Raw genomic sequence first — 57671 nt, forward strand, 5'->3', positions numbered from 1 at the left:
CCACCTTCGACGCGAACGTCGCCTGCGGCAGGCCCGCGAGCGCGGCGAGCATCTGGCCGGTCTGGTTGGAGTCGTCGTCGATCGCCTGCTTGCCGAGGATCACCAGTTGCGGCTGCTCCTTGTCGACCACCGCCTTCAGCAGCTTGGCCACCGCCAGCGGCTGCAAATCCTCGTTCGATTCGATCAGGATCGCGCGGTCCGCGCCGATCGCCAGCGCCGTGCGCAGCGTCTCCTGCGATTGCGCCACGCCCGCCGACACCGCGATCACTTCCGTGGCCACGCCCGCTTCCCTCAGGCGCACCGCCTCTTCCACCGCGATCTCGTCGAACGGGTTCATCGACATCTTCACGTTCGCGATGTCCACCCCCGTGTTGTCCGATTTCACGCGGACCTTCACGTTGTAGTCGACTACGCGCTTGACCGGCACCAAAACCTTCATCTCCTCAACCTCGCCTTTATCTTCACAAGAAACAGATGCTTATCCGTGCAACCGGAGGCAGCCGAGCCCCCATCCGGCAAAAAATAATTTGACTCAGTTGACACCACTGTAAGACGTCACTCATCATATGTCAACGAACTAAAAAAACATCGAACGAGCACGCTTTCAATGCTTTAAAGGAGAGTCATGGTGGCCAGCAGTCACGACAAGGCACGAGTCGGCGTCGATATCGGCGGAACGTTTACCGACGTCGCGCTGGAGCTCGGTGGAAAGCTTTTCTCCACCAAGGTCCTTACCGATTACACCGCGCCCGAGCGCGCGATCATCAAAGGCGTCGGCATCGTCGCCGAGAAGGCCGGCATCACGCTGAAGGACATCGGCGTCATCATCCACGGCACGACGCTCGCCACCAATGCCCTGATCGAGCGGCGCGGCGCGAAGACCGCCTTCATCACCACCGAGGGCTTTCGCGACACGATCGAGATGCGGACCGAAAACCGCTTCGAGCAATACGACCTCGACATCAAGCTGCCCCCTCCCCTCATCGAGCGCTGCGACCGCTTCACGCTCGCCGAACGCATCGACGCTCAGGGCGGGATTCTTCTGGCGCCCACCGAAGCGCAGATCGAGAGCGTGGTCGAGCGCATCGAGCAAGGCGGCTACGAGAGCGTCGCGATCGGCTTCATCCACGCCTATGTCAACGGCGAGCATGAGCGCAAGATGCGCGACGCCATCGAGAAGCGCCTGCCGCACGTCTCGGTGTCGATCTCGAGCGAGGTGTCGCCGCAGATTCGCGAGTTCGAGCGCTTCAACACGGTCTGCGCGAACGCCTACGTCCGCCCGATCATGAAGTCGTATCTCGACCGCCTGCTCGGCCAAGTGCGCGCGGCGGGCGCAGTCTGCCCCATCTTCATCATTCATTCGGGCGGCGGCATCGTCTCGATCGAGAGCGCGTCCGAATTTCCGGTTCGGCTCGTGGAATCCGGGCCGGCCGGAGGCGCGATCTTCGCAGCGCACATCGCCGCGCAGTACAACCTCGATACCGTCCTCTCGTTCGACATGGGCGGCACGACGGCCAAGATCTGTCTCATCGACGACTTCACGCCCAAGACCGCCAATACCTTCGAAGTCGCGCGCACCTACCGCTTCAAGAAAGGCAGCGGCATGCCGATCTCGATTCCCGTCGTCGAGATGGTCGAAATCGGCGCGGGCGGCGGCTCGATCGCCTCGCTCGACGTGATGCGGCAAATCCGCGTCGGCCCGCATAGCGCGGCGTCCGAGCCGGGCCCCGCCTGCTATCAGCGCGGCGGCACGCAGCCGACCGTCACCGACGCCGATCTCTTGCTGGGCCGCCTCGACCCCGACAACTTCGCGGGCGGCTCGATCCCGTTGTCGGCCGATAACGCGGCGCAGGCAATGTCGAGCGACGTCGGCGCCGCGCTCGGGCTCGGCGCGCAGGAGGCGGCTTACGGCGTGGCCGAGGTCGTCGACGAGAACATGAGCAACGCGGCCCGCGTCCATGCGGTGGAAAGCGGCAAGGACATCGGCGACTACACGATGATCACCTTCGGCGGCGCCGGCCCGCTGCACGCGGCGCGGCTCTGCGAGAAAAGCGGCATCAAGCGCTTCGTCGTGCCGCCCGGCGCCGGCGTGGGCTCGGCGATCGGCTTTTTGCGCGCGCCGTTCGGCTACGAGAGCGTGCGCAGCGCGAGCATGCGCTTGGCCCACTTCGACGCCGATGCGCTCAACGACATCGCCGGGCAGCTGAGCGCCGAGGCCATTCGCTTCGCGCGGCAGGGTTCGAGCGAAACGGAACCCGAGGTCGACGTGAAAGCGTTCATGCGCTACGTGGGCCAGGGCTGGGAAATCCCGATCGCGATTCCGTACCGGACCTTCAACGCCGAGGATCGCGAGACCTTTACTGCACTCTTCACCCAGGCCTACACGCAATTCTTCGGCCGCCCCATCGACGGCCTCGACATCGAGATCGTGAGCTGGGCCGTCAAGGCCGCGTCGCCGCTGCCGCCCGTCGAGCACATGCAGTGGGTCGAGGGGCGCGACGCCGCCAAGGTTCAGAAGACCCGCCGGATCTTCGACGCCGCGCTGCAGCGCCTGGTCGATGCCGCCATCGTCGAGCGCGGCGCGCTGCGCGTGGGCGAGCGCGTGAGCGGCCCGGCCATCATCGTCGAGCCCGAGACCTCGACGCTCATCACCTCCTCGTTCGATGCCACGGTGCAGCCCGACGGCTGCCTGCTCGCGACGTCCAAACTCTCGCCCGCCGCCGCGACTTAAGGAGTCACCATGTCAGTGAATCATCTCGACACCATCCACATGCAGGTCATGTGGAACCGCCTGATCTCCGTCGTCGAGGAGCAGGCCACCGCCTTGATCCGCACGGCGTTCAGCACCAGCGTGCGCGAAGCGGGCGACCTGTCCGCCGGCATCTTCGACCAGCGCGGCCGCATGCTCGCGCAGGCCGTCACGGGCACGCCGGGCCACGTAAACACGATGGCCGAAGCCGTCGAGCACTTCATGAACGCCATCGGCGTGGAGCGCATGTACGAAGGCGACGTCTACCTGACCAACGATCCGTGGAAAGGCACCGGCCACCTGCACGACTTCACGGTCGTGTCGCCGTCGTTTCTCGACGGCGAGCTGATCGGCTACTTCGCCAGCACCGCGCACGTGGTCGACATCGGCGGACGCGGCTTCGGCCCCGACTCGCGGGAGATCTACGAGGAGGGGCTGTTCGTGCCGATCATGAAGCTGATCGAGCGCGGCGAGGTCAATCGCGATCTCATCAACATCCTGCGCAACAACGTGCGTGAGGCGGACAAGGTGGTCGGCGATCTCTACGCCCTCGCCTCCTGCAACGAGACAGGACACAAGCGCCTGCTGGAGATGCTCAGGGAGTTCGATCTCAAGGACGTCGAGGGCATCGGCGAGTTCATCCTCGCGCGCAGCCGCGAAGCCACGCTCGAACGCATCGCCGCGTTGCCGAAGGGCACGCAGACCAACGCGATGACGCTCGACGGCTACGACACACCGGTCACGCTCAACGTCACGCTGACGGTCGGCGGCGACCACCTGCTCGCCGATTTCGCCGGCTCCTCCCCCGCCAGCCCGTTCGGCATCAACGTCCCTCTGCTGTATGCGAAGGCCTATGCGTGCTACGGCCTGAAATGCATCATCGCGCCGGAAGTGCCGAACAACGCGGCCTCGCTCGAGCCGTTCCGCGTCCAGGCGCCGGCGGGCTGCATCCTCAATGCGCAGCGGCCGAGCCCGGTCGCCGTGAGGCACGTGCTCGGACACTTCGTTCCGGACCTCGTGCTGGGCGCGCTGCACAAGATCCTGCCAGGCCGCGTGCCGGCCGAGGGCTCCGGCGCGCTCTGGAACCTGCACGTGAGCGCGCGGCCGGTGCGCGAGGATTCCGGCCTCGAAGGCAGCGAGATCCTGATGTTCAACAGCGGCGGCACGGGCGCGCGCGCCGGGCTCGACGGCCTCTCGGCCACGGCGTTTCCGAGCGGCGTTCACGCGATGTCGGTCGAAGCGACCGAGCAAGTCGGGCCGATCGTCGTGTGGCGCAAGGAGATGCGCTCCGGCTCCGGCGGTGCGGGCAAGCAGCGCGGCGGTCTTGGACAGGTCGTGGAAATCGGCCCGCGCGAGGGCTACCAGTTCCGCTTCAACGCGATGTTCGACCGCATCGACCATCCGGCGCGCGGGCAGTCGGGCGGCCAGCCGGGCGCGGCGGGACAAGTCACGCTCTCGGACGGCACGAAGATGCGCGGCAAAGGCACCCAGGCGGTCGGCGAGCATCAGCGCGTCGTGTTGTCCTTGCCCGGCGGAGGCGGCGTCGGCTCGCCGGAACAACGCGACAAGACAGCGCTCCTGCGCGACATCCGCAACGAGTACATCTCCGAAGCGCAATTGCGCGACGAGTACGGCATCACGCTCGATACGCTGAACGCAGCGGTCGGCCGATAAGGAGCAAACGCATGACCGATATCACCCAGCCCGCGTTCAAGAACATTCTGATCACCGGCGCGGCAGGCGCCCTAGGCAATGTATTGCGCGAGTCGCTGCGCCCCTATGCGGCGACGCTCACGTTGAACGACCGCGAGCCGCTCGGCGAAGTGCGCGAGAACGAGCGGCACTTCGTCTGCGATCTGGCGGATCGCGATGCGGTCTTCGAGATGATGCGAGGCATCGAGATGGTCATCCACCTCGGCGGCGCGCCGCGCGAAAACACGTTCCAGGTCATCCTCGACTCGAACATCGCCGGCGGCTATCACATCTACGAAGCGGCGCGCCAGGCGGGCGTGAAGCGCGTCATCTATGCAAGCTCCGTGCACGCGATCGGCTTCTACGAATGCACGCAGACCATCGACGCCGCCGCGCCGCAGCGCCCCGACAGCCTCTACGGCGTCAGCAAGACCTTCGTCGAGAACCTGTCGCGCTACTACTTCGACAAGTTCGGCATCGAGTCCGTCTGCATGCGGATCGGCTCGTGCTTTCCGAAGCCGGTCGACCGGCGCATGCTGGCCACGTGGCTCTCCTACGACGACTTCTCGCAGCTGTGCATTCGCGCGCTGATGACGCCGAGCGTCGGGCACATGATCGTCTACGGCAACTCGGACAACAGCGCGAGCTTCTGGGACAACACGCAGGCGGCCTACCTCGGCTACCGGCCCAAGGACTCCGCCGACGCCTACCGCGCCGAAGTCTATGCGAGCACGCCGGCGGGCGATCCCCGGCATCCGGCTGTCCGCTTCCAGGGCGGCCAGTTCGCCGCCGACGGCCACTACGAAGACCCGCAAACCGCGTAAGCGTCCGACCTTTTTTGGAACGATAGAGATGGCTCAGCTTGCATCGAAGTCCCACTACGATGTCGTCATCGTGGGCGGCGCGGTCGTCGGCAGCGCGACCGCGTATTTCCTCGCCACGAATCCGCACTTCAACGGCTCGGTCCTCGTCGTCGAGCGCGACTGGTCGTATGCGCGCTCGGCCACGGCGCTGTCGAGCGCGTCGATCCGGCATCAGTTTTCGAATCCGCTCAACATCAAGATCTCGCAGTTCGGCACCGAGTTCATCCGCCAATTCCACGATCGCGTCGCCGTCGACGGCGATGCGCCCGAGCTCGGTTTCAAGGAAAACGGCTACCTGTACCTCGGCGACGCGTCGGGCGCGCCGATGTTCGAGCGCAACTACAGGACCCAGCGCGAAAACGGCGCCGACGTCGCGCTGCTCGATCCGGAGCAACTGAAGCGGCGCTTTCCCTGGCTGAATACCGATACGCTCGTCAACGGCGTCCACGGCCAGAGCGGCGAAGGCTGGTTCGACAGCTACGGGCTGCTGCAGGGCATGCGGCGCAAAGCGCGCGCGCTCGGCATCGAGTACATCGAGAACGAGGCAGTCGACATCGTCCGCGACGGCGACCGGATCACGGGCATCGTGCTCAAGAGCGGCGAGACGATCGGCTGCGCTCTGATGGTGAACGCCGCGGGCACGCGCGGCCCGGCGATGGCGCGGCTCGCCGGCCTCTCCATCCCCGTCGAGCCGAGAAAGCGCTGCCTCTTCGTCTTCGACTGCCGCACGCCGCTCGAAGGCACGGTGCCGCTCACGATCGACACGACCGGGATCTTCTTCAGGCCCGAGGGCCGGTACTACCTGACCGGCTGCTACCCCGATCCCGATCCGCTCGCGGACGTCGACGACTTCGACGTGAACCATGCGGAGTTCGACGAGGTCATCTGGCCCGCGCTCGCCGAGCGCGTGCCGGCGTTCGAGGCGATCAAGGTCGTCAACTCGTGGGCGGGGCACTACGACTTTTGCACGCTCGATCACAACGCGATCGTCGGGCCGCATCCGGAAGTCACGAATTTCTTCTTCGCCAACGGCTTCAGCGGACATGGCCTGCAGCAATCTCCCGCGGTGGGACGCGGGCTCAGCGAGCTGATCGTTCATGGCGAGTACCGGTCGCTCGATCTCGGGCCGCTCGGGTATGAGCGCGTCGTCGAGAATCGGCCGTTTCTTGAAGAAGGAGTGATCTAGATGAACGCCACTTCGTACAAGACCGCGCTGGTCACGGGCGCATCGAGCGGGATCGGCCGCGCGATTGCGCGCCGCCTCGTCAAGGAAGGCTTGCAGGTCTATGCGCTGGGCCGCGATGCCGCCGCGCTCGATGCCTTGGCAAGCGAATGCGGCGCCACGCCGATCGCCGCCGACCTGAAAGACACGTCGCCGCTCGCCGACCTGTTCGGCCGCGTCGAAATCGACGTCGTGGTGAACAACGCAGGGCTGCTGCCTGTCATCGCGAAATTCGCCGACAGCTCGACAGCCGATATCGACAGCATGATCGACATCAATCTGCGCGCACCGCTGCGTCTCGCGCACATGGCGCTTGCAGGCATGCTGCAACGCCAGCGCGGACACCTGTTCTTCGTCGGATCGAGCGCGGGCCGCTTCCCGCACCCGAACACGGCCGTCTACGGCGCGACCAAGGCCGCCATCAGCCTGTTCTGCGATTCGCTGCGCTGCGACCTGCTCGGCAGCGGCGTTCGCGTGACGGAGATCGCGCCGGGCCGCGTGGAGACGAGCCTCTATCGCACCGCGCTCGGCGAGGAAGGCGCGAACCAGAAGCTGTACGCCGCCTACCGGTCGATCCAGCCCGGGCACATCGCCGAGCTGATCGCGACGGCGCTCTCGCTGCCCGACTACGTCGACGTCTCGCGCATGGAGGTGTTCCCGACCGACCAGGCGCCCGGTGGCTCGCAGATCGTCGCGGCCCGTTGATCCCCACCTCCTTCACGCTCACTGAATCCATCATGAAGAACCAACACGTCGTAATCGTCGGCGGCGCCTCGGGCCTCGGCCTCGCCGTCGCCAAGCTGATGCTCGCCGACGGCGCCAAACGCATCGCCCTCATCGACAAGAACGGACTGCTCCTCAAAGAGACCGTTCGCAATCTCGCCGAGCAAGGCCACGAAGTCGCGGGCGTGGAAGGCGACATCACGCACAAGGAATCCGCGCAGGCGGCCTTCGCGCAGGCGCTCGACGCCCTCGGCCGCGTCGACTGCCTGGTCAACAGCGCGGCCATCTATCCGCGCCGCCCGTTGCTCGAGATCTCCGACGCCGAGTGGGATCTCGAGAACGCCGTCAACATCAAGGGGACCTACCACATGATGGTCGCCGCGATCGAGCACATGCGCGCCCGGCCGAGGGTCGAGGCGAACATCGCCGGGCGCATCGTGAACATCACGTCGGTCGACGCGTTCAAGGCGCATCCGCAGAACGCGCATTACGCCGCGACCAAGGCGGCGGTCGTCAGCCTCACGAAGTCGTTTGCGCAAGAGGTCGCCAAGGACGGCATCCTCGTCAACTCCGTCGCACCGGCAGGCTTCGCCACGGAGCGCGCGAAGACGCTCGGCTTCCTCGGCGAGCTCGCCGCCGCCAATCCGCTCGGCCGCGCAGCCGAGCCCGAGGAAATCGCGCAGTGGGTGCTGATGATGGCGAGCCGCCGCAACACCTACGCCACGGGCGAAAACGTCATCGTCAGCGGCGGCTATATCTACGCATGAAGTAGATCAAACAGGAGGCAATTCGCCCTGCCCGCGCTGCAGGGCGAACCCTGGAGCGACCTATGGATGTGCTAGAGTCATAGCATGTCACACAGCGTAGGTCATATGGATGAGCGACCGCGCCGACGCGGAGTGTCTGCATCCGTCAATTGCAGAGTTTTCCCCATCCAGAGCGGAGTGCAAGGAATGACCCTGGACGCTGAAACTCTCCTCAAGAACGCCGCAAGTTCAGGGCGGCGGCGCAGCCTGACCGAGCTCGTGATCCAGGCGCTGACCGACAAGATCGAGCGCGGCGAATATGCCCCGGGCGCCAAGCTCCCCACCGAGCCTGAGCTGTGCGCCGAGTTCGGCGTGAGCCGCACCGTCGTCCGCGAAGCCGTGGCGTCGCTCAAGCTCGGGCGGCGCCTGATCGCGCGTCATGGGGTCGGCGTTTTCGTATCGGACGAGACGGCGCAATCGATCGAAACCGCCTTCATCGATCCCTCGACGTTCAAGAATTCGATGCACGTGCTCGAATTGCGCATCGGCATCGAGACCGAGTGCGCCGCGTATGCGGCGCTGCGCCGCTCCGAGCAGCACTTGAAAGCGCTCAAGCAGGTCTATGCCGGCATGGAGATCGTCTCGGCCGAGGACGACGCCGAGTGCGCGCGCGCCGACTTCGAGTTTCATCTCGCGGTGGCGACGTGCTCGGGCAATCCGCATTTTTCGTCGCTGCTCAAGTCGCTCGGGCAGGAAATCATCATCGACCTGCGCTTGAAGCACGCGAAGGCCGATGCAAAAGAACGCAAGACCTACATCAAGCGCATCCAGAGAGAACACGGCGACATCCTCGCCGCGATCGAAAAGCAGGACGAAGCCGCCGCGCGGCGCTCGATGCGCAAGCATCTGAACGAGAGCCTCGAGCGCTATCACAATCTGTCCAACGCCCGCGAGGAGTAACGGACGGCAGCGCCGTCAAGACGGCGAGACCGCCCCGCGGCTTCCGGCAGCAAAGCGCTGGAAGGTTGCCTGCCCATGCTTGATCTCGCCGACCAGCTCGTTTGCCGAGAAACCGTCGAAGCGATTCGGGTCGGCGAGCATCGCCGGAGGCATGCCGTTTTCGAGCAGCAGCTTGTTCAACACGAGAAACCCGACCGTGCGCGCGTTGCCGTCCGCAAAGAGATGGGTCCGCTCCAGTTCCTGGCAGCAGCGCGCGATCGCGCGCAGTTTGGCGTCGCCAGGCGCCGCGGCCTCGATATGGTCCGCGTGGCGCCGCAAGATATCGTCCGCCGCCGCCGAGACTTCGTAGTGCTCCTGGATCGGCGTGACAAGCTGAATGAGCTTTTGCTGCGAGAAATCGTCAGCCGCCTTCGCCGGCAAGGGCGCGCCTTCGTCGTCGGTCTCCGTGGCCGAAAACAACCGGAACGCCGCATCGTGCCGGTGTGGATTGTAGGTGGCGAGCATCTCCCGCAAGCCGTCTTCGCTCATGTTCTTGCCCGCTTCGAGCTTGAAGCCGACCGCCGCCAGATCGCGAAACCCTTGCCCCAGGACGTGGATGTGGCGCGGCAGTTCCAAATCGGGCTCCTGGGCCGCGGCGGGACGCGAGGTCAGGTCGCCAATGAGTTCCAGGCCGTCGTCGCTCAGGAGCCCGGCGGCGTTCGTCAGCGTCGATCTGGCGAAGACGCCGGCCGCGCCGTGGTCGTGCAGTTCGCGCAGCAATCCCGTATCCAGGCGGCGGCCGGCCAGGTCGGCCTGGATCATCGCCGTCAAGCCCCTGAACATGCCGCCCATGTAGCCGGGTTCGTTCTCGAAACGCAGCCCATGATGCTTGCCGTCGCCCCATGCCTGATGGTCCAGCGCGAGACGCCATGCCTCCCGCGCCGGCAGCGCGCGAAATGCGGGATGACGCGCCATGGCCTCGGAAAGCGAGGCCTGCGCCGCCGCTTTCTCGCGAATGCCGTAAAAGGCGAACATCATTCGTGCTTGTTCGCCCTGGGTCAATTTTTTGAAGACGTCGGATTGCGATACGCCGAGACGCACCAGTTCCGCGGCATCCGGAACCGATAGCCGCGCGCGCTTCGCGACGTGCTCCACATCCGACTGCGCCATCGCCATGAAAGCCGCGAAGCGTTCGCCCTCGAGCGGCTGGGGCGGGCCATACATCGAGCGAAGCAAACGATCCGCCCGGGACTTCGGCGCGCGCCGCGCCCGGCGCTGCAGGAGCTTGCCGGCGGCTTCGCCGCCATGCGGCAAGGCCGACTTCAACTTCCCCAAGGCCTCCGCGGTCAATGCTCCGCTCGGGGTCCTCATCTCCTCTATCGACCGTAACGAAGACCGTCGAGCACGCGGCGGCGTCGCTGCGTCTGCCCGCGCTGGGCTTTGCATCGGGGTGGCCGACCGGAAGTTGAGCATGTCGGCCAAGGCGCGGCGCGGCGGCGTCGCCGCCCCGCCGGGTGAAGAAGCGGACGCACGGCCGGCGCGCGGCGACAGGCTGGGGAACAGGCTGCGGCTCGGACTGGCCGGAACGGAAACGCGCGTTTCGGCGCGGGGCGTAGCCGGCCCGCTGCTTTCGACGTGAACCGGGGAGGTGCGGGAAACGGGCCTCATGATGACCTTGGCGACGGATGAAGACGAGAGGACGATGCATGCTGAGCCTCAGCTTGCGGCGCCCCATGTGGTCCGGCAGCGCTATACCGGCTTTCGCTCGAACAGGCTCGAATAGCGCGCGACGAACTCGGACTCGGAACACAGCATCGCCTCGATGTCGGGCACCACGCCTTTCTTGAACGGCGGCAGCTCGATGCCGTGCGCGCCGGCCAATGCGCGAGCGGCGAATTCCGCCTTTGCGGCGCTGCCGCGCATATCGGGAGCGGCGCTGGCCGCCCACCAATGAATGCGGGCGATGGTCCTCAGCGCATCCTTCGGCGCCAAGGTGCCGCGCGTCGCCTGCGCGAATAGCGACTCAAGATGCTGCTTGATGCGAGGCAAGTATTGGGCGTCGGTATGCACGATGTTGTTCGGGTGGCGCCGATTCAGCGAGTCTTCGATCTCCTCGAAATCATCGTGCTGCTCGTATACCTGGCCCATTTTCTGCGCAAGTTCGCGCTTGTCCGTTGCCGCCGATAGCGTGGTCAAAGGAATCGTTCGTCCATCCAGCTTTCCGGTTTGCTGATACACCTTGCAGCGCACGCCGGCAAGCAACGGGCCGTCGTACGTGCGCGCCGCCGCCCGCCTGTGATCGAGAATCTTCGGAATGATCGAGGCGTACTGCATGTCCAGCTTGGTGTTGAATACCGACCCCGCCGATCTTTCCGTAGCGAACGCCTCGCGTCCCGGCGTATCGGCGCCGACACGCTCGAGCCGCCAATCCGTCGCCGCATTCCAAAGCGCGTCGAATGATTTGATGCCGCCGCTCGCGACGCCCGACGCCGCGGCGGACGATGCCCGGTACATGCTCCGGCAGTACTCCTGGTTCTGCGGGGTGGCGGACTGGTCGTAGATGTCCGGCCAGCGCGCCGCGCCAACCAGCCCTTGCTCCTGCTCGGTCAACCGCGGCGACGGCGGAGGCCCAGGCAGGGTCGCCGCGCGCGCGGCAGCGCCGTTGCCGCTGTCGACGTGACGCTTCTGATGCTCGCGCAGCACGGCCCGCGTCGCGCGGCCGGTCAGCTTCGTGCTCGAGAGCGCCAGCTCCAGTTGCGCATCGGTGAGGCGCGATGCGGTCTTGCGCTGCTTTCCCGCCGTCATGCCATCGATGGCATGACGCAGCGGGGCAGGCAAACTGGACGTCTTCCTGGCCGGTCCGGCGGCGCCGGGAACGGCCGGCTGGCTGCTCTCGCCATGACGTTTGCCAAGCGAGCGCAGGCCGTGCAGCCAGCCTGAGCCGCCCGATCGAGGTGCCGGTCGCGTTGCCGGTTGCGGCGCCGCGCCGGTATTCGCGGAATTGCCGCTGGATCTGTCCAGGTCGACCGTATGGGCCCGGGGTGTAACGATGCGGTTGTCCATGCGATGGCTCGCTGATGTGCAACGGATTGGCAAGGTCAAACTTGGGTCCAATCGTGCGGCACAGCGGCCAATAGCGGAACGGCTTCAAGCGAAACTTCGGGTCAGCCGGCGAATCAGCCGTGCCGTTCACCGCCCTCCTTCAATCCAGCGGCCGTCCTCCGGTCTCGCGCAGCCAGGACACCGCCGCCAGCGACACGAGCACGGCGGCGATCATGTACCACGCCGGCGCCATCACATTCCCCGACACGCGGATCAGCCACGCCGCGACGAGCTGCGCGGTGCCGCCGAAGAGCGACACCGACACCGCATAGGCGCTCGACATGAACCCCGCGCGGATCGCCTTCGGAAAATTCTCGGGCATCAGCGCATAGGCCGGCCCCGAGCCCATCGTGTAGCAGAGCATCAGCGCGAGCATCATCGCCATCACGGCGGGCAGCGCCGGAAAGTGCGTCATCATCCAGAACGCCGGATAGATCAGCACGAGCAGCAGCACGCGCCCCGTCACGATCAGCGGCTTGCGGCGGCCCATGCGGTCCGACCACGCGCCATAGAGCGGGCACATCACGAGCGACACGAGCGCAGCGCCAACGCCCACCAGCATCGAGAGCCGCGCCGGCAGCTTCAGGTACTGGATGCAGTAGGTCGGCAGGTAGTACATCAGCAGATAGGTCGCGACCGTCATCCCCATGATCGCGAAGACGACGAGAAACCAGTTGCGGACGTCGAGCGCGCGCCAATTGCGCACGCCGCCGGCGTCGGCCTTCGGCGGCTCCTCGACGATGTGCCGCCGCAGGTAGATGCCGACCGGCGCGATCAGCATGCCCATCAGGAACGGCACGCGCCAGCCCCACGCATGCAGTTGCGGCTCGGTGAGCAGGTTCGTCAGCAGCGCCGCCATGCCCGAGCCGAGCAAGGCCGCCCCGCCCTGGCTCGCGAGCTGCCAGCTCGCGCGAAAACCGCGGCTGCGGTCGCTGCCGGTTTCGAGCAGCATCGCGGTGGCTGCGCCGAACTCGCCGCCTTGCGCGAAGCCCTGCACGAGCCGCGCGAACACGATCAGCGCGGGCGCGGCGAGGCCGATCTGCGCGTAGGTCGGCGCCGCGCCGATCATGCCCGCGCCGAGCGCCATCAGGCCGATCGTCAGCGTCAGCGCGGCGCGGCGGCCCTTGCGGTCCGCGTAGCGGCCGATCACGATCCCGCCGAGCGGCCGCATCACGAAGCCGACCGCGAACACCGCGAACGCGAGCAGCGACGAGGTGATGGGATCGCTCGACGGGAAGAACAGCTTGCCGATCGTCAGCGCGAAGAAGCTGTAGACGGTGAAATCGAAGAACTCGAGCAGGTTGCCGATCACCGCGGCGACGACGACCTTGCGCGAGGACACCGCCGATGGATCGGCCTCGCTCGCGTGAGTTGCCACGCTGCCCGCGCGCGGCTCGGACAACTGCTGTTCCTTGATGGATGGAGGTTGCATGCTCGCCTCGTTGGATGACGGGATGACGGCGCCGCTTACGCGCCAGCCCCGAGATAACGCTCGGCCAGACGCGCCCAGAACGCCGCGCCGACCGTCAGGTTGTCGTCGGCGAAGTCGTAGTGCGCGTTGTGGAGCATCGGCGCGCCGGCCCCGTTGCCGATCCGCAGGAAGCAGCCCGGCCGCTCCTGCAGGAAGTACGCAAAATCCTCGCTGCCCGCGATCGCCGGGAACGGTGCGATCACGTTCTCCTCACCGACGAGTTCGGCCGCGACCTGACGCGCGAACTCGGTCTCGCGCGCCGCGTTGACGAGCACCGGATAGCCGCGGATCACCTCGATCTCGACCCTTGCCCCATGCGCGGCGGCGTGGGCCTCGGTCAGCGTGCGGATGCGCGTTTCGAGCAGCGCGCGAACGTCGTCGCTGAACGAGCGCACGCTCAGTTCGAGCGTCGCGAGCTCGGGAATCACGTTGGCGACGTGCCCCGCATGCATCGAGCCGACCGTGACGACGGCCGTCTCGGTCGGGTCGACGTTGCGCGCGACGATCGTCTGCAGCTGCATCACGAGGCCGCTCGCGATCACGATCGGGTCGACGCTCAGATGCGGCCGCGCCGCATGCCCGCCCTTGCCGTGGATCGCGATCTTGACCGTGTCGCAGGCGGCCATGAACGGCCCCGGGCGGAACATGAAGGTGCCGGCCGCCACGCCCGGATGGTTGTGCAGGCCGTAGATCGCGTCGCACGGGAAGCGCTCGAAAAGGCCGTCGGCGATCATCTGCTGCGCGCCGCTGTTCGAGCCCGCCTCCTCGGCCGGCTGGAAGATCAGGTGGATCGTGCCGTCAAAGCGCCGCGTGCGCGCCAGATACTGGGCCGCGCCGAGCAGCACCGTGGTGTGCCCGTCGTGGCCGCACGCGTGCATCTTGCCGTCATGCCGGCTCGCGTATGGCAGGCCGGTTTGCTCGCGGATCGGCAGTGCGTCCATGTCGGCGCGAATGCCGATCGTGCGCGTGCCGCTGCCCGCCTTCAGCGTGCCCACCACGCCGTGGCCGCCGATGCCGCGCGTCACGTCATAGCCCCATGCTTCGAGCTTGCCCGCGACGAGCGCCGCCGTTTCGGCTTCCTCGTAGGAGAGTTCGGGATGCTGGTGGATCTGATGGCGGATCGTCTCGAGTTCTTCGCGCGAGGCGGCGAGATCGGAGAGGCGGCAGAGACCGGTATGGTCGGTCATGGCGGTGTTCCTTGTCGAATGCGCAAGCTCGGGAGTATCGCACCGTCCAAAATTCGTTGCGCCCATCGATTGAATTTCGTGCAGCGCGGGCGTCGCGAGGGATGAGCGTCGTTCGCATGGGTTTTCGCCATTGGCAACGCATTTTCGAGCTTGCGCACCCTGCCCTCGCCGACGCTTCCTTATAGTTGGCAAACGCACCACTTCGCCAAGGTCATTGCCAATGCGCCCCTCCCGGCTATCAGCCTCCAGCCCGGCGACGCCGGCAGAATCCACCGGCCTTGCGCGCGCCCCCACCCCTGGCTCAATTCAACCGCCGACGCAAAACGAAGGGCCGCTCGCGGCATTGCGTGGACGCAATCGGCCTGGGGCGCCTCGCGCTGCAAGCGCGCAGCCGCCCCGAACCGCGTCGCCAACGGCTGCGGCTTCGCCATCCCGATCCGCGAACGAGCCCTCGATGGGCCATGAGGGGCTGGCATTGGCTGCTTACCTTGCGGCGCGCATTCTCGACTGCCGCCCAATCGGGGCGGCCGACGTGGCTCGACTGAAGGCGGCAGACGCCAGCCTGAGCGAAGCGCGACGGCACCTTCCACACGGCCGGGGAAACGTCGGCGAAGACCTGGCCCGCACCGAAGGCGAGTCCCGCTGGCGCGCCGACGCGGCGCGAAGTTTCGTGCCGAAACTGGATCGCATGCGCGGTACGTCCGAGATCGACTATCGCGGCCGTGCCATCAACCAGGCCGCCTCCGCGCTCGCCTTCGGCGCCGGCCGCTGCGGCGAATTCAGCGCCGTATCGGGCGTCTTGCATACCGGGCGCCTCGGTCCGGGGGAAGAGCTGCACATCGTGGCCAATCGATCGCATCAGTGGGCAGAGGCTCGCATAGGCGCGACAGATCGTAAGCGGGCAGTCGTGCTCGATGCATGGGCCCAGGGAGCGCCGGTGTTCGCGGACGACAGCCGGTTTGCCAATCGCAATGCCGAGAGCTTGCGCAGCTATGTGCCGATAGCCGTGAACAATCCAGACGTCGAAGGCAGGCAGGCGCGCAAGGAAGCGGGTGAAGCGACGTCGCTGGTCAAGCAACAGCTGGGCGAAGCGGGATTGCGCCGGCAGGTCGCGGCAGCCGCGCGCATCACCGCGCGTGCGGTCGCGTGGTTCGACGACCTGGCAGGGCTGACGGAGCGAAGCGCGCCTCACGTTCTCAGCACGGAGTTCGTTCGCCGGGTGAAAGCGTCGATGTGCTCCGATCCGCTCAGCGCGGAAGTCGCTGCTGCCCGCGCGGCACAGCAACTCGGACGCCCGATCGAAGCGCAGCGGGCCGACGTGCAGGCGATCCTCGAGGTTCTGTCTTCACTCCCGGCCTGAGGTGCCCCGGGAGCGAACCGCGTCGAACGTCCCCGCGTTTTCCCCGATACCGCGGCTGGGTGCCCGTCATAGAATAGATATTAAATATAACAATTATTCGACACATCCATTCCCAACCACGGACCCGACTTCGCCCGCCATGCCACTCGACAAGACCCTCGACCTCATCCTCGCGCATGCGCGAGCCGCCGGCGCACCGGACCTCGCCGACCTGCCGCCGGAAGCCGCCCGCGGGCTCTACCGGCAGATCCTCGCGGCCGCCGACGTCCCCCCTGCCGACGTCGCCGTGACGGACCAGCAGATCGACGGCCCGGGCAGCACGCTGAAGCTGCGCGTCTATCGTCCGAAGCGCGAGGCGGCGCGCGGGATCGTCGTCTACTACCACGGCGGCGGCTTCGTGCTCGGCGACCTCGACGGCTACGACAACGTCTGCCGCCAGCTCTGCGAAGACAGCGGCGCGGCGATCGTGTCGGTCGATTACCGGCTCGCGCCCGAGCATCCGTTTCCTGCCGCCGTCGACGATTCCTGGGCGGCCCTGCAATGGGTCGCGCGCCATGCGGAGTCGATCGTGCCGGGCAATCCGGCGATCGCCGTGGCCGGCGACAGCGCCGGCGCGCTGCTCGCCGCCGTGATGTGCCTGCTCGCGCGCGATAACGACGGCCCGGCGCTCGCCCACCAGGCGCTCGTCTATCCGCCCGCGGCCGGCGGCGCGTACGGCGAGTTCGCGTCGCGCACGACGCATGCGGGCGGCCCCACGCTGACGGCGCGTGCGATGGATTACTTCGGCCATCACTACCTCGGCACGGACAAGCCGCAGAACGATTTCCGCGCCGCGCCCCTGTTCGCGGACGATTTGTCCAATCTGCCGCCCGCGCTCGTGCAGGTCGCCGCCTACGATCCGCTGCGCGACGAAGCGATGGCTTACGGTCAGCGCCTGCTCGAAGCCGGCAACGACGCGATCGTCGTCGAATATCACGGCCTTGCACACGGCTTCATCAGCATGGGCGGCGCGGTGCGTGCGGCGCGCCTCGCCCAGGAGCAGATGGCGCAGGCGCTGCGCGGCGCATTGCGAAAAGACGAGAAGAAAGTCTGAAGCAGCGCATCCGATTCGTCGGCGGACAGCGATATTCGTTTTGCCGCCCGCACGTGCAGCATCGTTCCGCTACTTTTCCGAATACGCGAGGACGCGAAGGCGCGATGCAAACGAATCGGGTTCATACACGTCATGAAGATCGGCGAAAGATGGAAGGCTTGCTTTGGCGGAGCGCGCTCCGCTGACGAACGGCACACGAGCACGGCAGCGGACACGCCCCGCGAGGACCACAGGCGCCGCCACGTCAGCCCCGTGCTGACGGCGTTTGCGCAATGGCACGGCCGCAAGGCGTACGACCATCTCCTCGCCCCGCCGCCGCGGTCCGCCGGCGTCTGGCCGAAGTCCGTCCCTCATCCCCGCACGCAAGAGGCCAGGCCGATTGCCGGGAAGCCGAGCTGGATGAAAAACGATCAACCGGGCATCGAACGGTTGCAGCATTTGTCCTCGGCCAACCTGATCGCGCTGATGCACAGACTTGGCCACACGTCGAGCGAGGAGCAGACGTTTCTCGACGCGTTCTATCGCATGCCGCTGATCGCCACGCACGCAACGAACGCGCGCATCGTCAAGGAAAACCATCCGCTCGCGGGAGCGCCGCACGATCATGAGCAGGACCGAAAGCACGCACCGGTCGTGCGGATCTATTCCCGCGAGAACCTGCTGAAACGCGGCATCCCTTTCGACGATACGCATTCGACCCGCGCCGACCTGACTAGCCTGCGCAACGACGGATTCGTGTTCTTCTCCATCGAGGTCGGCCGACGCCCCAAGAAGCAGCGCTCCCGCTTCGGCGAGCGGCTCTATCGTTTCGACATCGACGCTCACCCCGCGCTGGCCCGCGCCTCGTGGATGTCGCTGCAGGAAATGCTGAAGCCGGGCGCGCCCTATCCGGAGCTGCTCCAAGGCAAGCTGACTGCGCGTGAAATGGTGCTTTGGACCGGAACGCCCGTGGGCACCGCCGAGCATGTCTTCCATGGACGGCACATGCGGCAGGCCCTCGGGCTCTCGATCGTCGAGGCGGCTCGAACATTCAGCGCGGGCAGCCGCAAGAAGCTGCTGAGCTGCCGCAAGGAAGAAGACATGAACCAGATCGTCAACGGACTCTTCCGCCCGGAAATCAAGTGCCCGCATGAATTCGCGGGATGCCCGCTCGAAGCGGACAGGTGATTCCCCGATAAGCCCGCGTTGCCGGGCTCGGCTGCGGGCGCCGTCCCGGGTCATCGATGCGCCCGAGCCTCAGCCGCCGACGAGCTTCGTCAACACGTTCGCCTTGTGCTGCGACAGGCGCTGCATGAAGTCCGAGAGACGCTTGTGGGGATCGAGGTGTGCCTTCGCCGCCGCGATTTGCGCGTGGTGATGCGCCAAATGGGCTTCGTGGTCGAAAGCGGGTTCCTCGTGTTCGCCGGCGTGCGGATGCTCGGGTTCGTGCGGCTTGGCGTCGGCGGCGTGCGTGTGTTCCGGCGTGTGCGATTCGCCATCCGCGCCATGCGCATCCCCAGGCGTAAGCGACGGCTTGAAGGCGAGCGCAAGCTCATGTCCCTGCGGCTTCGCTTCATCTGCGTGCGTGTGCGCCTGCGCCCTGCCAGCATCATGCGCCCGGACAGCAAGCGTCATCGCGCCGGCGGACTCGCGCTTCAGGCCCGGCAAGGCCGCCCGCGGCGGTGCGGCGTTCGCACGAAGCTGGCCGCTTGCGGCGTCCGCACTCGATGCGCTGCGCTTGGCCAGCGCCTGCAAGGGCGCCCCGGGCGCCCCCTTGCGGTCCGCCTCGGGTTTGGACGGCTGCAGCGCCTTATCGGCCGCCGGTTCCCCGCCGGCAGGGGGTGTGGCGATCTGATTCGAGATCCTGATCATTTCACCCACCGCACCATGAGCGGAGCGCGCTCCGAACCGGCCAGGCGCAGCCACAGCGCATCGGCCGGCCGATAGCGGGCAGCCGACTCGAAGCGGACTCCGGAAACCGGCTGAGAACTGAACGTGCCGAGGCAGCAGGCGACCGCAAGCGGCAACAGCCGAGGCATGTGACGGCGGCGGACACGGTTGGCTTTCATCGTCTTCCCCTCATCGAGTCATGGCGGACAATGTGATGGGCCGATTCTCGCCGCCGCCGCAGCGCACGCCGTCCCGCGCGAGCGAATCCGCGGGGACAACAGCGAAACGGCGCACCCGGCAACGGCTCTGCTCGCCTTTCGCGCACCCGATTTCGCCGCCAACGCCAATCTTTCGCCGCCGCTTTCATCGGCCGCGTTTCCCCCTCGCTACCCTTCGCTCACATTGGCGCATCCGCTCACGTTTGCGGATTGCGTCTCCTGTGGCCGTCACGCTCACTTAACGGAGCCACCATGCTTCGCTCAACGACAAGCAGAACGCATCCCTCCCGCACGCCGGAGCACATCGCCGGGGCCGCGAGTTCTTCGTCCGCGCCGCCGCCGGGGACGCCAGGCAGCGAGCGCAAACGCTCGAAGAGCTTCTTTTCGATTTCGTTTGGCTCGCCGCTGAAGCATCTCGGCGGGAAGAAGAAGAGCGCGCGTTCCCAGGGTGCGGAATCGAGCGCGAGCGCTACCGAGACCGGGACAAGCGAGCACGGCCATGGCACGGAATCGCCGCCGCGGCGCGCGAACGTCCTCGACATGCAACGGACCACGGGCGGCAGCGCGCGGCTCGAATCGACCCCGGACGAGCCCGGCGACGGCCCGCAACTGTCGCGCACGAACGCCCGCGCGCGGGTGATCGGCAGGCAGCCCGCGCAGCCGCCGAGTACTCCCGTCCGCGAGCTCCGCGTGACGTTCAGCGATGACGTGGAGGTCCACCTCCGCACCCCTACGCCGACCGATAGCGACGAGTCCGGCAGCATTTCGCCGGGCTCGGAGGAGCACGATCCGCTGCCCGTTTCGACACCAGACGAAACCGCGCAAAACAACGCTGCGCAAGGCGCTACCGGCACCCAGGAAATCGAAACCGTCGAAGAAAACGAGACCGGGCGAAACGACGGCACGCACCGCGCCACCGGCAACCCGCAAACCGAGATCGTCGAAGAGAACGAGACTGCGCGAAACGACAACACGCAACACACCGCCGGCAACCCGCAAACCGAGATCGTCGAAGAGAACGAGACCGGCCGCAACACCAGCACGGCAAACACCAACAACGGCGAGACCGCTCCACAACCGGCCGGCCGCCCTGGCGCCGACTTGCCAAGCCGCGCGCACGAAGTCCGGCACGCGAATCCATATCACGTGAGCACGGACACGACGATCCTGGGCTTGAGCACGACGACGAAGCCCTCCCGGCCGATGAGCCTGCCGATCGGCGGCCCGAAGCTGAATCCGGCGCCGGCCGCGACCCCTGCCGAATCGCTGGATCCGCCTCCGCTGGCGCCGGCCGAAGCAGGCTTGCGCCAGAGCAAGAAGCTCAAGGCCGCCAAGGCGTTCGTGCGCCAGCTGTTCTCGCCGGATTCGCTGCGCGGCAAGCGCGACGCGGCGGCGCGCGGAAAGACCCAGGTCGAGGAGATCGCCCCGGCGTTCACGACGCGCGCCGCCCTGGACACGCACATGAAAACGTTGTTCCCGGAGCAAGCGGAAGCGCTCGACGCGCTGGCGGCCGAGCTCCACGATTCGCTCCCGGGCGCCGGGCAGACCGCCGAACAGGCAACCGAGCAAGCAGCCACAGCGCAAACAGTCGATCAGGCAGACAGGCAATCGTCCGGGCAACCGGCCAATCGGAACACGACACCGCCCCACACCGAGCTGCAATTCACGCATCACATGCTGATCTCGGAGCGCCTCGCGCAGGTGACGGAGGGTCAAGCGGAGCGCGCGAGCGCCGCGATCGATGCATTGAAGTCCGGCCTGTTCCTGCCGCTTCGCAGCATCCATTCCGACAGCGGCCCGCAACAGCGCGCGGAGCTGCGCGACCTGATGCGGCTGAACAGCAACCGCAGCACGTTCCAGCAGGCGCAAGTGGATGCGCTGAGCACCGCGGCGAGGCTTGCCGCATCGCCCGCCGGCTACGACGCGCTCATGCGCTTGATGGGCCCCCGCGTCCCCGAGCACCGCCGCGCCGACGTCAAGCGCCTGCTGGAAGCGGTCGCCAAGGTCGAGGCCGAGCGCGGCAAGCCGGCCGATCTCGCGGTGCATGCGAGCACCGCGCGGGGCGCCGTCCAGACCGGGCAGGCGACGCTCGCGCAACAGGTGCTAGATATCGAAGCCCGCGTGCTCGATGCGCCCGACGACGCTCCGCACACGCTCCGGCCCAGCGATAAAGCCGCGCTCTTTTCGTGGGACAACGGCTTTCACGAGAGCGGGCCCGGCACGGAGCTCGCCAAAGTCCAGGGGCGGCTCGCGAAGATGAGCAAGTACGTGCAGCGCGCGAACCATTTGCAGGACCTGCGCAACGTCAAGTTCGAACGCAACGACATGGTGCGCTCGACCGCCAAGGTCCTCGACGCGAAGGCGCGCATCCTGGCGACACGGGCCCAGCAGGTGATCGGCCGCAAGAAGTCGCCGCTGACCGGCCTGCGCAAATTCGGCGCGAACAACGACTGGCTCATGCACCCGGACGATGACGCGACGCGGCTCGACGAGAACGCGGCCAAGGCGGTCAAGATCCTGCGCGAGCACTACCAGCCCGATCCCGCAGTCTTCGCCCCCGACGTGCGCAACGAGCGCGCGCGGGCGCTGCCGGAAAAAGTGGTGGTGGCCGCGGTGCTCGAGCATTGGGAGTCGCTCGTCGCGCGCGAGGACAGCCCGATGCGCCCGCTGGGCAACAAGCTCGACCAAGCCGCGCTCGGCGAGATCGCGCAAAAGATCGCGACCCGCTACGGCGTCGACAACGAGGCGGCGCGCAGCCGCATCGAAGGCCATCTGCAACGCTGGGCCGGCAGCAAGACCAAGCTCAAGTTCAAAGGCGGCTTCAAGCTCGAGCGCGAGGTCAGCCGCGAGCTGACCGTCAAGGACTTGAAGAAATGGGCCGCCGACGCGAATGTGCAGACGGTGGCGCGCACGCTGCTCGGCGAGGAAATCGACGCCGGCAAGACGCCTCAGCAGGCGCGCACCGACGCTCAGGCACGCGCCGACGCCGTGGCCGCTGCCGACGCCGCTCGAGCCGAAGCCGGCGTCGAGAGCAGCGAGAGCGCCGCGCCGTCCTCCGCGCCCCATGCGCCGACCCGCCTCGTGGAAACCGAATTCGGCGAGGCGCTGCGCCGCTCGCTCGCGATCGTCGATCAGTCGGCCGTGCGTCCCGACGATCTCACCCCGGACGGCCTGCACCGCTTTACCCGCGCGTACCTGCAGGAGCACAACTGGGGCAACCCGCTCACCGCTTCCAACGGCGGCACGGCCGGGATCAACACCGCCTCCATTTCGGAGACGGTTCATCGCCTCGCGAAGAAAGTCTTGCCGTTCACCGCGACACCCGTGCTCGACTTGCGGCTCGGGCGCACGAGCAACGCCGTGATGGCCATCGGCTCGACCACGCACGGCGGCGAGATCTTCATCGGCTCGCAGCGGCAAGTGGGCGGCTCGCTGGGTGCGGGCATGAACTTCGCCGTCGGGCCGGGCAAGCTCAAGAAGATCCTCGGGCAGCTCAACTTCGGCGCCGAAGTCACGCCGCTCCTCGGGGAAGCGGTGAAGACGCGCGGCGTCATGGTGCGCGTGCTGCGTCCGCCGAAGAGCGACCGCTCGGGCTTCGATACGGCCGCCGCGCGCGACGAGCTCGTCCGCTTCAACGATCTCGTCTGGGGGATCGCCAAGGGCGAGCACGGCGATCTCAACCCCGAAAAAATGTGGGAGCACATCGCCGGGGAGTTCTTCGAGAGCAAGACGATCTCGATCGGCTGGCAGGATCAGGAGGCGCTCAACATCCACCACTCGGTCAACGCGTCGGTCGGCCTGCGGGGCGGACACGCGCTCGGCAAGACGATCGCCGGCGCATTCGGCAGCTCGGAGGTGGTGCGCGCCGGCGTATCCGCGGGCTATTCCGCCGACCTGACGACGTTCGGATCCAACCAGCGCAAAGAGGAGACGGGCCGCAACCGGCTCGCGCGCGCCAACTTCCTGTGGCGCTTCCAGCAGAACGGCACGGCCGGGGTCTCGCTTTCCACCCCCGCGGTCCCGCTGAGCCATGCCCAGGGCGCCGTGACTTCATCGCTGGCGAGCGGCGCGACGTCGGTCACGAGAAACTACCAGCTGAGCGACATGGGGTTCAACGCGACGTTCCGCGCCATCGTGAAAGAAGGCAAGCTCTCGGAGCACTACACGCTGCGCGAGTTCGAGGAGCGCCAGGCCAAGGCGTTCGTCGCGTTCCTGACGGACAAGAACCGCCATGCCCAGTTCACCGAGGTCTTCAAGGCAACCTACGGCGCGGAGAAAGGACCCCAGGAATTCAAGAACTTCCTGGAGAAAGCGAAGAACTGGGCCGGACCGGGGCAGCACTTCGTCACGCGCTACCGCCTCAGCGAGGTAGACCGCAAGAAGATCGACGAACTGGCCGCGGTCGCCCATGGCCTTCACGAAAGCAACCCGGAACATCCGATGCTCGCGTCGATCGCGCAGGCCATCGAGGCGCGGCTCGCAGACGAGAGCGCGTGGCGGCCGATGCAGACCTTCGCGCTCGAGGCGCAGACCGCGCGCGCCACCAAGGGCATCAACCTCGGCCTCCAGCTGAGCGCGGCGGACACGGTCGCGAGCGACCGGGAGCTGAGCGCGGTGGTCGTGCCGCTGCCGATCGCGAACGCCTGGGTGAAGGCGCGGATGCGCGAGCCGATGCCCGAGGTCAGCACGCACCACCCCAGGACAGAGACTACGGCGGGGGCATGACGATGTCCTTGGCGCGCTGCGCGCGCCTCGCGCTCGCCTTTTACCGCGCGGCTCTCGCCGGCGGGCAGGCATTGGGGGAGACGGCGGCGAGCGCGCCGATGTCGCGCAGTCCGTACTGCAGGCCGACATAGTTGCCGTCGTAGCCGGGCGCCGCGAGCGAGCCGGCCGGCGGCCCAGAGCGCGAGCTCAGCGTGCAAAAGGACTGCAGCGGCTGCGCGATCTGCACGCGGCTGTCGTGCGCGAGCTTCTCGAGCACGGCGTCGCGGGTCTCCAGGCCCGTCACCTCGAACACGGCGCAGTGCACCTTCAATTCGACGATCGGCCAAGCCGTCACCTCGCGCAGCCGGTAGTCGTTCGCGAGCGCGGCCACGGTCGTGCGCGCGCTGCCGTAGGCCGCATAGCCGGGCGCGCCGCCGTAGCCGCCGGCCGTCGTGCCGGCGATCAGCGGCACCGATTCGCTCGGGTTGGCCACGGTCACGACGATCATGCGGTCGCCGTGGTCCTTCATCTGCTCGAGGGCGGCGGGATCGATCTCGACGTTGGACGGCGGAATCAAGCCGCTACACGCGCAGGCCGCCACGAGCGGCAGCAGGAGGCACGCGAGCCGCTTGCCAGGTTTCGTCCCGAGCGCCCTGCCCAGCCGTTTCAGCGCCGCCTCGAGGCGCGTTTCATCTGAGGTATTCAATAGGGTCTTCTCTCAAGGGGTTATGGCGGGATGCTGACCGTGAGTGTCGATTCCGGCGCAAAACGTTGCGGCGCGCCACACGAAATTCCGGGTATCCGTATTCCGCGCTGGATTTGTCATTGTGCGGCGCAGTGAGAGCGGCGGGTGCAAGCGGCTGCCGAGGTGCCGCAGAGCAGCCAGTTGCGGCCGTTGGCGGAGTGCGCCAGGATATTGCACCGCTTCGCCGGTTGGACGATCGTAAGCGCCTGATCAAGGCTGCCTTTTGTGCGTGAGTACGTGACGTTGTAAGGCGGCGATGGTGCCCGCGAAATATCCACACGCATCGGATACCTGAGTACACATTGTCATGGCCGCTTCATCCACGGCCATTAGTCTACCGATCATTACGAACTGTAATCATGACGTTGCCGCCATCGTGCGGAAACGCCTTCATCCGGGGTGCTCATGTACAAGACTCTCCTTCTTGCCGGTGCGGTTGCAGCGACGTTCATCGCGTGCAGCAACGGTCCCGTGGACACCACCGCGAAACTGGGCGATACAACGTCGACGCTGTTGTCGACCGGACAGCGAATCACGCCGGGGGCGGCGCCCGGCGCGACGCTCGTAGCGCTGAATCCGGGGCTGAAGGACTTGCCCGATTTCGTCGCCGGTCAGCCGGTGTCGGAAGCGCTCAGTCCCGATCGCAAGACCCTGCTCGTGCTGACGAGCGGCTACAACAACGTGTTGGACGCGCAAGGCAAGCTGATCAAGGCCGATTCGGGTGAATACGTGTTCGTGTTCGACGTGTCTGGCGGCGCGCCGGTGAAGAAGCAGGTGCTGCAGGTGCCCGATACCTACGTCGGCATCGTGTTCGCGCCGGACGGCCAGCATTTCTACGTGACGGGCGGAGGCGACGACGACCTGCACGTGTTCGCGCTCACGCAGGGTGCGTGGGGCGAGGTTGGCGCGCCGATCGCGCTGCATCACAAGGGCGGCAACGGCATCGGCAGCTCGCCGCTCGCGACCGGCGTCGACGTGACGGCGGACGGCCAGCGCGCGGTGGTCGCGAACCGCTATCACGACTCCGTCACGCTCGTCGATCTCGCGGGAGGCGCGGTCATCGCCGAGCGCGACCTGCGGCCGGGCAAGAGCGATGGCGCGTCCGGTGCGCCGGGCGGCGAATACCCGAACGCGGTGCGCATCGTCGGCAACCATACCGCCTACGTGTCGAGCGAACGCGACCGCGAGATCGTCGCCGTCGACATCTCGACGAATGCGCCGCGCGTGGCCGCGCGCATTCCGGTCAAGGGCAATCCGAACAAGATGGTGCTGAACCGCGCTCAGACGCGCCTCTTTGTCGCGTCCGACAACGCCGACATCGTGTCGGTGATCGACACGGCGGCGAACCGGGTCGTGTCGAGCGTATCGACGGTGGCGCCGGCGGGGCTCATCACCGAGATGCAGTATCGCGGCGCGTCGCCGAACGGGCTTGCATTGTCGGCGGACGAGCAGACGCTGTACGTGACCAACCGCGGCACCAACGACGTCGCGGTCGTATCGCTGGCGGGTGATACGCCGACAGTGACCGGATTGATCCCGACCGGCTGGTATCCGTCGGACGTCGCTGCGGGGCCGGGCAACGCGCTCTACGTTGTCTATACGAAGAACATGCCGGGCCCGAACGGCGGCAACTGCCTCGGCTACGGCGCGACGCCGTGCCCGGTGAAGCACACGCCCGTCGCGCAGGTGCAAAACCAGTACATCGCCCAGCTCAGCAAGGGCGGCTTCATGTGGATGCCGGCGCTGGATCGCGCGGCGCTCGACCGGCTGACGAAACAGGTTGCGGACAACAACAGCTTCAACGCGGCGCTCACGGCAGCCGACATCGCGACGATGTCGGCGCTGCGCCAGAAGATCCGGCATGTGATCTACATCGTCAAGGAGAACCGCACGTACGACCAGATCCTCGGCGATCTGGGCCGCGGCAACGGCGATCCGTCGCTCGCGGAATTTCCGGATGCGACGACGCCCAACATGCACGCGCTCGCGAAGACATTCGTGACGCTCGACAACTTCCACGATTCCGGCGACGTGAGCGGCAACGGCTGGCCGTGGACCACCGGTGCGCGCGAATCCGACGCCGGCGCGAAGATGCTGCCCGTCAACTACGCGAACAGCCCGGTCCGGTCCACATCGCCCACATCGCGCGGCGGCTCGTACGACTGGGAAGGCGCCAACCGCAACGTCAACGTCGGCCTGTCGGGTGCGCGGCGCCAAGCCGCGAATCCCGCGCTGCCGGCCGACCCCGACCTGTTGCCGGGCAACGCGGACGTGTCCGCGCCGGACGGGCCGTCCGACGCTGTTCAGCAGGGCTACATCTGGAACGCCGCGCTGCGTGCGGGGCTGACGGTGCGCAACTACGGTTTCTTCATTGACCTGACGCGCTATATCGGCAGCAATGCGATTCCGCGCGACCGCACGCCGTTCGTCGACCACGTGCTGCAAGCGTATGCAACGAGCCCCGCGCTGATCGATCGCACCGATCCGTTCTTCCGAGGCTACGACAACGGTTACCCCGACCTGTATCGCGAACTGGAATGGGAGCGCGAATTCAAGGGTTTCGTCGGCAATGGCCAGATGCCGGCGCTGACGCTGCTGCGCTTGCCGCACGACCACACGGGCGCGTACGCGGCGGCAATCGACGGCGTGAACACGCCGGAGCTGCAGCTGGCCGACAACGACTACGCGGTGGGCCGCGTCGCGCAGGCGGTCGCGAACAGTCCATACGCGGCGAACACGCTGATCTTCGTTGTCGAGGACGACGCGCAGGACGGACCGGATCATGTCGACGCGCACCGCAGCACCGCGTTCGTGATCGGGCCGTATGTGAAGCAGGGTTCGGTGGTGAGCACGCACTACACGACTGTCAACATGATCCGTACGATCACCGAGGTGCTCGGTCTCGATCACCTCGGCCTGTTTGACGCGACGCAAGGGCCGATGACCGATGCGTTCGACCTGAACAAGTCGACGTGGACTTACAAGGCGGTCGCGTCGGGGCTGCTCGCGAACACGCAGTTACCGATCCCGGCGGGTGACATCAAGACCGCCGCGCTGAGGCCAACGCACGGGATGCGTTACTGGGCGTCGGTGACGCGCGGGATGGATTTTTCGGTCGAGGACCGGGTCGACGCGGTCGCATACAACAAGGTGCTGTGGAAGGGGCTGATGGGTGCGAAGGCGTATCCCGTGCGGCCGGGAGAGGCGCAGACGGAGAGGAAGCGTGACGACGACGACGACGATGCGCCGGTGGCCGCGAAGCGTGGAATGAAGGGCTGACGACCGCACCTCGAGTGGTCCTCCAATTTTTATCTTGTGTAGTCGATTCGGTGCCGAATGCAATCGGAAGAGAAGCCGGTTTGGCCGGGTGTATCCGTGCTCGTTTGGCGTGATTCAAAGCGCGGTTTTTTGCATCGCAAGTCGCAATTGTTCACCTTTGCTCATGCGAGGCAGAGGTGTATTGCGCATAGTGCGCTCTTCTCTGGCGTGCTGACATGCATGCCTCGGCTTGAATCCCACCTCGGGGCGTGATCTTTTTTGTGGCTGGCCGAGTGCGGCCAAAAGGAGCCATTCAGGTCCCGGCAGAAAGCAGCCATTACTAGCGCCAAGTCGAAATGGTGTCCCCCAGAGATTTTCGCAAATTCATTAATAGCCTTTCGGATAAATCGAAGTTCAACTTGAATATATTCCAGTTGGTTAAGTCGCGTGGCGCAAGCCTAGAAAATTAATGAAACTCAGCAAATCAGTTACCATGTCGTCTTTTAAATCCGGAGAAATTTATGGCGATCCCACTTTATTTCGAAGCCAAATGCCCAAGATGTGAGAGATATGGGAAATTTCAGATTTCAGAAAACAGCACAGATAACGGCTCCGTGGTTGCAGAAATGTATCATCATGATGAGTGGCGGACCTATGACTTTGGACTTTTTTCGGTCGTTTCCTTTTGCGGAAGTTGCAATAATTTTGTCTGCGCCTGCGTTTCTGTCATTCATGATGAAGTTAAAAATTCGACCGCATCTCTAGAAAATTTCTCTGACGAGCATAGGCAGCTCAAGCAAAGCAAGGACCTGATAATAAATTTTGACGTACCAGCTCTATTTCCACCAAAGTACTTTCCCCCCCTCACTGTGGATATTTTCGACTTGTATAATCAGGCAGAAAAATGCTACCGCCTGCAAGCATGGGATGCTGTAGGAATTTTGTGCAGAAAAATTATTGACATTAAATCAATTCACATGTGGAATGCGCGCTTTCCAGATAAAAAACCAGCACAACCGCTGTTCGCGAGAATGAAACAACTCCTCGTCGGCGATATCAGTGGAACGAGCGATGATAAAAACGCCGAGATAAGAAACCTTCTTGATTTTGATAATATCGATCATCGGCTATTCTACGACATGGATAACATTAGAGCTAACGGAAACGATGCAACGCATGGTCTAGTAGCTTACCTTGCTGACGACGCTGAGTCCGCTCTTATATATACGAAAAATTTTATGGAATTATCGGGCAAGTGGACTTCTTCACATAGAAAGAAATAAAAATACGGCCCCTAGGTCTAGCGGTAAAAATAATGGAGAAGGAATTGGCGTCCCAATCTTCGAGGCGACGTGAGTGACGACTTTGTGTCGGAAGCGGCTGATGATGAATGGCCGCCTCAGGCCATAATTCGAACATTTTCACTAACTTCCGTAATGCAGACATTTACCTCCCACTGTATATTGACACCCGGGGTCACGCTGGGGTAGAGTCCCGTGGTATCGGTTGACTCTGCATTATCGCTTTTGCGACAGTGAACACATGGAAAAAGTAAAAATTAAACTCGTTACTGTTGGTCATTTGCCGCTGCACCTCAACCTCAACACGGTTTCGGCATGGAAATCTGAGGTTTTTGAGTTGATCGGCGACGTGGAAAACTACGAATTACGCTGTGACTCGGATATAGGTAATTGGACGTTCTCCGATAAATTACTTAAAGAACAACTTCCCCCCAAAGCAAATTACAACGCCGACTTTCTAATTTCGATTGTCAATGTTCCGCTCGAAGATAACTGGTTTGCTAGACCGCTTGGCGACAAGCAGATCATCTTCACATTTTTCGAAATTAAAGATATTTTAAATGCGGAGAACATTCCGCTTGCAAATGCAATTCTGCGTGTTCTGTACGCATACTCGCTTCGCTACCGGCGATCAGGAAACAAGATTCCGGAAATTGATGCAGCGCCAAATTTTACTCACGATGAAACACGAGGATGCCTTTTCGATATGAACGGCATAAAGACCGATCTCGTTGAATCATGCAACAAGCCTATAATTTGCGAAGAATGCGAGACGCGAAGCAAGAGTGAGCGCATTCCAAATCAAACTATCAAGATTATACAAAAAGAAATAAGGAAAATCCGGAAGCCCATTTACTATAGAGCCCTCGATTTTGTAAAGTCAAAACCCGTTATTGCGCTAGTGATTTCAAGTGTGTTTGCGATATCACTCGGAGTAATGGGATCATTAATTGCCTCGTACATCTACGACATCATTAAACCGCATCCTAATACTGGCGAAACACGTCAATCCACCGGTCCCGACAAGGTTGCCCAGTGATTTTCGATATTCAAATGTCCGCTTTTCCATCGCCTGATTGACCGCTTCGGGGCGAACTCCGACCTTGCTCGTCACGCAGCGATGTGTAGAATCATTCGTCCGACCAATCGCACGACGTGCAAAAAATGATAATCAAATCCGCGGACGATAAAGAGACGTCCATCAAAACGCTCCAAGCAATTCTGAAAATTCCCGAGCTACCAGCGAGCAAACGTGCGATGGTCGACCAGGAGATCCGCACCACAAGATCGGGCATCAACGGCGAGGAAATGACCGCCTACCTCATCGACTTCGGACTGAAGGCCAGCAATAGCACAATGATTCTCCACGATTTGCGGCTCGAGACCGGCGATGGCCGTGTCGCGCAGATCGACCACCTTCTGATTCACCGCACCAACCGCATCTGGGTACTGGAAACCAAGAAGTTTGCCCGCGGCGTGAAAATCACGGAGGACGGCGAATTTTTGCGCTGGAATGGGAAGTTTTACGAAGGTATGCCGTCGCCGCTGGAACAGAACAAGCGTCATATTCAGGTTTTGCGAGAGGTCATACGAGGCCTTGGCAACTCGGCACCAACGATCCGCGACTACCTCGGGTACGTCATTGTTTCACCTAACGCGCGCATCGACCGGCCGAAGAAGTTCAATACGTCGCTCGTCGTCAAGGCAGACAGCTTCCTGACATCCTTCGACAAGGATCTGGACAAAGCCGGTTTTTTCACGGTGCTGGGAGGACTCTTCAATGAAGAGCACGTCAGCCTAGCTAAAAAGCTACTGGCGATGCACAAGCCCATCGACTTTGACTACGCGGCGCGCTTCGGCGTATCGAGAGAAGCGATCCAGAGAGTGCTGAATCCTGCCTCGCCGCAAGTCATCCAGCGCGTGCCGACCGACACACCCGCCGCACCCATCCCGGCGCCGATGGCGGTGCAGCAGCCTACGGCTGTAGTTGCCCCCGCAGCGGCCTCCATTGCGCCCGCCAGCCCCGCTTTCCCACGCGAGCAAAACACAGTGCCCTGGGAAGAATACGACCTTGATCCCGACGGGCTAGAACACCTGGGCCTGACCGGCCCGTCAGAGGCCGCAAAGCTGCCTGTGCTGGTCGACGCAGACGAGCAGCCGGCGACACTGGCCGCCGAGCGCACGCGCGAACAGCAAGCCACCGCTGTCGTCCTGACCGACACGGCGCGCGCGCCGGCCGCGGACAACACTGAGGGAGCGGAGCATCGCTGCCGGAATTGCGACTCCGAGAACCTCTACATTGCATACGGACAGTACGGCTACTATTTCAAGTGTCGCGCCTGCGCCGGCAACACTCCGATCAGGATTAGCTGCGGGCAGCGCGGGCATCGCGAGCGCATTCGCAAGGAGGGCTCGAAGTTTTTTCGGGAATGCGCTGCGTGCGAGTCGAGCAGCCTGTTCTTCCAAAACGTGTGATGTGAACAACAGGCATCGGGCAAACGCGGTTGAAGGCGCCCGAGGTATTTGCGATCTATTAACGCCCTCGGATCGCTCTCAGGTTCTGCGCGGCGTCGCGCTTCCCGTTATGTGGGGAAGGGCTACTTCTCAAACTAAAAACCCGCTCTCGCCAGCCTCGACGGGCGAGAGCACATAAGACAGCACCCACGCTGCACGGAGTTCACACGGCTGACGGGATTAGAGTTGAACAGACGGCCGGGATCGCCGACCCACGCATCACGTCGATTGCACCCGATGCGGTGGCGGCCTGCGTAAGCCGAGACTTCAGTACCAGCAATTCCCCACTACCGAAAACAAGCCATAATCGCTGGTTTTGACGGCCCGGCCCTTCAGGGAACCCATGGACAACCCCAGCCGCTCGGAACGCTCCCGCAACGCCGCCATCCAGGCGGCGCTCACCATCATTGCCCGCGACGGTCCGGGCAAGCTCACGTTCGAAGCGCTCTCGCGCGAGAGCGGGATCAGCAAAGGCGGACTGATGCATCAGTTCCGCACCAAGGTCGACGTGCTGAAGGCCTTGCTCCAGCACCAGAGCGACCACCTCGAAAAATTCTCGCAGGATTACCAGGCGGCGCTCGCGCCGGCCAAGGCCGAGCCGGCGCTGGCCGCCCAGATCGCGACGCTGCGCGAGGCCACGGCCCAATCGCAGTCCGTGGCGCTCGCGATCGTCGCCGCGCTCATCGAAGCGCCCGATTTGCTCGAGGGCAATCGCGAGTTGGCGGCGCGCCACGCCAAGACCATCCAGGCCGAAGCGGCCGATCCGGATCTGTCGATGCTGCGCTGGGAAGCCGCGCTCGGGCTCACGCTGTCGCAATTGTTCGGGATAAGCCCGCTGTCCGAGAAAGAGCGCGACCGGCTGTTCGAATGTCTGCTCGACGATGAAAGATGGACGGCGCACGCGGCGGTCCCGAAGGCGCCGCGCGGCCGCAAGCCGGGCGTGGGAGACTGAGCCCGGCAGCCCGTGGCGGCGGGCCGCGCCGCCGCGAGCGTTACAGCAGGCGCTCAGTGCTGAGCCTGATCGAGGCCGCCTTGCGCGGCCCAGTCGAAGTCGTTGACGCCGGCAATGCCGTCCGCGCCGGCGACGTCGTGCGTTTCGATCTGGTTGAACGTGTCCGAGTTGGCGAGCATGAACTTCGCCGCGTTCGACACCTCCGACGGCGTGCCGCTCTGCGGGTTGTACGCGATCTGGTAGAGCTGGCCGGGGTTCAGCGTGTTGATGTCGTGCTCGTGCATGTACGAGGCCAACGCGCCTGCCGCGCTCTGCGCCGTCATCGACGCGCCGCCGGCATCTTGCGTCGGCAGCGAAGCATCTCCGCCTTCGGCCGCCCACGCCATGTCGTTCGCGCCGGCGATGCCGTCCGCGCCCGGCCAGTCGTGCGTCTCGATCTGGTTGTACACGTCCGGGTTCTGCAGCATGAACTTCGCCGCGTTCGAGACGCCCTCCGGCGTGCCCGCCTTCGGGTTGTACGCCATCTGGTAGAGCTGGTTGAGATCGAGCGTGTTGATGCCGTTCTGATTCATGTAGGCCGAAAGCGCGCTCGCCGCGGTCTGCGTGTCCAGATTCGCCGGATCGGTGTTGTCGAGCCCGCCCTCGGCCGCCCACTGGAAGTCATTCACGCCCGCGATGCCGTCCGCGCCCGCGACGTCGTGCGTCTCGATCTGGTTGAAGGCGTCCGGGTTCGCGAGCATCGCCTTCGCCGCTTCCGTCACATCGGGCGGCGTGCCCGCCTGCGGGTTGTACGCCATCTGATAGAGCTGGTTCGGGTCGAGCGTCTTGATGCCGTTCTGGCTCATGTAGCTCGCGAGCGCGCCGGCCGCGCTCTGGACGTTCACCTGGCCGATGTTCGCGTCATCGGTGTCCGACGCGCCGGCCGATGCCGTATCGCCGCTGTCGAGCCCGACCTGCGCGGCCCAGTCGAAATCGTTCGCACCCGCGATGCCGTCCGCGCCCGCGACGTCGTGCGTCTCGATCTGGTTGAAGACGTCCGGGTTCTGCAGCATGAACTTGGCCGCCGCCGAGACGTCCGGCGGCGTGCCCGCCTTCGGGCTGTACGCCATCTGGTAGAGCTGGTTGGGGTTCAGCGTATTGATGCCGTTCTGGTGCATGTAGCCCGCCAGCGCGCCGGCCGCGCTCTGGGCCGTCATGCCGGAGCCCTCGTCCGCCGTGCCGGCGCTATCGGCGCTATCGGCGCTATCGGCGCTATCGGCGCTATCGGCGCTATCGGCGCTATCGGTGCCGCCAAGATCGGAGAGGTCGATGCCGTCCTGCTTGAGCATTTCCTGGATCATCTGATCGATCGATGCGAGCGCGGAATCGTAGAGCGGCTTGAAGTCAGGGGCTCCGGAGTAGGTTTGCAGATTTGCCGAAACATCCGCACCGGCCGGATCGGCGGACACGGAGTTGTTGATGGATACGCTCATGGTGGACCTCGAGGTGTGGTGGATGATCCGCACCGCACGCCGCGGCACGGGTCTGGCCGTGCGAGCTGCGCGCGCCCCAGCTCGATGCCGGCGATGCGGACCGTACGCGCCACTCTGCACACCACGATATCCGGCGAGCCGCCCGGCCATGATTGCGGCGGGCGAAATCCGCGCGACTTCAGCGAAAATCAGCCGACGCTCTGCGCCAAGCGGCTTCGCAGCCACGCCGTCAATTCCGCCGCGGGCATCGGGCGCGCGAAGAAATAGCCCTGGGCGACCTCGCAGCCTTGCGCGAGCAGAATCGTTCTCTGCGCATCGGTTTCCACACCCTCGGCGACGACGTCCAGGCTCAGGCTCGCGCCGATGCCCATCACCGCGCAGGCCAGCGCCCTCGCCCCTTCGTCCGATTCGAGCTCGCGCACGAAGCTCTTGTCGAGCTTCAACTCGCTGACGGGCAGGCGATGCAGATAGCTCAGGCTCGAATAGCCGGTGCCGAAGTCGTCGATCGACAGGCCCACGCCAAGCCGGTGCACTTCCCCGAGCGTGGCGAGGCCGCCCGAGGCCGCGTCGAGCAGGACGCTCTCGGTCACCTCCAGCACCAGGTCGCCGGGCGCGAGCCCCCAGGCCGTCAAGGTGCGGCTGATGAGGCCGGGCAGCCGGCGGTCGCAGAAGCTTGTCGGCGACACGTTGACCGACACGTGCGGGATCGCGGCGCTCGCCGCGGCCGGGTCCGCGCCCGCGTCCCTGCTCCATTGCGCGCGCCACTCCGCCAGCTGACGGCAAGCGCGGCGCAGAACCCAATGATCGAGCTCCGTGATGAAGCCGCCCTCCTCGGCAAGCGGAATGAAGCGGTCCGGCGGCACGACGCCGAACTCCGGATGCCGCCAGCGGGCAAGCGCCTCGACGCCGTGGAGACTGCCGTCGCTCAAGCACACCTGCGGCTGGTAGTGCAGTTGCAGTTCGTCGGAGGCAAGCGCGTTGCGCAACGCCGTCTCGAACTTCAGGCGGTCTTGGGCGACGCGGTTCAACTCGGCGCTGAACATCGCATAGCGGTGCCGCCCGGCCGCCTTGGCCTGGTACATCGCCATGTCCGCGTGCAGCAGCAGCGTATTCATCTCGTGGCCGTGCCGCGGAAAGATCGCGATGCCGGCGCTCGCCGTCGGCGTGAGCGTCGTGCTGCCGACCGTCACCGGCTCGTGCAGCGCCGCCATGATCCGCTCGCACAGCGCCCTCGCCTCTTCCTCGCCGCACGGCGACAGCACGACGACGAACTCGTCGCCCGACAGCCGCCCGGCGAAATCGAACGCGCGCAGGCAGCCCTTGAGACGCTGCGCCACTTCGCACAGCAGCGTGTCGCCCGCGGGGTGCCCGAGCGAATCGTTGACGTGCTTGAAGCGGTCGAGATCGATGAACAGGACCGCGAGCGTATGGTCCGTGCGCGCCGCGCTGGCGAGCAGCGACTCCGTGTGCGCGATCAGGAAGGCTCGGTTCGGCAAGCCCGTCAGGCTGTCGTAGAACGCGAGGCGCCGGATGTTTTCCTTGCTCGCCTCGCGCTCGAGCGCGAGCGCGCAGAGGTTCAGGCTCACGTCGACGAGCCGCCGGTGGAGCAGGTCGGGCTCGCGCGCCTCGCGGTAATAGAACGTGAGCTTGCCGAGCAGACGCCCGTCGCTCGAACGGATCGCATGCGACCAGTACGCCGCGAGGCCGCCGGCGCGTGCGAGCGCCCTGAATGGCGCGAGGCACGAGCTCGCGGAGATGTCCGCGAACACGAGCGGCTGGCCGTCGAGGCCGGTGATGCCGCACGCGTGCAGGTCGGCGCCGACCACGAGCCCGTCGACGGCGCTGATGTAATCGTGCGGCAGGCTCGGCGCCGCGAGCGTCGACAGACGCCCCTGCTTGTCGATGCTGCAGATCGACGTGACGATCTCCGGCGCGATGCGCTCGACTTCGAGACAGATCAGCATCATCACGTCGAGGATGGGCGCCTCGCGCGCCATCGCGCTCAGGACCTTCTGCTGCAGCACCTCGTGCATCTTGGTGTTGGTGATGTCGGTCCACACGCCCACCATGTTCGTGCAGGCGCCGTACTCGTCGATCACCATGTTGACGACGGCCTGGATCCACAGCGGCTTGCCGCAGCGGTCGTAGACCAGGATCTCGACGCGGAAGCTCTCGCGCGCGGCGAGACGCGCCTTGATGTACTCGAGCGTTTTCTCGTCGGTGTAGCGGCCGCGCACGACCGTGCTCGGCACCTTGCCGTACATGTCGGCGAGCCCGTAGCCGAGCATGCGCGTGAAGCCGTCGTTGATATAGATGGTGCGGCCGTCGACGCCCACCACGATGATCGCGCTGTCGGTCTCGTTGACCGCGAGCGAAAGCAGGCGCCGCTCCTCGCGCCGCTTGACCTCGTGGGTCACGTCGCGGATGAACGCCGTGTAGAGCACGCCAGCCTCGGCATAGACCTTGGAGATCGACATCGAGCCCCATCGTATCGAGCCGTCCGAACGTTCGATGACGACTTCGCGGCTCGTGCCGACGATGTGGTTCACGCCGGTGTCGCGATTCGCGTCGACATAGCTGTCGTGCTGCGCGCGGATGCCGCGCGGCACCAGCATGCTGACGTTGCGCCCGAGCACCTCGGCGCGCGGCCGGCCCCAGAGCGCCTCGGCGGACGCGTTGAAAAGCGTGACGCAGTTGCGCGCGTCGATCACGACGACGGCGTCGACGGCCTGCTCGAGCGTCTGGATCAAGGTCCCGCGCGCCTGGCTGGCGGTCAGCGAGTCGGTGGCTGCCAACGCCGACGCTGGTGCGTCCGCGGGCGAATGGGCGGATGCGGGAGGGTCAACGGCAACGGATGATTCGGTCATGGCGCAAGCGTGCTTTCGAAACAAATCGATGCGAAAGCGGTTGGCTTTCGTCACCGGCGCATATTTGCTAACGACCGGGTAAGGAAATTCTTGAGGGTTTGTGGGTTTTTGCGAAGAAAGGTATGAAGATTTCGAGAACTAAAGCCGCTTGGAAAACCCCACCGTGATGCCATGCGGCAGGATCTGCACGAAAAGCGGCGCCTACCAGGTGGTGCTCAGATACCCGACCGCCGCGCTCAATGCCCAGCCTGCAAGCACATCGCTCTGCCAATGTGCCCCGCCCAGCTCCGTTGCCACCACACCGTATTCCAAGCCGACCTGTACGTTGCGGCTCCAGATGCCGCTCTCGTCGTGGCCGATCTCGTGATCGATGCCGAACGGGCCGCCACCCGCCTGCGCGACTGACACAGCGAGCGCGGCGAACGCCGCGGCGCAACCGCGTATGAGCCGATGTTGCAATCGAGACGTCTTCTGATCCATGCAGACCTCGCAGAACGTCGCAGGCGCTTCGCAAGGCGTAGCGATAGTCGTGGGCTCAGCAGTACCCGGTCGCACGCAGACCGCGATCCTGCCTTGCAGCGTCTTTTCAACGGGCTCTATGCGCGCGCGGCCTGCCACGACATGCCGCTCGGCGAGATGGCTTGCGAAGCGGCCGTGCTGCAACTGGCCGCGCATCTGCGCAAGCGCCTCGTGCCGTCGCAGCGCACGGCGGCCTCGGAACAATCGATCCGCCACGCGAAGGAGCGCATCGATACCGACCCGTCCGCGCCCGTCACGCAACCTGCTCATTGACTGCGCGGCTTGGCGGCACTGCTCGAGAGCCGATTCTCGACGCAATTTCGTGGCGCGGCGCCATTGGCCATCTGCTCGCGTCCGTGCCCATGCCTCAGGAAGTCGATTGCGCGGTCGCCGAAGAAGGCCGTGATGCGAAGAAGCTTGTCCATGGCCTGGCTTTGCAGCACCTCGCCGCTTTCATATTTGTTGAACGACTTCGGGCCACCGCCGAAGAGTTCGGAAGCTTCCTTCTGGCTCAGCCCAAATGCCTCTCTCAAGCGGGCGATTTCCACTCCGGACAACAAGCCAAGCTTTTCCCGCAACTGCTCGCGCTTCGCCACATAGGCCTGCTTCATTGTGGCGTGGTTCGCTTCGGTTTGCTCCGCCGAAAACCAACGCTGCCCGCACTGCGAGCACACGGAGGCGCGCAGGCCATCGAGATCCAGTGTGATTCCGCGGAATTCCTGGGTGTCGCTGTAGGTGATCTCGGATGCCTGCCCGCTTCCGCAGTTCGGGCAGGCTTTCCGTTGCAATGCGGCTCGAATGTGGGTCATGGCTCAACTTCCAGATGAATGCAATGTCACGAGTCCAGTCAAGTCTCCGTTCTCGTCCTCCACGACGGTAACCTTCAGCGACAAAGAGATGCAACCGCACAAAGGCCGCTCAACTCGGCGCCGCTTTTCATCGTCCCAATGGATCTCGTATTGATCGGCTATCACCGTCGGATGGCCGGGCAAGGTGCTGACAGCGCAATCGAACCGCGTCTTTTGAAAGTCGGCGGGCGTCAGCCCCAATAGCACCGCTTTGACATCCTCGTTGGTACAACCCAGGTCGTCCATCAGCTTCCATGCCCGGCCGAACCAAGAGCGTCCGTCGACCTCGTTCAGAAAATCCCAGCAATCCTTGGAGACGAGTTCCTGTAATCGTGTGAGATCGAAGTATGGCATAAGCGGTAAAAAATCACCATTATGGTGACTAACTTCCTTTTCAATGGTTGAGCTTTGTTCGACTGTGCGCAGGCTTCGGCGCAACTGGCCGGAGCGTATCGACGCGATGCTGCCCGCGCCGGCGATGTTCACGGCGCTCCGCGCTGTCTTGACCAGAGGTTCAGGAAATGAGTGTATTCAGCGCCACGTCTGCGTAAATCTGGCCGAACGGCCGACGAGCGCTCCGCGCTGCCTTTGCAGACGCCGGAGCAAACGAGCAAGAGCCGGTAGGGCCTATTGCTGGCGCAAACAGGCCCATACCCCGCACGCTCACCCAACCGGCGCGTCCGCGCCTTCGCTCGTCCCCGCCCACGCCTCGAAATCGCGCCGAAATAACCGACGCCCGCGTTGTTGACGAGCACGTCGATGCGGCCGAACTGCGCTTGGGCGAGCCGCACACTCTCAACAATCTGCTCGGGCTTCGTCACGTCGAGACGCAGGGCGAGCACCTGGTCGCCGAATGGCTTCGCGAGATCGGCGACCTGCTCGGGATGACACGCGGTCACGGCCACGCGATAGCCGCGCTCGAGGACGACTCGAATGAGAAATGCGCTGAGCCGGACCTGTCCGCTTATCCGGCACTCGTCTGAAATGCTCCAAGCAGCGCCATATGACGCGCTTCCGTCTCCTCATCCGCGGGAAACATCGATTCGATGCGCAGCTCCTGCGCCGCCACGCCGTGCGGCGCGGCGACGCTCGTGATCATCGAGAAGTAGTTGAGGACGTTGCCTTCGTGCCTGAAGCCGATCGGGATGACCGGGAAGGTCGGCGCAGATCCTGCCGGCTCGCCGGATATCCACGACGCATCCACGTCCGCCACGTCCGGATAGGCGCGCAATGCATCGAGCAAGGCGCGCGTATCGTCGTCGATCACGCGGCCGACCGCTTCGCGATGAACACGCTGAATCAGGCTACCCGCGACGCGCTTCCAGTCGGCGACGAACGGGCGCATGCCGTCCGGATCGAACATGAGATGCAGCACATTGCGCGGCCCCGTGCGGGCGGCCATGTCGATAAAGCAATTGAAAAAGCGCGGAGCGGATTCGTTCGTCATGAGCACGTTCCAGTGACGGTCCATGACGAACGCGGGAAACGGATCGTGCTGACGCAGGATGCGCTCGAGCGCATGCGCGATGCTCCGCATTTCCTGGGCGTTCCAGGGCGCCTCGGAATAGACCGGCGCGTAGCCCGCCGCCAGGAAGACAGCGTTTCGCTCGCGCAAAGGAATATCCAGCGCCTGCACGATGATCGTCAGCGTCTCTCGTCCCGGTACGCTCCGGCCGCTTTCGATGAAGCTCAAGTGCCGCTGCGAAACGCCCGTCTCGAGCGAGAGATCGAGCTGGCTCACGCCGCGCGCCTCCCTCCAATAGCGCAGCATCGACCTCAAATCCCCGGCTGGGGCTTTCTGATTCAGACGTGTTCGGGCCATCCGCTTCTCCCGCCTATCCAATGAAAAGAAGCCATTCTCGATGGAATGGCTCCGGTCGTTCCACCACTGGCCATCGATCGGCGCTCACGCTGCCGGCGCGCTCCAGCGATACGCCTGGAACGCATCCTCGAGCGGCGGCTTGGCAACGCTGCCGGCGTAGTTGGTGATCGTCGACGCAGCCACCACGGCGATGACCTCCAGCACCTGCTCCCGGCTGAATCCGGCCGCGAGGAACGCATCGACGTCGGCATCCGCCAGATGGCCGCGCCTGGCGATCAGCGTGCGGGCCAGTTGCGAAAGCGCGGCATGCTTGCGTTCGCGCGGCAGGCCGCCATTGCGGATCGCTTCGACGTCGCCGTGCTCCAGACCTTCCTTGAGTGCCAGGAAAGTGTGGAACGCGACGGCCCAGGTGCAGGCATTCGTCACGGCGTTGGTCAGGAGCAGCGTCTGGATCTGCGCCTCGCTGAAGCTGCCCGAGTGCACGCCCTTGAAAACGGCGATGAAGCCGTTGATCAGGACCGGGGAGCCGGCGATGGCGCCGGCGATGTTCGGGATGATGCCGAAAGCTCGTTGCAACTCGTCGAGCACCGGCTTGGATCGCTCAGGCGCCGACTCGATCGTGTAAACAGGAAAGGCAGACATGGGTTCGTCCTCGTCGAATTCGCAGATCGGGATCGATTGCGATAACGACGAGGGTATGGAGGTGGCTGCATCCGAACAATTACATCCGAGGTAATCGGAGGCCGGCGCGTCCGATGCCGGCATGCACCGCTCAATGCTTGCCGGCGTGCGTCGTGATCTGCGTGAAATCGGCGGCGACGCGTTGCGCGCCGTATTTCGCGGCGAACTGCTTCAGGCGCTGATCGACGGCGGCCAGGTAATCGGCGCGCGGCTCGGCATCGGGGCGCAAGGCGTCGAAGAGCGGCGCCGGCGTAATGAGCAGCACGATCATCTCCGTGCCGAACGGCTTGCCGATCACCCAATCGCCCGCGCTGCCGATCGTCGCCGAATAGTTCGGCGGCGCTTGATTGTCCTTCTCGCGGCTGCTCGGCACGAGATGGACCACGCTGCCGTCGAGCACGTAGTAGTCGACGTAGACATATGAATCGAAACCCGGCGTCGTCACGTCGACGACGAGCGGGTCGCCCTCGGTCAATTGCCCGTTCGATGCGCGCGTGCGGATCGCCGGTATGTGCGCGGGCGCGGGATCCGCGAGCGAGTGGCTCGCGCTCCAATACGGCGCGAACGCCTTGACGATGTCGCAGTTGTGCGCGCCCACCGGTTGCACATCGAGGTTGAGCGCGGCGAGCCCCGGCACGCCGTTCAAGGCGTCGCGCACCTGGGCTTGCCCGACGCGCGCCTCGACGAAGCCGCGCACGTTCAGCGCGTGCCCCGCCACCGCCGCGCTCAACGCCGAACATGGGATACCGTCGAGCACGGGCGCGACGGCGGCGAGCGTCAGGGCCGGCGGCTCGGCGCTGCCCGGCGCCGCCGCGACGCTTCCCGTCTGCGCGGCCTCATGCTGGCCGCCCGCGCCGAGCAGCAAGCGATATCCGAACCCGAGCGCCGCGAGCGCGACGACCACGATCCCGCCGCCGGCCAGGAGCCCCTTGGGCCGCATCTTCACCGGAGCGGCGGCCTTTGGAGCGGCGGCCCGCACCTCGGCCCCCATCCCCTCGATAAAGCGCGCGACGCTCGGCGTGCGCGTTGCCCGATCGAACGACAGCGCCTCGGCAAGCGTGCGCCATTGCCGCCGGCCCAGATTCGGCAAACGTTCGGGCTGCCGATGCTCGCTCTTCGCCTGCGCCGCCGACATGCGACCGAACGGATGCCGTCCCGCGAGCAGTTCATACGTGACGCAAGCGAGCGCATAGACATCGTCTCGCGGATCGGGCTCGCGATGCTCGAACATCTCCGGGCTCGCATAGGCCGGCGTGATGCCGCCCAGGGTCGCGGGGTCGAAGACCGTCACGTCGGAGTCTTCTTCCGGGCGCTGGAACACGCGCGCGATGCCGAAGTCGATCACCTTCACGTCGCCGCTATCGGTGATGAACACATTGGCTGGCTTGAAGTCGCAATGGACGAAGCCGCGCTCGTGCGCATAGGCGAGTGCGCGGCCCATGCCGTTGATGATCGGCAGCGCCTTCTCGTAGGGCATGCCTTTGAAATCGGGCGCGCGCAGCGTCTTCGACAGCGGCTTGCCCGAGAGGTATTCCATCGTGAGATAGACCGTCGGGCCGTCACGATCGAAGTCGTAGACGGTGACGATGTTGCGGTGCGCGAGCGTCTGCGCCTTGCGCGCTTCGCGCTGCAGCGCGATCAGCGAGGTCGGCTGGCCGCGGAACTGCACGTTCAGCACCTTGATCGCGATGTAGGGCATGCGGTCGGAGGCTTCGAGCTTGCGCAGGTCTAGCGCCTTGTAGACCGTCCCCATGCCGCCGATGCCCAGGCACTCCTCGAGCACGAAGCGGCCGTTGAGCGTATCGCCGATGCCTTTGGCGGCGTCGGCGCCTGCCGCATCGGCGCTCGACGCGTTGCCCGCGAAGCCCGCAGGCGCAGCGGGGTGCGGGTTCGGCGGAAGCGGCGCGACAACGCGCGTTTCGTCACCCGCGCGATCGGCAACCGCGGCATCGCCGAGCGGCGCGAACCGTTCGATGTGGCGCACGACTTCCGCGTAGACCTCACCGGGCAACGGCTTCTTGGTCTGCGTCTCGTCGAGCACGTCGCGCAGCCGCACGCCGTTTGCGTAGTCGGCCGCGAGCGCGCGATCGATCTCGGCGAAGAACGCGTCGTGCGACAGAGCCCCGCTCTGGAAGGTTTGGATCAGCTGCGCAAGGCTCGTCATTCGTCTGCCTTCCACTCAGCTCAAGCTTAGGGCGCACCGATCACCGATGCGCATGGTCACGCCGCCAGTCAATGTCTATTAAACGAATCCGGCGGCGTTTCTTTAAGAATTGGCCTGCTTGCCGATCGATACTAGACTGCGCCGGGGCCTTCCGCAATCGGTGCCGGAACTACGTGGCCGCGGCGAGCCGTGCTGGTGGCGCGGTCATTCGCGCTCGACGGCAGGTGTCGCGCAACATCCGACACGCCGCATCGATTGTGTTGGACAGTGTCCGTCATTCGCGCCGCCGCCCTGACCTTCCCGCATCGGAAAGTGCCGCCCGAAAAATTCGAAACCCCCTGTATTTCAAGGCTCAAACACATTTCTCGCGGTTCGCGCGCGCGGCTGGCACACCCTATGCAGTATGAGGACCGAGCCCGCAACACTTGCAGCTCAATCACTCGAAGCCCTTCTTACTGCCTTTGGAGAACTGCCATGAAGACCTTGATGATCGAAGACCTCAGCGTCGCTAAAGAACTCGACGGCCGCGAAATGTCCGCCGTGCGCGGCGGCTACCTGCCGTCGCTGTATCCGGTGTATCTGCCGTATCCGTCGGTGCATGTCGACACGACCAACTTCAGCGCCGCGCAATCGATCGGCCAGAGCAACACGATCCTGAACAACACCGGCAACGACGCGGCTTTCGTGTCGAACATCCACTCGACGGTCAACCCGTCGCAGAACGCTCAAAACACGATCAACTTTTAAGCGGAGAAACGCCATGTCATCCCTCACGATCCACGAGCTCGCGCCCGGCAGCGAGCTCGACCGCCGCGCGATGGCTTCCATCCGCGGCGGCTCGGGCCTCCCGTTCGGCGGCGGCTCCAGCGGCCCCGGCAGCCCCAACGTGAACGTCAACGTCGGCGTGTCGCAGAACATCGAGCAAATCCAGAACGTCGAGGTCAACGCGCTCAACAACATCGGCGTGCTCGGCGCCGGTTTCGGTCCGCTGCGGCTGAACGTCAGTCCCCAGCAATTCGCGAACGCCGGCGTGCAGTTCTGAACGCGATTCGCATTCGGGCGATCCAGGCTTTGCGGCCTCGATCGCCTATTTTTTGGTTCATCGAAGATTTTCGGGTGAGCAAGAGGCGCTTGCCGACCCATTGCCGACCGCTACGCGCCGGTTCCAATGTTCGAACCCAGATGACTTCTGCCCGGCGTGTTTCTAAAGCAGCCGCCAGGCACGGCGCGAACAGCAGCGCCTATACTGAATCGAGCCTGGCGAAACCCTCGTGCATCGCCGCTTCAGCGCGCTCTTTCCATTCCGCGGAGTCAGTCATGGGCATTCTTGCGATCAACGATCTCCCCGAAAGCGTCGACCTGGACCGTCAAGCGATGGCCGCCATCACAGGCGGCTCGACGGTGCAATCCCATCGGACGATGCTTGCGCCGCAGCCGTTCACCGGGCTGCGCTTCGGCATCGGTCCAGGCGAGATCCACCGCACGCCGATCGCGGAAGCGGTCGAGCAGCGCACCCGCTCCACGCTCTTTCGATAGACGAGAAAAGCCGCGCAAACGCGCGGCTTTCTCCGTTTCCGGCAAGCGCCTAAGCAGCCATCCGCACCATCGCCGGCCGCTTCGCAGCAGGCGGAAACACGCACCACGAGCCGTCGTCGTGGCGGAAGAAGAAGATCGAGAGCGTGCCCGTCGGATGCGTGGTCTCGATGCAGACGTAGCGCCGCCGCCGGCTGAAGCGGATCACGCGGGCGGGCGTGGCGGGCGTCGGGGCAAGCCACTTGTCGACGAGACGGCGCAGGGTGGGTTTGTCGAGAGAGTCCATGAATGCCTCCGTGTCGGCCGGAGTTAGCGCTTTAGCGTGTCGGCCAGAGTTGGCGCTTTAGCGCCTACTCCGGTCCCATGCAGAGCCTTACTCCGGTCCCATGCAAAGCTGCGTGGCCGATGCCGATGCGCTTACGCGGCTTGCAGCGCCCAGACGGCGCGTTGCGCATGCTGGCGGCGGGCGGCCATCAGCGCGCGGCACATGCCCATCACCGCGCGCGCCGCAACCGACGGATGCGCGACGCATGCGCGGACTTGCTCGCTACGGGCCTTGCCGCACACGCACCACGTGCAGAAGTGCTCGCAGTTGTTCGTCAGCAGGCGGTACTGGTTTTCGCCGAGACGCGAACGCGCGCGCGCAACGGCTTCGATCCCGGCGTAGCGCGCTTGTGCATCGCATGCGACGACGACCTGGTGACCCGCCGCGAAACGCTGGAGCGAGACTTCCTCGACCGGACCGCGATGCAGCGACGTGCACAGACCCGAGTAGTGAATGACGCGGCCGTCGCCGACATAGATGCCGTGGTGGCTGTAGCCCGCGCGCTGCGTGACGAGATGCGCGCCGAGTTCGAGTTCGGTTTCGGCAGCTGCGTGTTGAAGGTCGGGGCTCATGGCGGCATCCGTCTGCGTTTGCGTTGGCAACCCGTGAGGCTCGTGGGTTTGCTGGTTGCCAACTACTCCGCATCAGGCATGCCAAAGGGCTTGGGTCTCTACGTGACAAGGGTTTGCGGCGGGATGGCCTCGACTCGCAAGAGAATTTGTCGTCGCACGCCCAACGGTTTCCGGTATGTTGTGTTGGACCGGATGCGTCATTTGACGTTGGCAACGAGACATGACGACACGGCCGGCATCGTGAATCGCGGTGTTGGATGGCGACGCACTGCACGTTGCGCGAGTGTTGGCGTCAAGACAACCGTTGCGTCGTGCAGCGATCGGCACTCCATCCGCCGGCGTTTGCCCGCCTCGCGGCAACGCCTTGCGCGGCGCGGCTTTGCGAGAGCCGGGGCATACCGGCGCGCTCGGAAGACGAACCTCGCGCCGCATGGTACGGCACTTGCAGCATATGAGGCGCACGCGGCCAGGCCGCATCTCGAACGCAACCCGCCCTCACTTGGGAGACTCATCATGGCCGCCGTCACGATCGCCGATCTTCGCACCGAGCGCGAGCTCGACCCCAAAGCCATGTCGCTGATACGCGGCGCGGGCGCGCCCTGGGTGTTCGGCTGGATTCAGGCGTTTGCGCCGCCGGTGCCGAGCGTCGGCCCGGTCGTCAACTTCTATCAGACCAACAACACGATCTTCGCGAACCAGCTCGTCAATCAGGTCGAAGTCGTCAACGTCAACAACGCGGCATCGAACTCGAACCTCACGGTGACCGCGGGCGAGAACGGCAGGAACAACGGCCTGTTAAGCTGAATCATGACAACCCGGTTCAGTTGGACGTCGGCATCGCGCACGGAGGTAGGCCTCGTGCGCGAGATCAACGAGGACGCCTGCCTCGACTTGCCCGAGCACGGCATCTGGGCCGTGGCCGACGGCATGGGCGGGCACACGGCGGGCGATGTCGCGAGCCGGATGATCGTCGATGCGCTAGCGGCCATCGTCGTGCCGGCGCGGCTTGCAGATGTCGTCGCGGCAGCGCGTACCGAGCTGCAGACGGTGAACCGCCGGCTGCGCGACGAAGCCGCCGCGCGGCACGTGAGGACGATCGGCAGCACGGTGGCCGCGCTCTTCGCGAGCGGCAATCAGTGCGGACTGCTGTGGGCCGGCGACAGCCGCGTCTATCTCTACCGGCAAGCGCATCTGCTGCAGCTCACGCGCGATCACAGCCAGGTGGAAGAGCTGAAGGCGCGGGGCTACCTCACCGCCGAGGAAGCGGCGGACCATCCGGCGCATCACTTGATCACGCGCGCGGTCGGCGCGGCGGACCGGCTCGAGCTCGATGAAAACCGCGTCGAGGTGAACGACGGCGACATGTTCCTGCTCTGCAGCGACGGCCTGACCAACGAAGTCGGCGAGCCGGACATCGCGGGCGCGCTGGCGGGCCGCGATTGCCGGGAAGCGACCGACGCCCTCGTCGAAATGGCGCTGCGCGAAGGCGGACGCGACAATATCTCGGCGATCGTGATTCGTGCGAGCGATCCTTTCGCGGCGGACAAGACGCTTGTGAATCCGGCATTGCCGTGAGGCTTGCTCACTATGCTGGTCGTTTGAAGGGTCGTGGGTTTTTGGTCTTGCCGTTTAGGTTTTCGTGCAACTTTGATTTCGCGCCGGTCCGTATAGTCCGTCCCTCCCCGGGACCGGGGTCACTTTGGTCTTGCCCAAAGTAACCAAAGGCGTGTCCTAGGCGGACGGCCTCGGCCCGTTAGCACTCAGTCCTGTTCGCGATAGCGGTCTGGGGGCTACTGTCCTCGCTCGCCGAACGTCCCGTTAGCACGCGGCACAGAATGGCGCTGAGTCGAATCAAATCAATGCTCGCGCTAAGAAAAGGCCTAAAGAGACTTGTCTTGCGATGATGCGGATGCGCTCGTGCTCACTTTTAAACTCAGGCAACTGGAGCCCGGCCTAACCGATGTCCTCCATTTGCTTCGTCGCAGCGCCATTCCGTGCCGCGTGCTAACGGAACGTGCGGCGGGCGGTAACAGTGGCCCCCAGAACGCTATCGCCAACAGCACTGCGTGCCTCCGGGACAGGCCGTCCGCCCAGGACGCGCTTTTGGTTACTTTTGGCAAGGACAAAAGTGACCCCGGTCCCGGGGAGGGACGGACTATACGCACCGCCGCGAAATCAAGTTCAAAGAAAACCCCAAACTCACGATCCTTAGCCACGCCCCACGCCATTCCGATGCCGGAAATCCTTCGATCGGATGCCGTGCTTTTTCAGCAGCATCTGCAGATGCGAGCGGTTCATCTCACAGCGCCGCGCGAGCTCGGCAACGGTGCCGCCTGTCTCCTGCAGGCCGCGTTCCAGAAACGCGCGCTCGGCCTCGTCGCTCGCGGCGCGCTTCGCTTCGGCAAGCGATGCGGGCGCGACCGCAGGCACAGCCGCTACCCCATCGCCGCCGTCAGCATCCGCGCGCAAAGCCGCCCCGCCTGGCTTCGGCCGGATGTCTTCGGGCAAATGCTCCAGGTCCGCCGTCTCCGCCGCGAGACACGAGACCCGGTAGATCAAGTTGCGCAACTCGCGGATATTGCCCGGATACGCGTAATTGAGCAGGAAGTCCCGCAGACGCGGCGTCATCTTGACGGGCCTGCGCTTGAGCTGCTCAGCGGCCTCGTCGCCGAAGTAGGCGAACAGCAGCGGTATTTCATCGCGGCGCTCGCGCAGCGCGGGCAGCGTCAAGTGAATCACGCTCAAGCGATAGAACAGGTCCTCGCGAAAGAGCCCCTCTTCGCTCATCTGCCGCAGGTTGCGATTGGTGGCCGCGACGATCCGCGTATCGACGGCGATCGCCTGGTCGGAGCCGACGCGCTGGATCTCGTGCGCTTCCAGCACGCGCAGCAGCTTCACCTGCCCGCTCAAGGGCAACTCGCCGATCTCGTCGAGAAAGATCGTCCCCGTGTGCGCGCTCTCGAACTTGCCCTTGCGATCGTTCGACGCCCCCGTGAACGCCCCCTTCTTGTGGCCGAACAATTCCGATTCGAGCAGGTTGTCGGGAATCGCGCCGCAATTGACCGAGATATAGGGCTTGTCCGAACGCGCCCCATTGGCATGGATGACCTTCGCCATCAGCTCCTTGCCGGTGCCGCTCTCGCCGTCGATCAGCACCGGCAGGTCGGTCGGCGCGGCCTTCTCGGCGATCTCCAGCGCCGCCAGCAGCTTCGGGTTGTCGCCGAAGGTCCCTTCGAAAATGAAGCTGCGATCGAGCAGCGCCTGCCGCCGCGCCCGCGCGCTCAAGTCCGCCGCGACGAACGCTTCGGGCTCGCGCTCGGCCGCCTCGACGAAGCGCTCCTTGCGTGACAGTTGCAACACCTCGTCGCGCAGCGTGTTCGATTGACTGAGCAGCTTCTCGATGTCGGCGCGCTCGAGCCTCGGGGCCCAGCGCAGCGTCGAGCGCAGGATCTCGATCTTCTCGAGCAGCCCCGCGTACGAAACGGCCGAGCTGCCCAATCCGTGGGGGTCGAAGAGCTTCATGCCGCGCTCAATTGCTTCTGGACCAATTGGTAATACATGCCCTGGCGCGCGACGAGCTCGTCGTGCCGGCCCTCTTCGACGATCGCGCCTTCGTAGAGCACGAGGATCTTGTCGGCGCGCATGATCGTGCTCAGCCGGTGCGCGATGATGACCGCCGTGCGTCCTTTGAGGATGTCCTGCATGTTCGCGAGAATGTTGCTCTCCGATTGCGTGTCGAGCGACGAGGTCGCCTCGTCGAACACGAGCAGCCGCGGATCGTGATAGAGCGCCCGCGCGATGCACAGCCGCTGGATCTGCCCGCCCGAGAGCCCCATCCCGCGCTCGCCGACCACCTGCTCGTAGCCGAGCGGCATCTTCGCGATGAACGCATGGGCGTCGGCCATCTTCGCGACTTCCTCGATGCGGCGGTGGTCGGGGCTCGCGTCGCCGCAGGCGATGTTCTCGGCGATCGTGCCGGAGAACACGAGGTTGGTCTGCATCACGTAGCCGATCTGCGCGCGGTAATAAGCCTGGTCGATCACGCTCATGTCGTAGCCGTCGACGACGATCTTGCCGTCGGTCGGCGTGTAGAAGCCGACCAGCAGTTTCGCGAGCGTGGTCTTGCCGGACCCGCTGCGGCCGACGATCGCGATCATCTCTCCCGGCTTGATGTCGAAGCTGATGTTTTCGAGCACGTAGGGCGTTTCGTTGCCGCCGTAGCGGAAATAGACGCCCCGCAGGCTGATGTCGCCTTGCAGGTCCGGCAGCAGCACGCGCGAGGCGAGGTCCGACGGCTTCTGCTCGGGCTCGATGTCGAGCACGTCGCCCAGGCGCTCCATCGCGACCGCCGCATCGTTCATCAGGCTCCATAACCCGACCAGCCCCATCAGCGGCGCGAGCACGCTCCCCATGAACGCATTGAACGCGATCAGCTGACCAATGGAGAGCTCCTGCGCCAGCACGAGGCTCGCGCCGACCCAGAGGATCACGATCGTCGTCGCGGCGTTGAGCAGCTGGCTGCCGAGCCCGACGAGAATGTGGAACGCCTGCGCGCGGTATTGGACCTCCAGCGCCTTCGCGTACTTGCGCTCCCACTTGAGCCTCACCGGACGCTCGATGCCCATCCCCTTCACCGTCTCGATGCCGGAGAGCGTCTCCATCAGGAGCGACTTCGCCTCGGTCGAAGCCGCGAACACGTCGCGCGCATAGCGCTTGATGCGCGGCGTCGCGATCGCCGTGAGCGCCATGATCGGAATCACGAACGCAATCAGGAGCAGCGTCATCTTCACGTTGTAGAGAAACATGATCGTGAAGTAGATGAAGATCATCAGCAGGTTGAGCGCCGTGGTGACCGTCGATTCGGTGAGAAACGCGCGGATCGTCTGGTTCTCCTGGAAGCGCGCGAACACGTCGCCGGTCTTGCGCTTGGCGAAGAACGAGAAAGGCAGCGACATCGTGTGCTTGAAGAACTGCGACATCATCGAGAAGTCGAGATTGCGCACCATGAAGTTCGAAAGATGCGCGCGGATCGTGATCATCAGTTGCGTAAAGAGATTGGAGATCACGAGTCCGATGATGAGCAGGTTCAGGAGGCTCACGTTCTGGTGCACGACCACGCCGTCGAGAATGTTCTGAATGATGAGCGGCGGCACCACGCCGAGCACCTGGATCACGAAGGTCGCGAGAAACAGGTTCGCGAGGATCTTCCTGTACGGCGCGAGGTAGCCGATGAAGCGCACCCAGGGCGAGCGCGAGGCGGCCTGCCGCGCGGCCGTTTCGCCCGCCGTGAAAAGCAGGCACGTGCCGCCCCAGCCGCGCTCGAACTCCTCGACGGAGAGCTTGCGGAAGCCGAGCGCCGGGTCGGCCACGCGCACCCAGCGTTTGCCCATGCCGTAGACGATGATGTAGTGGTACCCCTCCCAGTGCGCGATGAACGGCAGGTCAAAGCCGAGCATCGCCTCGAACGTGCACTGCACGCCGCGCGTCGTGAAGCCGAGCGCCTCGCCCGTGCGCGCGAGGCTTTCGAGCGTCGCGCCTTGCGTCGTCACGTTCGCCATCTCGCGCAGCTTGCCGAGCGTCATCGGAATGCCGTAGTGGCGGCAGATCATCGCGAGGCACGCGGCGCCGCAGTCCATCTCCTCGGCCTGCTCGACGAGGGCGAAGCGCTTGATGGCCTTCTCGCCGAACTCCGGCTCAGTGGCGAGATCGAGAATCGCCGGGCGCTTGCGCCGCTCGGCGAGCTTCTTCTGCCGCTGCAGCTCGCGGTCCGCGAAACGGATGCGCTCCTCGAGCACTTCGCGCAGCTTCGGGCTGCGCTCGAGGATGAAGTGCACGGTCTTTTCCGGAATCACGATGAGGCGCGTGTCGGCGCTCGCCGTCACCGTCGCCTGCTGCTCCTGGCGCAGCACGCAGGCGCGCTCGCCGAAGATCTCGCCGGCCGAAAGCGTCGCGAGCGGATAGTCGACGCCGTCCTCGTTGCGCACGATGCGCACTTCGCCCTGGCGCACGACGTAGAGCCGCAAATCGCCGCGCGAACCCTGCTTGACGATCTCCTTGCCGGCCGCCACGCGCTTCACGCCGACGCTCGACACGTACTCTTCGAGCTCGCTCTTGTTGAGCTTGCCGCGCAGATCGAAGAGCCGCGCGACGAAGCCTCCCGCCGAGCTGATCGCCACGTAGCTCGTCACGAACGATTGCGCCGCCTCGTTCGCGGCGATCAGCGGCGCGAACGCGCTGCGCGCGATGAACAGCACCTCGACCTTCGACGACGCACGCACCGACGCCTCGTGCCAGTACTCGCGCAGCACCGCGATCTCGGCGAACACCTCGCCGGCCTTGCGCACGCCGAGGCTCGTCTCCTTGCCGTGCTCCTCGGTGAACAAACGCACCGAGCCCGCACGGACGATGAACAGCCCCTCGGCGCTCTCGCCGCGCCGGCAGATCGTGTCGCCGAAGGCGAACGCGAGCGTCTGCGCCTCGCTAGCGAGACGTTCGAGCGCTTCGCGCGAGAACGGCGACAGCAGTTCGACCGAGGACAGAAAGTCCGCAAGCGCCGCCGCATTGGCGTCGGCGGAAGCAGGAGCCGGTGCTGGTGCGTCCATGGATTCGAGCCCTCGCACGTGGTGTGCTTGCAGCGCTTATCGCGCCTCGATGATGTGTTCCTGCGCCCGTGCCGCGAGCCAGTCCTCGCGCAACAGCCGCCGCACTTCCGACGCGACGTCGGCATCGAGCGTGGCCGGGTATTTGGCGCGCACGGAGAAGATCTCGAAGAACGAACCGTCCGGCGCCTCGAACGGGCCGAGCAGGTCGCCGGCCTGCGCGTTGAACACCTTCGCCTCGATACCCGTCTTCAGCGAGCCGCGCAGCACCTTGCCGATCACGCCGCCGCGCTCGCGCGTATCGGCGATCGAATGATCGCGCGCCATCGCCTCGAAGCTCTCGGGGTCGTCGGCGAGGATCGACATCATCTCCCTCGCCTGCCCCTCGGTCTCGAGCACGATGTGGCTCACCTCGATCGCATCGAACTTCGGCGAGTTGAGCTTGAAATACGCCTCCACCGCTTCGTCGTTGCAGACCTCGCCGAGCATCTTCTCCTGGTACAAGGCGTCCGTGATGAAGGTCTCGAACTCGTCGAGGCTGATGCCGAACACGTCGAGATAGCGGTTCATGTCGGCCGCGCGATGCAGGTTGCGCACGCGCCGGAACTGGTCCGCGCGCGCCTGGATCTCCTCGGGCGTCACGCGGATGCCGAGCTTCTTCGCCGCGATCACCGTCAGCCGGTCGCGGACCTGCTGCTCGACAAGGCTCTCGAACTGCCCCGTGAGCTTGAGCACGCGAATGAAATCTCCGGTGCCGATCGTCTCGTCGTCGATGCGCACGATTGCCGTCATGGTCTGCTCCCTTTCCCTCAATGCTCATCCCGCGACTTGCCTGAACGGGTCCAGCGCGAAGTCGATCAGGCGGCGCTCGCGCACCACGATCTCGGCCGTCGCCGTCATCCCGTAGCGCAACGGATACTTCGTTCCCGCGATCGCGTAGTAGTCGCGATCGAGCGTCACGCGGCCTTCGTAGACCGGCTGCCTGGTCGCCGCCGACGGCTTCGCCGCGGGCGAGATGTATCCGAGCGTGCCGTCGACGACGCCATAGCGCTGGTACGGAAACGCGTTGAACTTGAGCTTGACGGGCAGCCCCTCGTGCAGGAACGCCCGGTCCTGCTCGGCGATCTCCACCTTGACGACGGGCCGCGCGTTCGCGGGCGCGATGCCGCCGAGCGGCGTGTTCGCCTGGATCTTGTCGCCGGGCTGCGTGGTCGTGACGTCGGTGATCACGCCCGAGACCGGCGCGAGCACGAGCAGGAAGTTGTCCTTGTCGATGTTCTCGAAGCGGATGCGCGCGGCGGCGTCCGCGGCGAGGCGCGCGGTCTGCACTTGCAGGCGCAGCTTGTCCTCGGTGTTGGCGATCTCGCGCACCGTCGCGTCGTATTCGATTTGCAGGTTCGTGAGCGTCTCGCCGCTGCCTTCGAGCTGCGCCTTCGCCTGCGCGAAATCATGGCTCTGCTGCGCCTGCAGCTGTTCAAAGCGCGCCTGCGCGATACGCAGGTTGTTCTCCGCTTGAAGGAAGGCGCTCTTCTTCTCTTCGGCCTGCGTCTGCGACACGCCCCCGCCGCCCGGCGAGGCGAACAGGCGCGCGAACTTGTCCGCCTCCTCTCTCGCGAGATCGCGCGCGTGCTGCGCGCTGTCGATATTGCTGTGCGCCTCGTCGAGCTGCGCCTTCTGCGACTGCGCGAGCTTGCTCGTGCCCTCCGCGACGCGGTTCTGATGCAGATGCTGCTCCACCGCGATCTGCTCCTTGAGCGCCTCCGCCTTGCGCGCCATCAGCTGCTTCTTCGCCGGAAACTGCTGCCATTCGCGCTCGGCGTCTTCGAGCTTGAGACGCGCGTCGAGCGCGTTGGTCGCCGCTTCGATCGCGCCGCGCGCGTTGATGCGGCCGATCACGTCGTCCTTCTTCACGGGCTGGCCTTCGGCGATGTAGATGTCGGCGAGCTCGCCGTCCACCGGCGCGTAGATGCGGCGCACTTCGGATTCGGGCGCGAGCGCGCCCGGCGCGGAAACGATCACGTCCGCCCGTCCGATGCACGACCAGGCGAGCGCCGAAACGACGAGCGCGGCCATCACGATCACGAGCGCTTCGATGAGCCGCAGCGGCTGCGAGGTCAGGATCGCGATGCCTTCGGCGCTGTGGTCTTCGAGTGCTTCGGAAAGGGGCTTGGGGGCTTTCGAGGTCCTCGGCATCCTGGGCACCTTGAAACGCTTGGGGGGACGGTCGGGGGTCACTTGGCGTCTCCCGTCCCATGCAAAGCCGAGGCCGTTACGCGTCTTTCCAGCTTCGCGAGCCGCGCCTGAAACGGCGGCGTCGCAAAGCGCAGCTGTTTCAGTTCATCCGCGAGCGCCTGCGCATTGCCCGCACGCGCATCGCTCTCGACCTGCTGGTACGCGCGCAGATCGCCGCGGATGCTGTCGAGCCCGGTCAGCCGCGGATAGCGCTCGCTGTAGTCGTCGAGCATCGGCGTCAGCGGATCGAGGCGATCGTCGTCGAGCGCCTTGTCGATCGCGGACTTCAAGCGCCCGGCTGCCGCGACGTACACCGAGTCGTCGCTTTGCAGCTTGCGCAGGTGGCTCAACGTATCCGCGTAGGGGGCGGCGAACTCGGGCACGAACGAGACGATCTGGTCGAGCGCGCGCTGGTGCTCGTCGGCGTCGTCGCTCCAGCGGTCGATCAGCCCGCCGATCACCGGTTCGTCCCGGAAGATGCGAATCGGTGCGTCGGCGCCGCCGCGCGTCGCCCAGAACGACTCCAGGTCGCCCATCCACGCGAGCTCGGCCACGAGCGGCCGCGCCTCGCCGTTGTGCTGCGCGAGCGTTTGCATCTCGCCCACGATCGAGCGCGCGCGATCGAAGGCGTGCGCCTGCATCGCCGCGAGCCAGTCCGGCACCTTCGCCTTCATCAGCACCTCCGCACCCTCCGCCTCGAATCCCGCATCGCCGGGATGGCGCGCGAGATACTGGTCGGCCTTCTGCGCCGCCGTCGCGTAGCGGCCTGCCGCGACGAGCGCGTTCATCTCGCGCTGCGGCGCGCCGCGCACGTAGAGCACGACGAGCAGCAGGCAGATCGCTGCAAGCAGCGCGCCGCCCCACCACCTGAGGCGTCGCATGTCGGGCTCGCCGCTGCCGCCGAACGCCTCGCTCAACTCGGCGACGAACACCGCGAAACGATTGCCCGCGCCGCGCCTGGGCTCCTGCGCAATCGCTGCGTCCGGATTCACCTCGTCGTCCTGCTTCAGCGCGGGGTCCACGCAGAAGATGTCGAGGAACGAATGCGCGCTGCCGACGAACGTCGTGCGGTCCGGATCGATCGCGGGCTGCGCCGCGGCCGTTGCCGTTGCCGTTGCAGTTGCCGCCGAGGCCGCGGCTTCAGGCAGCCGCTCCGTACCCTCGCCGCCCGCCTTCATCTTCGTCACCGTCGGATCGGCGACCGGCCCGCGATGAATCTCTGCACGATAGACGAAATGATTGCCGCCGATTGCAAGCGTCGCGCCGTCCTCGAGCACGAGCGCGCTTTCTTCGAGCCGCTTTCCGCCGAGGAATGTGCCGTTGGTGCTGCCGAGGTCCTCGACGAACACCTCGCCGTCGCGCAGGAAGAGGTGCGCGTGATGCCGCGACACGTAGTTCACTTGATGCGGATAGGCATCCTTGTAGCGTGCGAAGGTGTCGTCGATCTTGCTGATCAGGAACGGAAAGCCGCTGATGACGATCGGCTGCAAGCCGAGGTCGCCGCGCTCGGGCGTCAGCGTGACGACGACCGTTTGCGCCAACGGCGGCACGGCGCGCGGCAGCAGCTCGACGCGAAACGCCAGCACGCCCGCAAAGCGGATCTCGTCGCCGTGATGCAGCGGATGCGGCTTTTGCTTGACCTCGGCGCCGTTGACCGTCGTGCCGTTCTTGCTGCCGAGATCGGCGATATAGGCGATGCCGTGCTCGAAGAAGATCCGCGCGTGGCGCCGCGAGAGCTCGGCGATGACTTCGGCGCGCCCCGCTGCGAACGGCGTCTCGGCGCGCCCTACGGCGAACAGCTCGCTGTCGATGCGGATCTCGCCGAACTCGGGATGCGATACCGGCTTGAGCACGATATCGAAGCGCCTCGCGAGCGGCGTCTGAATCTCGGCAATCGGAACGGCGTCAGGAGCCATGATTCGACACCACGATCAGCGTTTATCCGCCATCACGTCGGCGGTATCGGACGAGTGGCCTCCCAACGGACAAGCCGCGTCGAAACTCAATGCCGAAGCGGCGCCGAAAGGAGTGTTAGAAAAGTGTAGGCGACGCGTCACGGTAGTCAATCGGCGGCGGCCGCACTGTCGTTGCTGGCGTTCTGCACCACCACCTCCGGCCAGCCGCCGCCGATCGCCTTGTAGAGCGTGACGGTATCGGTGAGGATCTGCTGCTGGTTCTGCAACAGCGCGAGCTCGGCCGACGCAAGCGTGCGCTCCGACTCGAGCACTTCGAGCTGCGACACCACGCCTTCCTTCAACTGCGCCTCGACCTGCGCCGCGACGACCCGCAGATGCGCGTTCTGCTGCTGCAATTCGATGCGCTGCCGCTTGTGCGCATCGAGATTCACGAGCGCGTTCTCGACTTCCTCGAAGGCGGCGAACACCGTCTGCCGGTACTGCTGCTCGACCACCTTGCTTTGCGCTTCGGTGGTCTTGATGTGCGCCTTCACGTCGGGGTCGAGCATCGGCAAATTGATGCTCGGCAGGAAGCTGAACGTGAACGACTTGAACAGATCGGAGAGATTGAAGGCCGCCGTGCCGCCGCGCCCCGTCAAGCTGATGCTCGGCAGTTGCGCGAGCTTGGCCGCGCCGATCTGGTCGTACGATTCGAGGATGCGGTACTGCGCCGCGACCACGTCGGGCCGGCGCGCGAGCAGCTGCGCGGGAAGCCCCATCGGCACCTCCGGCGCCTTGACGCGTTCCTGCAGATGCCCCACGGGCATCTTGAATTCGCCGGCCGGCACGCCGACGAGCGTCGCGAGCGCGTTCTCGGCGAGGTCGCGCGAGCGATGCAGGTCGATCAGCTCGTTCGCGATGCCGTTGACTTCAGCCTTCTGGCGCAGCACTTCGGTCTGCGGCGCGACACCGTTCGCGTACATCGATTGATCGATCGCGAGAATCTGCTGGTTCTTATCGAGCGTCTTTTGCTGCTGCGCGATCTGGTCGTCGAACTGCAGGATCTGGAAGTAGGTGCTCGACACGCCGGCCACGAGCGTCAGGTAGCCCGCGCGCCAGTCGGCTTCCGAAGCGTGGTATTCGGCCTTTTGCGCCTGCACGCCCTTTTCGACCTTGCCCCAGATGTCGATGTCCCAGTTGACTTGCGAGCCGAGGTTGATCGTCTTCGTGAGCGGCTGGCCCGTGGTCTTCTCGAAGTCGACGCCCGCGCCGAGATCGGCCGAGGGCAGCGCGCCTGCGCGCGCTTCGCCGATCTGCGCGCCGGCCACCTGGATGCGCGCGGCGAGAATCTTGATGTCGATGTTGCCCGCGATCGCCTTTTGCACCAGCGCGTCGAGGTACGGATCGTCGAACGCCTTCCACCATTCGGGGTCC

General features: G+C 65.2%; 48 protein-coding genes (1 of these 48 running past the window's edge). 23 read left to right on the forward strand and 25 right to left on the reverse strand.

All coding sequences use genetic code 11. The annotated features are described in order from the left end of the window. The coding region (locus FAZ69_RS26915) for an electron transfer flavoprotein subunit beta/FixA family protein (protein ID WP_136898144.1) at positions 1-439 on the reverse strand (439 nt) is incomplete at its 3' end. A 186-nt stretch (positions 440-625) separates the two neighbouring features. On the opposite strand from FAZ69_RS26915, the gene FAZ69_RS26920 reads away from it, so the two are divergent. The 7 genes from FAZ69_RS26920 to FAZ69_RS26950 all read left to right on the forward strand — a co-directional run bounded on the left by FAZ69_RS26920 (position 626) and on the right by FAZ69_RS26950 (position 8955). Then, positions 626-2731 carry a hydantoinase/oxoprolinase family protein gene (locus FAZ69_RS26920; RefSeq protein WP_169708771.1) on the forward strand — a complete coding sequence of 702 codons (2106 nt, stop codon included), beginning with the start codon at positions 626-628 and terminating at the stop codon, positions 2729-2731. Between the two features lie 9 nt (positions 2732-2740). Next, on the forward strand, positions 2741-4423 hold the full coding sequence (locus FAZ69_RS26925) for a hydantoinase B/oxoprolinase family protein (protein WP_136898145.1): 1683 nt from the start codon (positions 2741-2743) through the stop codon (positions 4421-4423). Positions 4424-4434: 11 nt separating this feature from the next. Next, positions 4435-5265 carry an NAD-dependent epimerase/dehydratase family protein gene (locus FAZ69_RS26930; protein ID WP_136898146.1) on the forward strand — a complete coding sequence of 277 codons (831 nt, stop codon included), beginning with the start codon at positions 4435-4437 and terminating at the stop codon, positions 5263-5265. Between the two features lie 28 nt (positions 5266-5293). Further along, a complete protein-coding gene (locus FAZ69_RS26935) occupies positions 5294-6490 on the forward strand; it encodes an NAD(P)/FAD-dependent oxidoreductase (RefSeq protein WP_136898147.1) in 1197 nt (398 codons plus the stop codon). Next, the gene (locus FAZ69_RS26940) at positions 6491-7231 is read left to right on the forward strand and encodes an SDR family oxidoreductase (protein WP_136898148.1); all 741 of its coding nucleotides are present in this window, start codon (positions 6491-6493) and stop codon (positions 7229-7231) included. It begins immediately after the preceding gene. Between the two features lie 32 nt (positions 7232-7263). After that, a complete protein-coding gene (locus FAZ69_RS26945; protein WP_136898149.1) occupies positions 7264-8016 on the forward strand; it encodes an SDR family NAD(P)-dependent oxidoreductase in 753 nt (250 codons plus the stop codon). Positions 8017-8202: 186 nt separating this feature from the next. Beyond that, the gene (locus tag FAZ69_RS26950; RefSeq protein ID WP_136898150.1) at positions 8203-8955 is read left to right on the forward strand and encodes a FadR/GntR family transcriptional regulator; all 753 of its coding nucleotides are present in this window, start codon (positions 8203-8205) and stop codon (positions 8953-8955) included. Between the two features lie 15 nt (positions 8956-8970). On the opposite strand, the gene FAZ69_RS26955 is transcribed toward FAZ69_RS26950, so the two are convergent. Next, a complete protein-coding gene (locus FAZ69_RS26955) occupies positions 8971-10269 on the reverse strand; it encodes a Fic family protein (protein ID WP_169708772.1) in 1299 nt (432 codons plus the stop codon). 136 nt (positions 10270-10405) lie between these two features. On the opposite strand from FAZ69_RS26955, the gene FAZ69_RS33430 reads away from it, so the two are divergent. Next, a complete protein-coding gene (locus FAZ69_RS33430; RefSeq protein ID WP_169708773.1) occupies positions 10406-10573 on the forward strand; it encodes a hypothetical protein in 168 nt (55 codons plus the stop codon). 110 nt (positions 10574-10683) lie between these two features. On the opposite strand, the gene xopAH is transcribed toward FAZ69_RS33430, so the two are convergent. The 3 genes from xopAH to FAZ69_RS26970 all read right to left on the reverse strand — a co-directional run bounded on the left by xopAH (position 10684) and on the right by FAZ69_RS26970 (position 14694). Then, positions 10684-11997 carry a XopAH/AvrB family type III secretion system effector gene (gene xopAH, locus FAZ69_RS26960; RefSeq protein WP_136898152.1) on the reverse strand — a complete coding sequence of 438 codons (1314 nt, stop codon included), beginning with the start codon at positions 11995-11997 and terminating at the stop codon, positions 10684-10686. A 139-nt stretch (positions 11998-12136) separates the two neighbouring features. Next, a complete protein-coding gene (locus FAZ69_RS26965; protein WP_439654805.1) occupies positions 12137-13453 on the reverse strand; it encodes an MFS transporter in 1317 nt (438 codons plus the stop codon). A gap of 50 nt (positions 13454-13503) precedes the next feature. Beyond that, positions 13504-14694, reverse strand: coding sequence for a M20 aminoacylase family protein (locus FAZ69_RS26970; RefSeq protein ID WP_136898154.1), 1191 nt, complete (start codon positions 14692-14694; stop codon positions 13504-13506). Between the two features lie 454 nt (positions 14695-15148). On the opposite strand from FAZ69_RS26970, the gene FAZ69_RS26975 reads away from it, so the two are divergent. The 3 genes from FAZ69_RS26975 to FAZ69_RS26985 all read left to right on the forward strand — a co-directional run bounded on the left by FAZ69_RS26975 (position 15149) and on the right by FAZ69_RS26985 (position 18314). Then, complete coding sequence (locus FAZ69_RS26975) at positions 15149-16054, forward strand: hypothetical protein (RefSeq protein ID WP_136898155.1); 906 nt, start codon at positions 15149-15151, stop codon at positions 16052-16054. 139 nt (positions 16055-16193) lie between these two features. Further along, positions 16194-17147: an alpha/beta hydrolase gene (locus tag FAZ69_RS26980; RefSeq protein ID WP_136898156.1), complete on the forward strand. Its 954-nt coding sequence runs from the start codon at positions 16194-16196 to the stop codon at positions 17145-17147. 399 nt (positions 17148-17546) lie between these two features. After that, positions 17547-18314 carry a hypothetical protein gene (locus FAZ69_RS26985; RefSeq protein ID WP_136898157.1) on the forward strand — a complete coding sequence of 256 codons (768 nt, stop codon included), beginning with the start codon at positions 17547-17549 and terminating at the stop codon, positions 18312-18314. Between the two features lie 69 nt (positions 18315-18383). Here FAZ69_RS26985 and FAZ69_RS26990 read toward each other — a convergent pair whose 3' ends face one another. Both FAZ69_RS26990 and FAZ69_RS26995 read right to left on the reverse strand, forming a co-directional pair. Continuing rightward, the gene (locus FAZ69_RS26990) at positions 18384-18998 is read right to left on the reverse strand and encodes a hypothetical protein (RefSeq protein ID WP_136898158.1); all 615 of its coding nucleotides are present in this window, start codon (positions 18996-18998) and stop codon (positions 18384-18386) included. After that, the gene (locus FAZ69_RS26995) at positions 18995-19195 is read right to left on the reverse strand and encodes a hypothetical protein (RefSeq protein WP_136898159.1); all 201 of its coding nucleotides are present in this window, start codon (positions 19193-19195) and stop codon (positions 18995-18997) included. The genes FAZ69_RS26990 and FAZ69_RS26995 overlap by 4 nt, the downstream gene beginning before the upstream one ends. 291 nt (positions 19196-19486) lie before the next feature. Between FAZ69_RS26995 and FAZ69_RS27000 the strand changes: the two genes are divergently transcribed. Then, on the forward strand, positions 19487-23959 hold the full coding sequence (locus FAZ69_RS27000; RefSeq protein ID WP_136898160.1) for a hypothetical protein: 4473 nt from the start codon (positions 19487-19489) through the stop codon (positions 23957-23959). A gap of 40 nt (positions 23960-23999) precedes the next feature. On the opposite strand, the gene FAZ69_RS27005 is transcribed toward FAZ69_RS27000, so the two are convergent. Further along, positions 24000-24644 (reverse strand): hypothetical protein, encoded by a 645-nt coding sequence (locus FAZ69_RS27005; RefSeq protein WP_136898161.1) that lies wholly within the window; start codon positions 24642-24644, stop codon positions 24000-24002. A gap of 444 nt (positions 24645-25088) precedes the next feature. Here FAZ69_RS27005 and FAZ69_RS27010 point away from each other — a divergent pair, with 444 nt between their 5' ends. The 5 genes from FAZ69_RS27010 (at position 25089) to FAZ69_RS27030 (ending at position 32708) form a co-directional block, all read left to right on the forward strand. Then, positions 25089-27962 carry a bifunctional YncE family protein/alkaline phosphatase family protein gene (locus tag FAZ69_RS27010; RefSeq protein ID WP_136898162.1) on the forward strand — a complete coding sequence of 958 codons (2874 nt, stop codon included), beginning with the start codon at positions 25089-25091 and terminating at the stop codon, positions 27960-27962. A 500-nt stretch (positions 27963-28462) separates the two neighbouring features. Then, complete coding sequence (locus FAZ69_RS27015) at positions 28463-29224, forward strand: hypothetical protein (protein WP_136898163.1); 762 nt, start codon at positions 28463-28465, stop codon at positions 29222-29224. Positions 29225-29483: 259 nt separating this feature from the next. Beyond that, entirely contained in the window at positions 29484-30281 is a 798-nt protein-coding gene (locus FAZ69_RS27020; RefSeq protein WP_136898164.1) for a hypothetical protein, read from the forward strand. A 125-nt stretch (positions 30282-30406) separates the two neighbouring features. Beyond that, positions 30407-31717 (forward strand): nuclease-related domain-containing protein, encoded by a 1311-nt coding sequence (locus FAZ69_RS34080; protein WP_240702478.1) that lies wholly within the window; start codon positions 30407-30409, stop codon positions 31715-31717. Positions 31718-32099: 382 nt separating this feature from the next. Beyond that, a complete protein-coding gene (locus tag FAZ69_RS27030; RefSeq protein WP_136898165.1) occupies positions 32100-32708 on the forward strand; it encodes a TetR/AcrR family transcriptional regulator in 609 nt (202 codons plus the stop codon). A 53-nt stretch (positions 32709-32761) separates the two neighbouring features. Here FAZ69_RS27030 and FAZ69_RS34585 read toward each other — a convergent pair whose 3' ends face one another. The 3 genes from FAZ69_RS34585 to FAZ69_RS27045 all read right to left on the reverse strand — a co-directional run bounded on the left by FAZ69_RS34585 (position 32762) and on the right by FAZ69_RS27045 (position 37527). Then, positions 32762-34180 carry a hypothetical protein gene (locus FAZ69_RS34585; RefSeq protein ID WP_136898166.1) on the reverse strand — a complete coding sequence of 473 codons (1419 nt, stop codon included), beginning with the start codon at positions 34178-34180 and terminating at the stop codon, positions 32762-32764. 188 nt (positions 34181-34368) lie between these two features. Further along, the gene (locus FAZ69_RS27040; protein WP_240702479.1) at positions 34369-36975 is read right to left on the reverse strand and encodes an EAL domain-containing protein; all 2607 of its coding nucleotides are present in this window, start codon (positions 36973-36975) and stop codon (positions 34369-34371) included. A 273-nt stretch (positions 36976-37248) separates the two neighbouring features. Next, positions 37249-37527, reverse strand: a complete 279-nt coding sequence (locus FAZ69_RS27045) for a phosphatase PAP2 family protein (protein WP_240702480.1) — start codon at positions 37525-37527, stop codon at positions 37249-37251. A 93-nt stretch (positions 37528-37620) separates the two neighbouring features. Between FAZ69_RS27045 and FAZ69_RS27050 the strand changes: the two genes are divergently transcribed. Further along, positions 37621-37839 carry a hypothetical protein gene (locus FAZ69_RS27050; protein WP_136898168.1) on the forward strand — a complete coding sequence of 73 codons (219 nt, stop codon included), beginning with the start codon at positions 37621-37623 and terminating at the stop codon, positions 37837-37839. Here the strand turns inward: FAZ69_RS27050 and FAZ69_RS27055 are convergent. From FAZ69_RS27055 to FAZ69_RS27080, 6 genes are all read right to left on the reverse strand, one after another. Continuing rightward, positions 37833-38375: a type II toxin-antitoxin system MqsA family antitoxin gene (locus FAZ69_RS27055; protein WP_136898169.1), complete on the reverse strand. Its 543-nt coding sequence runs from the start codon at positions 38373-38375 to the stop codon at positions 37833-37835. The genes FAZ69_RS27050 and FAZ69_RS27055 overlap by 7 nt on opposite strands. A gap of 3 nt (positions 38376-38378) precedes the next feature. Continuing rightward, on the reverse strand, positions 38379-38900 hold the full coding sequence (locus FAZ69_RS27060) for a type II toxin-antitoxin system MqsR family toxin (RefSeq protein ID WP_136898170.1): 522 nt from the start codon (positions 38898-38900) through the stop codon (positions 38379-38381). Next, positions 38897-39319, reverse strand: coding sequence for an SDR family NAD(P)-dependent oxidoreductase (locus FAZ69_RS34495; protein WP_206171242.1), 423 nt, complete (start codon positions 39317-39319; stop codon positions 38897-38899). Before FAZ69_RS34495 ends, FAZ69_RS27060 begins: the two co-directional genes overlap by 4 nt. Before the next feature lie 59 nt (positions 39320-39378). Further along, entirely contained in the window at positions 39379-40236 is an 858-nt protein-coding gene (locus FAZ69_RS27070; protein WP_136898171.1) for a helix-turn-helix transcriptional regulator, read from the reverse strand. 84 nt (positions 40237-40320) lie between these two features. Beyond that, on the reverse strand, positions 40321-40878 hold the full coding sequence (locus FAZ69_RS27075) for a carboxymuconolactone decarboxylase family protein (RefSeq protein ID WP_136898286.1): 558 nt from the start codon (positions 40876-40878) through the stop codon (positions 40321-40323). 130 nt (positions 40879-41008) lie between these two features. Continuing rightward, positions 41009-43081, reverse strand: a complete 2073-nt coding sequence (locus FAZ69_RS27080; RefSeq protein WP_136898172.1) for a serine/threonine-protein kinase — start codon at positions 43079-43081, stop codon at positions 41009-41011. 474 nt (positions 43082-43555) lie between these two features. Between FAZ69_RS27080 and FAZ69_RS27085 the strand changes: the two genes are divergently transcribed. The 3 genes from FAZ69_RS27085 (at position 43556) to FAZ69_RS27095 (ending at position 44617) form a co-directional block, all read left to right on the forward strand. Then, entirely contained in the window at positions 43556-43828 is a 273-nt protein-coding gene (locus tag FAZ69_RS27085) for a hypothetical protein (protein ID WP_136898173.1), read from the forward strand. Positions 43829-43841: 13 nt separating this feature from the next. Next, positions 43842-44123, forward strand: coding sequence for a hypothetical protein (locus FAZ69_RS27090; protein ID WP_136898174.1), 282 nt, complete (start codon positions 43842-43844; stop codon positions 44121-44123). Positions 44124-44398: 275 nt separating this feature from the next. Further along, positions 44399-44617 (forward strand): hypothetical protein, encoded by a 219-nt coding sequence (locus FAZ69_RS27095; RefSeq protein WP_136898175.1) that lies wholly within the window; start codon positions 44399-44401, stop codon positions 44615-44617. Between the two features lie 49 nt (positions 44618-44666). Here the strand turns inward: FAZ69_RS27095 and FAZ69_RS27100 are convergent, their stop codons facing one another. Both FAZ69_RS27100 and FAZ69_RS27105 read right to left on the reverse strand, forming a co-directional pair. After that, a complete protein-coding gene (locus FAZ69_RS27100; protein ID WP_136898176.1) occupies positions 44667-44900 on the reverse strand; it encodes a hypothetical protein in 234 nt (77 codons plus the stop codon). Between the two features lie 131 nt (positions 44901-45031). Beyond that, entirely contained in the window at positions 45032-45511 is a 480-nt protein-coding gene (locus FAZ69_RS27105) for a lecithin retinol acyltransferase family protein (protein WP_136898177.1), read from the reverse strand. 513 nt (positions 45512-46024) lie between these two features. Between FAZ69_RS27105 and FAZ69_RS27110 the strand changes: the two genes are divergently transcribed. Then, entirely contained in the window at positions 46025-46315 is a 291-nt protein-coding gene (locus FAZ69_RS27110; RefSeq protein ID WP_136898178.1) for a hypothetical protein, read from the forward strand. A gap of 3 nt (positions 46316-46318) precedes the next feature. Continuing rightward, on the forward strand, positions 46319-47086 hold the full coding sequence (locus tag FAZ69_RS27115) for a PP2C family protein-serine/threonine phosphatase (RefSeq protein ID WP_136898179.1): 768 nt from the start codon (positions 46319-46321) through the stop codon (positions 47084-47086). A gap of 633 nt (positions 47087-47719) precedes the next feature. Here the strand turns inward: FAZ69_RS27115 and FAZ69_RS27120 are convergent. The 6 genes from FAZ69_RS27120 to FAZ69_RS27145 form a co-directional block, all read right to left on the reverse strand. Then, positions 47720-49033 (reverse strand): sigma-54 interaction domain-containing protein, encoded by a 1314-nt coding sequence (locus FAZ69_RS27120; protein WP_136898180.1) that lies wholly within the window; start codon positions 49031-49033, stop codon positions 47720-47722. Beyond that, a complete protein-coding gene (locus FAZ69_RS27125) occupies positions 49030-52113 on the reverse strand; it encodes a peptidase domain-containing ABC transporter (RefSeq protein ID WP_136898181.1) in 3084 nt (1027 codons plus the stop codon). The genes FAZ69_RS27120 and FAZ69_RS27125 overlap by 4 nt, the downstream gene beginning before the upstream one ends. A gap of 36 nt (positions 52114-52149) precedes the next feature. Further along, positions 52150-52902, reverse strand: coding sequence for a peptidylprolyl isomerase (locus tag FAZ69_RS27130; protein WP_136898182.1), 753 nt, complete (start codon positions 52900-52902; stop codon positions 52150-52152). Positions 52903-52926: 24 nt separating this feature from the next. Continuing rightward, entirely contained in the window at positions 52927-54303 is a 1377-nt protein-coding gene (locus FAZ69_RS27135) for an HlyD family secretion protein (protein ID WP_136898183.1), read from the reverse strand. A gap of 38 nt (positions 54304-54341) precedes the next feature. Continuing rightward, entirely contained in the window at positions 54342-56258 is a 1917-nt protein-coding gene (locus FAZ69_RS27140; protein WP_136898184.1) for an FHA domain-containing protein, read from the reverse strand. 146 nt (positions 56259-56404) lie between these two features. Further along, positions 56405-57671, reverse strand: the 3' portion of a protein-coding gene (locus FAZ69_RS27145; protein WP_136898287.1) for an efflux transporter outer membrane subunit. Its footprint extends 173 nt past the window's final position; the window shows 1267 of its 1440 coding nt (coding positions 174-1440); its start codon lies off the right edge, out of view; the stop codon is at positions 56405-56407.

It is taken from the genome of Trinickia terrae (assembly GCF_005144415.1).
Classification (GTDB): Bacteria; Pseudomonadota; Gammaproteobacteria; order Burkholderiales; family Burkholderiaceae; genus Trinickia_A; species Trinickia_A terrae.

What these genes read in the sequence shown, in the direction of transcription:
- FAZ69_RS27020 (WP_136898164.1), top strand. Translation starts at nt 29,484, where the DNA reads ATGGAAAAAGTAAAAATTAAACTCGTTACTGTTGGTCATTTGCCGCTG.
- FAZ69_RS27130 (WP_136898182.1), bottom strand. Translation starts at nt 52,902, where the DNA reads ATGACGGCAATCGTGCGCATCGACGACGAGACGATCGGCACCGGAGAT.
- FAZ69_RS26940 (WP_136898148.1), top strand. Translation starts at nt 6,491, where the DNA reads ATGAACGCCACTTCGTACAAGACCGCGCTGGTCACGGGCGCATCGAGC.
- FAZ69_RS33430 (WP_169708773.1), top strand. Translation starts at nt 10,406, where the DNA reads ATGTCGGCCAAGGCGCGGCGCGGCGGCGTCGCCGCCCCGCCGGGTGAA.
- FAZ69_RS26990 (WP_136898158.1), bottom strand. Translation starts at nt 18,998, where the DNA reads ATGATCAGGATCTCGAATCAGATCGCCACACCCCCTGCCGGCGGGGAA.
- FAZ69_RS26920 (WP_169708771.1), top strand. Translation starts at nt 626, where the DNA reads ATGGTGGCCAGCAGTCACGACAAGGCACGAGTCGGCGTCGATATCGGC.
- FAZ69_RS26925 (WP_136898145.1), top strand. Translation starts at nt 2,741, where the DNA reads ATGTCAGTGAATCATCTCGACACCATCCACATGCAGGTCATGTGGAAC.
- FAZ69_RS27120 (WP_136898180.1), bottom strand. Translation starts at nt 49,033, where the DNA reads ATGAAGCTCTTCGACCCCCACGGATTGGGCAGCTCGGCCGTTTCGTAC.
- FAZ69_RS34585 (WP_136898166.1), bottom strand. Translation starts at nt 34,180, where the DNA reads ATGAGCGTATCCATCAACAACTCCGTGTCCGCCGATCCGGCCGGTGCG.
- FAZ69_RS27070 (WP_136898171.1), bottom strand. Translation starts at nt 40,236, where the DNA reads ATGGCCCGAACACGTCTGAATCAGAAAGCCCCAGCCGGGGATTTGAGG.
- FAZ69_RS27100 (WP_136898176.1), bottom strand. Translation starts at nt 44,900, where the DNA reads ATGGACTCTCTCGACAAACCCACCCTGCGCCGTCTCGTCGACAAGTGG.
- FAZ69_RS27140 (WP_136898184.1), bottom strand. Translation starts at nt 56,258, where the DNA reads ATGGCTCCTGACGCCGTTCCGATTGCCGAGATTCAGACGCCGCTCGCG.
- FAZ69_RS27105 (WP_136898177.1), bottom strand. Translation starts at nt 45,511, where the DNA reads ATGAGCCCCGACCTTCAACACGCAGCTGCCGAAACCGAACTCGAACTC.
- FAZ69_RS27125 (WP_136898181.1), bottom strand. Translation starts at nt 52,113, where the DNA reads ATGGACGCACCAGCACCGGCTCCTGCTTCCGCCGACGCCAATGCGGCG.
- FAZ69_RS27115 (WP_136898179.1), top strand. Translation starts at nt 46,319, where the DNA reads ATGACAACCCGGTTCAGTTGGACGTCGGCATCGCGCACGGAGGTAGGC.
- FAZ69_RS27015 (WP_136898163.1), top strand. Translation starts at nt 28,463, where the DNA reads ATGGCGATCCCACTTTATTTCGAAGCCAAATGCCCAAGATGTGAGAGA.
- FAZ69_RS27045 (WP_240702480.1), bottom strand. Translation starts at nt 37,527, where the DNA reads ATGGATCAGAAGACGTCTCGATTGCAACATCGGCTCATACGCGGTTGC.
- FAZ69_RS26995 (WP_136898159.1), bottom strand. Translation starts at nt 19,195, where the DNA reads ATGAAAGCCAACCGTGTCCGCCGCCGTCACATGCCTCGGCTGTTGCCG.
- FAZ69_RS27000 (WP_136898160.1), top strand. Translation starts at nt 19,487, where the DNA reads ATGCTTCGCTCAACGACAAGCAGAACGCATCCCTCCCGCACGCCGGAG.
- FAZ69_RS27080 (WP_136898172.1), bottom strand. Translation starts at nt 43,081, where the DNA reads ATGACGAGCCTTGCGCAGCTGATCCAAACCTTCCAGAGCGGGGCTCTG.
- FAZ69_RS26975 (WP_136898155.1), top strand. Translation starts at nt 15,149, where the DNA reads ATGGGCCATGAGGGGCTGGCATTGGCTGCTTACCTTGCGGCGCGCATT.
- FAZ69_RS26980 (WP_136898156.1), top strand. Translation starts at nt 16,194, where the DNA reads ATGCCACTCGACAAGACCCTCGACCTCATCCTCGCGCATGCGCGAGCC.
- FAZ69_RS34080 (WP_240702478.1), top strand. Translation starts at nt 30,407, where the DNA reads ATGATAATCAAATCCGCGGACGATAAAGAGACGTCCATCAAAACGCTC.
- FAZ69_RS27075 (WP_136898286.1), bottom strand. Translation starts at nt 40,878, where the DNA reads ATGTCTGCCTTTCCTGTTTACACGATCGAGTCGGCGCCTGAGCGATCC.
- FAZ69_RS26985 (WP_136898157.1), top strand. Translation starts at nt 17,547, where the DNA reads ATGAAAAACGATCAACCGGGCATCGAACGGTTGCAGCATTTGTCCTCG.
- FAZ69_RS27030 (WP_136898165.1), top strand. Translation starts at nt 32,100, where the DNA reads ATGGACAACCCCAGCCGCTCGGAACGCTCCCGCAACGCCGCCATCCAG.
- FAZ69_RS27010 (WP_136898162.1), top strand. Translation starts at nt 25,089, where the DNA reads ATGTACAAGACTCTCCTTCTTGCCGGTGCGGTTGCAGCGACGTTCATC.
- FAZ69_RS26930 (WP_136898146.1), top strand. Translation starts at nt 4,435, where the DNA reads ATGACCGATATCACCCAGCCCGCGTTCAAGAACATTCTGATCACCGGC.
- FAZ69_RS27055 (WP_136898169.1), bottom strand. Translation starts at nt 38,375, where the DNA reads ATGACCCACATTCGAGCCGCATTGCAACGGAAAGCCTGCCCGAACTGC.
- FAZ69_RS27085 (WP_136898173.1), top strand. Translation starts at nt 43,556, where the DNA reads ATGAAGACCTTGATGATCGAAGACCTCAGCGTCGCTAAAGAACTCGAC.
- FAZ69_RS27095 (WP_136898175.1), top strand. Translation starts at nt 44,399, where the DNA reads ATGGGCATTCTTGCGATCAACGATCTCCCCGAAAGCGTCGACCTGGAC.
- FAZ69_RS26935 (WP_136898147.1), top strand. Translation starts at nt 5,294, where the DNA reads ATGGCTCAGCTTGCATCGAAGTCCCACTACGATGTCGTCATCGTGGGC.
- FAZ69_RS26970 (WP_136898154.1), bottom strand. Translation starts at nt 14,694, where the DNA reads ATGACCGACCATACCGGTCTCTGCCGCCTCTCCGATCTCGCCGCCTCG.
- FAZ69_RS27135 (WP_136898183.1), bottom strand. Translation starts at nt 54,303, where the DNA reads ATGCCGAGGACCTCGAAAGCCCCCAAGCCCCTTTCCGAAGCACTCGAA.
- FAZ69_RS27110 (WP_136898178.1), top strand. Translation starts at nt 46,025, where the DNA reads ATGGCCGCCGTCACGATCGCCGATCTTCGCACCGAGCGCGAGCTCGAC.
- FAZ69_RS26945 (WP_136898149.1), top strand. Translation starts at nt 7,264, where the DNA reads ATGAAGAACCAACACGTCGTAATCGTCGGCGGCGCCTCGGGCCTCGGC.
- xopAH (WP_136898152.1), bottom strand. Translation starts at nt 11,997, where the DNA reads ATGGACAACCGCATCGTTACACCCCGGGCCCATACGGTCGACCTGGAC.
- FAZ69_RS26950 (WP_136898150.1), top strand. Translation starts at nt 8,203, where the DNA reads ATGACCCTGGACGCTGAAACTCTCCTCAAGAACGCCGCAAGTTCAGGG.
- FAZ69_RS27090 (WP_136898174.1), top strand. Translation starts at nt 43,842, where the DNA reads ATGTCATCCCTCACGATCCACGAGCTCGCGCCCGGCAGCGAGCTCGAC.